The organism is Ruegeria sp. E1, assembly GCF_056534225.1.
The window spans coordinates 1-57,671 of record NZ_JBQFPE010000018.1 but is presented as its reverse complement, the minus strand read 5'-3'; the positions used below and the strand labels follow the sequence as shown (position 1 = coordinate 57,671).

Below are 57,671 nucleotides of genomic sequence, written 5' to 3'. Positions count from 1 at the left end.
ACGGTGAACCCAGCGCCGATCCAAACGCCATTCTGGAAACCCGAACCCTGCTGCCTTTTGGGGAACACAAAGGCGCAGCGATTGCGTTTCTTGTCGAGATTCTGGGGGCCGCGCTGGCTGGTGGCACCTTATCCGTCGACAATGCCGATCGACAGGAGCATGGGGCATTGAACATCAAAGGCGGTGCAACACTGATCGCGATAGATCCCAAACGCTTTGGCAATTCCGCGTTCGATGACTATGTCACGCGGATATGTGCCGAAATCGAAGGCAACGGCACGGCGCGGGTGCCCGGGGACGGGCGACTGAGGAACCGCATGGCTTCGCAAGCGGATGGGGTCATGGTCAGTTCGGAACTACTGCAGCAACTGCGTGAAATGGTGTAATTAGCGTTGGATACGGCCTAGAGAAGGCCGAGTATTGCGAGGTGCCCCGTTGCAGCCCAAATCCGCAGTGGTTTCTCAGGCTGGCGCTGTGTTGGGAGAGAAGGAAATGAACCCGAAAAACTTCATACCCAAGGGCGCAGCCAGTTTCCGCATCGACTATGACGGGCCAGCGAAAGAGATCTACTTTCTACTGCTCCCGAAACTGACCATGCTGGCATTCAGCGCAGCGGTAGAGCCGTTGCGGATCGCCAATCAGGTTACGAATAAGGAACTTTACAGGTGGTTCCTGATCTCGGAAGACGGAAATCCGGTATTATGTTCGAACGGGGTTGAAATTACGCCGGATTATGCGTTGCAGAACCTGCCCCGGTCCTCACGTTTGTTTGTCTGTTCGGGCATCGAGCCGGCGGAAAGCACGAATCCGAAAGTCCTGTCCTGGATAAATCGCCAGAAGGTTTTTGGCTGCAAGCTTGGCGGTTTATGCACAGGTGCCTTTGCCCTTGCCAAGGTGGGTGCGCTCAGCGGCAAGCGGTTTACATTGCATTGGGAAAATCACCCTGCGTTTGCGGAGCATTTCGGCGGGTTGGAGCCTTCGGGGAACCTGTACGAAATCGACAATGATCTGATGACCTGCGGCGGTGGAAACGCCGCGACCGACATGATGCTGGACATGATCGAAACCGACTTTGGGAAAGATCTGGCGATCATCGTGTCCGACATGTGCATACACTTTCGGTCAAACAACAGGAAAACCCTTCAGAAATCTGCCTTTTCAGTCGCGCTCGGAAGCCGGAATCAATATCTGATCAACGCGATGCAGATCATGCACGAAAATCTCGAAGACCCTCTGGACATCCCCGAAATCGCCGCTGCGGTCAACATATCGCGTCGACAGCTGGAACGGTTGTTCCAAAAATATGTCGAAACTTCACCGGTGCAGTTCTACATCGAACTGCGCGTCGAACGGGCTTATGCCCTGCTCAGCGAAACAGAAATGACGGTTGCCGAGATCGCGGCGGCCACCGGATTTGGCAGCGCCACCCAGCTTACCGTCCGATTCAGGAAACGATACGGAGAGGCCCCGAGCTCGTTCAGACGGGGTTGGACTGAAAACCCGGAATAGAAGCCGGGCTTACGGCGGTTGTAATTCCTTTGCATTCCTCATAATCACGGTCTCACCTCGGGGTGCGTGGGTTGCCACGCTGAGATGCCATACAGGCGGACCCGTTGAACCTGAACCGGCTAGAACCGGCGGAGGGAAAGGTGACGGATTCATCCATCCTTGCCCTCTCGCCGCAATGGAGGATGATATGAAACATCTACTGATTGCTGCGGGAATACTGAGTGCAACATCGGCGATTGCCGCCGACAAACCTCAGTTGACCGTTTATACCTACGACAGCTTTGTATCCGACTGGGGCCCCGGCCCGCAGGTGAAGGAAGCATTTGAAGCTGTTTGCGACTGCGAATTGAATCTGGTTGGCGTGGAAGATGGCGCCGCCCTTTTGTCGCGTATCCGACTAGAAGGTGAGGCTTCAGATGCGGATGTCGTACTGGGGCTTGATAACAACCTGATCACCGCTGCAAAGGAAACGGGTCTTTTTGCCCCTCATTCGGTCAGCGCCGAATATACTCTGCCGATCGAATGGACGGACGACGTGTTTGTGCCTTACGACTGGGGTTACTTTGCCTTTGTTCACAATGCCGATGCCGAAGCGCCTGCCAATTTCCGCGCTCTGGCTGAAGGTGACAGCAAGATCATCATTCAAGACCCCCGATCCTCAACCCCCGGCCTGGGCTTGTTGTTGTGGGTCAAAGCGGCCTATGGGGATGAGGCATCTGACATCTGGGCAGGGCTTGCCGACAATATCGTAACCGTCACCAAAGGCTGGTCCGAAGCTTATGGCCTGTTTCTTGATGGCGAAGCAGACATGGTTCTCAGCTATACAACCTCGCCTGCGTATCACCTGATTGCGGAAGAAGATGCCAGCAAGGCCGCCGCCGCATTCGATGAGGGTCACTATATGCAGGTTGAAGTGGCCGCGAAACTGGCCGGAACCGATCAATCTGAACTGGCAGATCAATTTCTTCGATTCATGGTTTCAGACACCTTTCAGCAGATCATTCCGACAACAAACTGGATGTATCCGGCTGTGACTCCGGAAAGTGGTTTGCCGGAGGGATTTGAAACCTTGACCGTCCCTCAGAAGTCCCTGCTTTTCGGACCTGTAGACGCCGCTGCCGAGCGGGATCAGGCGTTGGCCGAATGGTTGAGCGCGCTCAGCCAGTAAGCCCATTTCCGGGCGTTGGCGCGGCAGCTTTGGTTGCCGCGCTGATATTGGGAACTTTGGCCGCGGTTGCTATGCGCGCGGAAACGGGCGGTGGGTTTGTGCCCTCTGACTGGGCAGCGCTGCGGTTTACGCTGACACAGGCAGTCTTGTCCGCTGTCTTCAGCGCCGGGCTTGCCATACCTGTCGCGCGGGCTTTGGCCCGTCGGCGTTTTCCGGGCAGGCGCGCGTTGATCGCGCTGCTTGGCGCGCCCTTTATTCTGCCAGTGATTGTCGCCATTTTGGGCCTTTTGCAGGTCTTTGGTCGGGCCGGATGGATGTCCGATCTGCTGGGCCTGTTTGGCCTGCCGCCTATCCGCATCTACGGATTGCACGGGGTGGTCTTGGCGCATGTCTTCTTCAACCTGCCTTTGGCAACCCGCCTGGTGTTGCAGGGCTGGCAGGAAATCCCGGCCGAGAGATTTCGTCTAGCCGCGCAATTGGATTGTTCTGGAATGGCACTGTTCCAATTGATCGAGCTGCCGATGCTACGGCGCATTCTGCCAAGCGTCTTGGCAGTGGTTTTTGCCATTTGCCTGACCAGCTTTGCGGTTGCGCTCACCCTTGGTGGAGGGCCACGGGCAACCACACTGGAGCTCGCTATCTATCAGGCCTTTACCTATGATTTTGACCTTGGGCGCGCGGCTCTGTTATCTGCAGTGCAACTGACGCTGACCGCTGCCGCCGCATTGGCGGCATTGCGGTTTGCGCGTAGTGACGGGCTGGGCGCTGGCCTGGATCGTGCCGTCCGCCGATGGGATGGTGGGAGGCTTGTTGTGGATACAATATGGATATTCGCTGCAACGGCTTTTTTGATTTTACCACTGGCCTCGGTCGTTATCAGTGGTTTCGCAGGATTGTGGGCTTTGCCATCACAGGTGTTTCAGGCCGCGTTAACCTCTGTTGCGGTTGCTGCGGCGAGCACTGTGGTGTTGCTGGCCTTGGCCTTGCCCATGGCGACGGCTGTTGCAACCGGACGGCATTCGGTGGTCGAGCTTAGTGGTATCCTTGGGCTGGCGGCTTCGCCACTGGTCATCGGCACGGGTCTTTTCATTCTGATCCGACCATGGGTCAGCCCAACTGTAGTTGCTTTGCCGGTAACAGCGCTGGTCAATGCGGTCATGGCATTGCCATTTGCGCTGCGCATTCTGATCCCTGCCGCGCGGGACGCTGTTGGACAATACCGACGACTGGCGCTTTCCCTTGATATGCGGGGCCATGTCTTTTTCCTGCGCGTCCTGCTGCCACGTATGCGCCCGCAAATCGGCTTTGCGGCAGGCTTGGCTACGGCGCTGTCCATGGGTGATCTGGGTGTGATCGCCCTGTTTGCCGACACGCAAACCGCGACGCTGCCGTTGCAAATCTATCGTCTGATGGGTGCCTATCAGATGCAGGCAGCAGCCGGGGGTGCTTTGTTATTGCTGATATTGTCGATGGGATCCTTCTGGATTCTGGACCGGGGAGGGCGCTGGCATGTTGAGGCTTGACGACTGCATTCTGGCAAACGGCGATTTCGTTCTGAAGGCCGATTTCAGCATTGAAGCCGGGGCCAGTGCCGCAATCATCGGACCGTCGGGGGCTGGAAAATCCACGTTGTTAGAGGCCATTGCAGGCTTTCGTGATCTTAGTCGCGGGCATATTTTCTGGAACGATCTAGACCTGACGCGCCAGCCACCGGGGAAACGCCCGATGGCCGTGCTGTTTCAGGATAACAATCTGTTCCCGCACCTAAGCGCCCAGCAGAACGTAGCACTTGGTATTCGACCAAGCGGGCGCCTTTCGACACAGGAAATGGCGTCTGTGCAATCGGCTTTGGCGCGCGTTGGCTTGGCTGACATGGGCGCGCGAATGCCTTCGGAACTGTCGGGCGGGCAGCAAAGCCGCGTGGCACTGGCGCGGGTTCTCGTGCAACGCCGGGACATCCTGCTGCTGGATGAACCCTTCGCGGCATTGGGGCCGGCACTGAAGGCCGACATGCTGGACCTTGTTGCCGAGCTGATTGGAGGGACCAACATGACCCTATTGATGATCAGCCACGACCCGCAGGATGCCCGGCGCATCACCAAACAGGCAGTGTTGGTCGCTGATGGGGTGGCACATCCTCCTGAGGCAACGGGGGAACTGTTGGACAATCCTCCGCCCGGATTGCGTGACTATCTGGGTTGATGGCCGCTTATCGCCGGTGCGGCCACCAGATACGGATGCAACAGCGACTAATTCGTCTATACAAATTCGGTGCGACCAGATAGAGGGCGGTCTTTAACCTCGGACAATGCGTCCTGAACGCATCTGGCCGCCCTGCACAAAGAACCTCCGCCGTGAAAAAATCCATTGCTGATGCACTTGCCCGCAAGGGCTATGATGCTTTGACACCTGTACAGACGGCCGTCACCCAGCCGGACCTTGAAGGCCGGGATCTGTTGGTGTCGGCGCAAACGGGATCGGGCAAAACTATAGGGTTCGGACTGGCCATTGCGCCGACATTGCTTGGTGCGGACGAAAAATTTGATGCGGCTTCTGCGCCTCTGGCCTTGATCATCGCTCCAACACGTGAATTGGCGCTGCAGGTAAAGCGAGAAATTGGGTGGCTTTATGCCGATGCGGGTGCAGCGTTGGCGTCCTGTGTCGGCGGAATGGACATGCGAGATGAGCGCCGCGCGCTGGCGCGAGGGTCGCATGTGGTTGTCGCGACACCAGGGCGATTGCGCGATCATATCATGCGCGGATCCATCGATCTGAGCCATGTTCGGGCGGTGGTTCTGGACGAGGCCGACGAAATGCTGGACCTAGGCTTTCGTGAGGATCTGGAGTTCATTTTGGATGAGACACCAGCAGAGCGGCAGACATTGTTGTTTTCCGCCACGGTTCCGGCGGCGATAGTCAAATTGGCCAAAAGCTATCAGCGTGATGCCGAGCGCATTTCGACGATCAGCGAACGGACCCAGCACGCCGATATCGACTATCGCGCCATGATGGTGGCGGCGCGCGACGGCGAAAACGCGATCATCAACGTGCTGCGGTATTACGAGGCACCCAATGCCATCGTGTTTTGCAACACGCGCGCGATGGTCTCGCGGCTGACCGCGAGGTTGTCGAACCGGGGCTTCTCGGTCGTGGCTTTGTCGGGTGAGTTGACACAGAGCGAACGATCCAACGCGCTTCAGGCAATGCGCGACGGTCGGGCGCGGGTTTGTGTGGCAACGGATGTGGCCGCGCGTGGGATCGATCTGCCCAACCTTGATCTGGTGGTCCATGCCGAGTTGCCAAACAGCCATGAAACCCTGTTGCACCGATCCGGTCGTACAGGTCGCGCGGGTCGCAAAGGGGTCAGCGCTTTGGTTGTCGTGCCGTCTGCGCGAAAAAAGGCAGAGCGCATTTTGAAATTCGCCAAGCTGAACGCCGAGTGGGTTTCTGCGCCTTCGGCGGATGAGGTGAACGCGCGCGATCAGGAGCGTATGCTTTCCGGCGAGGATTGGCAGGTTGAGATCACTGAAAGTGAACTTGGCACGGTCGAGAGGTTGGTTGCAAAATTCACACCTGAACAAATCGCGGCCGCATATTTGCGCCAGTACCAGAAACGCCACTCGGCCCCGGAAGAACTAGGGTCAGTTGAGGTTGAAAAACCAAGGCAAAAAGCCGCGTTCGGCCCCAGCGTTTGGTTTTCCCTGTCCGAAGGTCGAAACCAGAACGCATCGCCTCGGCATTTGCTGCCAATGGTTTGTAAGGCGGGCGGTGTGGCCAAGGACGATATTGGCTCGATCCGCATTGCCGATGATGTGTCTTACGTGGAAATCCGCCTGTCCTCAGTCGACCGGTTTCTTGAGGCCATAGGTCCGGAGATGAAGATCGAAGGATCAAAGGATATTGAGCGTCTGGACGGGCCCCCCGATGTTCCCGCGTTCAAGCGGCAGAAATCTGACCGGGGGCACGCGGGCAAGCTGCGTCCTCACAAGACAAAGCGCGAGAAATCGGCAGAGCAAAAGTCCGAGGCGGCGGATACGGACAGGGTTGTGCAAACCCCTTTGAAAAAGCGAAAGCCTTCTTCAGATAGACCCAAAGGGAAACCGAAGGCTGGTAAGGATGCCAAATCCAAACCGCGCCGCGCCAAGGGGCCGCCACCGCCCAAAGGTAAACCCAGCAGCAAGAAGAACCGGGCGCGGGCTGCGGCGAAAGCAACCAAGGGTGGTGACGCGGTGCCCAAGAGGAAATAGTCGCTCGCCCATTTCGGCTCAATGAAAATCCCGACTTGGGAATAGCCGTTTTGCCTGCTCGCGCGGATGCATTGCCCTTGCGGGATAACGGGATCGTTTGGGCGTATCATCGGCGCGGGGGCCTTCGGTGGTCAGGGTTTCCGGTTGCGGATGCCCAAGTTCGGACAGTTTGTGCGACATATCCTGAATATCCTGCGCGATCAGATGCACAACGATCCCTTCGCGTTGCAGATAACCCGTCACCCTCAGCAGACGTCCGCCCATCACGATGCGGCGGAACCGCTCGTACACTTTGGGCCAGACCACGACGTTACTCACCCCGGTTTCATCCTCTAACGTCAGGAAAATCACGCCCGACGCTGTGCCCGGTCGCTGACGGGTGATGACCAGACCACAAACGCTGTGTCGCCCCAGCGGCACGTCCAGCAACGATCCATGGGTGGTCAGCCCCGGCAGCGAAGGCCGCAGCAGTTCCATCGGATGCGCGCGCAGGGTCAGGCGGGTCGAGACATAATCCTCGACCACCTCTTCGCCCAGTTGCATGGTGGGTAGAATAACCTGCGGTTCGTGGATCGTTTCCCCGTCAATGGGATCATTGAACAGGGGCAGAGGTCGGGGGCTTTGAATGGCTTTGACCTGCCAGAGCGCATCGCGTCGCGCCAGGCCCATGTCCGAGAATGCATCGGCCTCGGCCAATCGCGTCAATACATCCGGTCGCAGCCCGGCCCGCAGCCAAAGTGCGTTTGGGTCCGGATAGCCATTGCCACGGGCCGCGACGATCCAGCCTGCGTCCTCTTCCTTGAAGCCCTTGATCTGGCGAAACCCCAGACGCAGCGCCAGCGCGCCATCGGGGCGACGCTCCATCAGATTGTCCCAGTCCGAATGGTTGACGCAGACGGGGCGGATTTCGACCCCATGTTCGCGCGCATCACGGACGATCTGGGCGGGCGCATAAAACCCCATCGGTTGCGAGTTCAAAAGCGCACAGGCAAAGATTGCTGGGTGATGACATTTCAGCCAGGCCGAGACATAGGCCAGCATGGCAAAGGCTGCTGCGTGACTTTCCGGAAATCCGTAATCGGCAAAGCCTTCGATCTGGGAAAAGCATCGCTCGGCCACCTCGGTATTATAGCCATTATCTAACATCCCCTTGATGAATTTATCCCGAAATGTGCCGATTGTACCCATCCGCCGGAACGAGGCCAAAGAGCGGCGCAAATGGTCTGCTTCTTCCGCTGAAAAGCCTGCCCCGACCACGGCGATCTGCATCGCCTGTTCCTGAAACAGAGGCACGCCCAATGTTCGCTCCGTCACCTTTTCCAGCTCCGGGCCGAAAGGTTCGGGTTTTTCCAGGCCATTGCGACGCCGGATATAAGGCTGCACCATATCCCCCTGAATGGGGCCGGGGCGCACAATCGCGACCTCGATGACCAGATCATAAAACTCACGAGGGCGCATCCGGGGCAGAAAGTTCATCTGCGCCCGGCTTTCGACCTGAAACACGCCAACTGCATCCGCCCGGCACAGCATGTCATAGGTGAGGGTGTCGCCCTGCGGTACCTTTGCGATGCTCAGATCCTGCCCCTCATGCTGGTGCAGAAGGTCAAAGGATTTGCGCAGGCAACTGAGCATCCCCAGCCCCAGCACATCGACCTTCAGGATATTGAGCGCATCGATATCGTCCTTGTCCCAGCAAATGACAGTGCGGTCTTCCATGGCGGCATTTTCGATCGGGCAAAGTTCGTCCAGACGCCCTTTGGTGATTACAAAACCGCCGACATGCTGGGATAAATGCCGGGGGAAGCCGATGATCTCACCAATCAGGCGGAGTGTCTGCATGAGGCGGCGGTCGTCGGGGTCCAGCCCCAGTTCACGAACGCGGTCCAGATCAACGCCGCCATTGGTCATGCCCCAGATCTGGCCTGACAGCCCTGCAGTCACATCCTGCGACAGCCCCATGACCTTGCCCACTTCGCGGATCGCGGCTCGGGTGCGGAAATGAATGACAGTCGCGCAAAGACCGGCGCGATGGCGGCCATACTTTTCATAAATCCACTGGATCACCTCTTCGCGCCGCTCATGTTCGAAATCGACGTCTATATCCGGCGGCTCGCCCCGGTATTTGGAGATGAACCGCTCAAAGACCATGGCGATCATGTCCGGTCTGACATCCGTGATGCCCAGAAGGTAACACAGCACCGAATTGGCCGCCGACCCGCGCCCCTGACACAGGATGCCCTGCGACCGCGCATATTGCACAATGTCATGCACGGTCAGGAAATACGCAGGAAACCGAAGATCGGCGACCACGGCCAGTTCCTTGCGCAGCAACTGGACCACAGTATCAGGCGGCCCATCGGGGTAACGCCGCTGCAACCCTTCATGGGCCAGACGCTCCAGACGTGTCTGGGGTGGTTCTCCGCTGGTGATCTCATCGGGGTATTCATAGGACAGCTCCCCCAGATCAAAGCTGCACCGGTCTGCAATTTCCAGCGTGCGGCGCAAAGCGCCGGGGTGGTGGCGGAACAGGCGTATCAGATCATCGCCGGATTTGAGGCGGCGTTCGGCATTGGGCAACGCGCGGGTGCCGATCTGATCAATCGTGATATGTTCGCGCATACAGGTCAGCACATCGGCCAACTGCCTGCGGCTGGCGCGATGCATCAAAACATCCCCAACCGCCACCATGGGGGCACAGGTTCTTTGTGCCAGCCGGGCACATGCGGCCAGATAAGCCTGATCGCTGCCATCATAGCGCGGCACCGCGCCCAGAAAGACATGGTTGGGAAAGTGCCGCCGAACGGTCTGAATATCCGGCGCGGCCTTATGCAGACCTGCCTGCGGCAGGGCGATCAATATCATGCCTTTGCAGGCCGTCAGCATGTCCTGCGTGTAAAGCTCGCAATCCCCCTTGTCCGTACGTCGCTTGCCCAGGGTCAGCAGCCGGGTCAGCCGTTTGTAAGCGGCCAGATCGCAGGGCAGGGCAAGCCAGTTGACCTGGCTGTCGCGCAGCACCAGCCGACATCCGGTGATCAGTTTGGGCAGGGTTGAGCGTTCTGGTTTCGCAAGTGATTGCCTGTGTCCGACCTCTTGCCGGGACGAGCTGTCGATGCGTTGTTCGGACCTGATCTGAAGCGGCTGCGCGGTCTGGCGCTTCAACTCTTGCAGGGCGGACCATGCGCGGACAACCCCGGCCAGAGAGTTATGGTCGGTGATGGCAATGGCGGACAATCCCAGTTCGGCGGCGCGCAAGACCAGTTCTTCGGGATGCGAGGCCCCGGTGAGGAAGGTGAAGTTTGTGGTAATGCAAAGCTCGGCATAGCCCTGCTTGCGCAGCTGCGTTTCAGGCATGTCCCGGCGGGATGACTCAGTTGGAGGATGGGTATGGTTCACGTCGCTCATGCAAACTCTCCCTGCACGAACCAGCCCGGATTCTGGGGCGTGTAGAACAGCCACAGCCTGCGTCCTTGCGTGGTTTCCACGCGCCAATAGTCGCGCAAGCCCGAGCGCCAGCTGTCATCCTCTAGCCACCATTCGGGGGCAATGCGTTCGGGTCCGGTGGCGCGGCCTGTTGTCAGGGACATGCGCCGCCAGCGGAACCGCCCTGGCGGATAGGGGCCGTTGGCCACAATCGGTTCAGGCGGAAACAGGCAGAGCGGGCGTGGGTTCAGATTGACCCAGCCGCCAGATGCTTCGGAGTAGGCGGCAGGCGCGACGATGAAACCACGCTCGGGGATATGGCTGTCGGCGGGCAGGAAACGCCGGATATTCTCTAGCCCGATCCGGGTGCCCAGCCGGGTGATCAGATCGTCCAGCCGGTCCTTGCCGCGCCCGGTGACATGGCTGATCTGGCGCACGGGCAGGTCTTCGACCTGGGTGGCCTCAAGCCGCAACTGATCAATACCAAAGCCTGCATCGATTTCCCCCAGCCCGCGTTCAAACAGCGGCAGGATACGCCGGGGGTCGCGCAAGGGCCGCGCCAGACGCAGTTCAACCTGCTGATGATCCTGATCCACCCGGCGCAATGTCATGCAAAGCCTGCGCGCGCCCGTCTCTTGTGCTTTCAGCTTGGCGCAGAGTTGCACCAGCAGCCGTTCGGTGCCTGCCATCACATCCGGCAGCAATCCGATGGGGTCTGGCAGGGTCATGCGCACCGCGTAGCTAGGCGGTTCGGACAGCGGTGTGATCTCTTCGGGTTGCGCGCCCAGAGCCTGATCCAGCCTGAGCAACAGACCCGGACCAAAGCGGCGTGTCAGCGGCGCGCGTGCGGCTGCCGCCAAGGCGCCGATCGTGCGCAATCCCATGCGTTGCAGGGCAACCGATGTGGCCTCATCCAGCCGCAATGCCACCACGGGCAGGGCCTTCAGGGCCGTCAGCATGGCGCCGCAAGGTGCGATCCCCTCGCCCTGATGGGCTAGCGCCCAGGCACCGCCGCGTGTATCCCCCAGCCCGATTTGTACCCAGATTCCGGCCCGTGCCAGCCGTGCGCGCATATCGGCAAGCATCGCCTCCTCTCCGCCAAAAAGATGGGCCGAGCCGGTGATATCAAGCACCAGCCCATCGCGGCCTTCCAGCCCGACCCATGGGCAATAGCGCGTCGCCCAGCGGCGCAGGAGATACAGGAAATGCTGGTCCGCTTGAGGGTTCGCCGTGCCGCTTTGCAAAGCCGGACAAAAGGCGCGTGCATCCGCATAGGGCATCCCCGGGTGCAGACCCTGTTTCGCGGCCTCGTCATTCAGACAATAAATGCGGTTGGCATTCTGCTGTCTGAGGGTCAGGACAAAGGGCCCTTGCACCGGGCATCGGCGCAAAACCCGGTCAGTTGCCAGCCGGGGAAACCACAGTGAGACGACGCGACGCTGCATCCCATCGAACATGCCAGATACCTAATGTTCCTGATTTGTTCTTTATAAGTTCCCACCTTTGCAGAGTCGAGTCTTTGGGATCAAACACCGGCGCACAATGCCAGCGGGTCTCAGTCGCATTGCTGCCCATGCCTTCGGAAATAATGGCCAGCCCGGTGGACTTGCCATCGCGCGCCGCAAGTTGCAGCCGCCGTCCTTCGGTCAGACCCGAAGGTTTGCTAAGAACCATTACGACCAAAGCCACCGCGCCCGAGCGCAGGGCGTCTTCGGCAACCGCCAGGGTTTCAGCCTGATCTTTGGTGTCGCAGACGGTCAGGTGGGCGGGGTCAAAGAAATCCGAAAACCCGTTCGGGTTGATCTGGCTGGTCTCCCAGCCCTCGCGGATCCACATAACCTGACCGCCAAGCCGCGCGGCAAGCGCAAAGGCGAACATATAGGCCCCGGGCCCGCAGACCTCATGCATGCGGGCGTTGGAGGGAGGGAAGAAAGGCAGAACGGTACGGCGCATGGCTAAGCTGTATCACCCAACGGCCCGGTTGGAAAACATGTTGCCGAAATCAAAGGAAATTCCGCTAACGTCGTACATGCCCTACACAAAGCGCAAGCGTTATGAGAGAGCGGGCCGAATGCTTATGAACAAGCGCAGCTCAGCAGGGTGCGACGCCAGTGGAGCAGGTCGAAACACCGTGTGCTTCATCCGATCGCGCATCCTTGACGCTCAGCGACCAGATATCCCGCGCGACGCGCCAATATCCGTCGTTTTCGCGGCGGTAGATATTGATCCCGTAACCTGTCGCGACATTTGCCAGACCCGAGCCGTGGGAAATATCAGTCGCCGTAAAGGCATAACGTTCGAATGCCCAATCAGCCACAACGACAAATTCCAGAGTTTGCTTCTGCCATGACGTCTGAACGGTGCCGAAATATGCGGTGACCCACGGGGCAACGGCGGCCTTTCCTTCCAGCAAGGGCGCGTCAGGTGCGACAAGCACAAAGTCGTCGGTGACCGCATTCAGAAACTGGTTCAAATTGTTTGAATTGAGCGCCGCGACATAAGCAACTTGAGCGTCTTGCGCCGTCGATATCTTGGTTTCGGATATCAAGGGCGTTGTAAATGCAAAATATAGCGTGGTGGCGACGTATGTAATCTGATTGGTCATAAGAGACTCCTGCGATGACACATTCCAAATCATTTAGCAAAACCATTTGATGTATTGTGGCATTGCGTATGATTTGTTTAGGATAGCTTGGATATTGCACCCTTGATGAGTCAGGAATTTCTCGGAACTATTAAGTAAAATTAATGAATGATGTTGATTGGCATAAGCTACCGCCACTGACAACGTTACGTGCTTTTGAGGCAACCGGGCGTTTGGGTGGCTATTCCGCCGCAGCGCGCTCGCTTAACGTCACAACAGCGGCGATTGCGCAGCAGGTGCGAAAGCTGGAGGCTGAGCTTGAGATCGCGTTGGTGCGTCGAGATGGGCGTGGTCTGGCACTGACGGATGCAGGGCGCGCGTTGGCGGCATCGCTGAGCGATGCGTTTTCACAGATAGTGAAAGGCATAGATGACGTGACCGCACAGGAGGCAGCGCGCGGTGTACGTGTGTCAACTACAGTTCGGTTTGTCGATGCCGTCATCATGCCGCAGCTCGGTATGTTCTGGACCGCCCATCCGGGTGTTCGGGTATCCTTCACGCCCGAGAGGAATATCCAAGACATTGATCTCGACGCGTTTGACATCACGGTACGGGGCGGGCCGCCCGGGCAGATATGGGAAGGTGCCGATCAACGCACCCTTCTGCGGTCACATTTCGTTGTGTGCGGCACGCCTGGTCTTGTCGAGGCCTGTGCCTCGGACCTGGCGGCGGTGCCGTGGATCTGCGACAGCAGTATCGGAGGCCCTGTATTCGACGGAATCGTCAAAGACGCAGGGCTTGATCCTGATGACCTTGATCTTGTTGATCCCGGCGGCGCCAAGTTCGAACTCGATGCCGCCTTGCAAGGATACGGGCTGCATGTCAGCCCGGAGTTGACCGTCAAGGCGTACCTGAAGGATGGCAGCTTGGCAAAGCTGGATATCCCCCTGGACTGGGCCGCCCATTACTATGCGATCTACCGCAAGGGGCGTATTTCGGATCAGGTCAGGTCATTTCTGGACTGGTTGACGCAAACCTGTGAGGCGCTCTCGGACTAACCACCGACCGAATACCGTGCTGTGTTTCGCAGGGGCGGTCCCGCAGTTTCAGGTCTGGGCGCTCACGTCACCCCCGTCAACCGGCAGGCCCGACAGGCGGATCACGGACGCAAGTGTCCAGGCCTCATCATCTTGATTGTCCTCACCGGGCTTCAGCAACGGATCCTGATCCGGAGTCCAGCACGGATCTGTGTTGAAGAAGGAACAGGGATCGCCCCTCAGCAAACCGGCAAAGACCGCGCAGACGATGGTGGACCCGACGCGACCCAGCATCTGGCCGCTGTTACCATCGGGCAGCGCCTCAGCCTCTTTCAGGATATAGTACCAAAGCGATTCCGGTTCGCCGTCGCTCAGCGGCACGGAATCCAGACACAGCTTCTTTGCCACATCCAGACCGGACGGCAATCCCAGCATCACGCCGCGCTTGAGGTTTCGGAACGCCAGAACGTTTTCCGCCTCTCCGGCCTCGGCCTCGTGCAGATGCACCAGCGCGTTGGCCAGCTTGGTATCGATCTTGCGCGCCATCTGAGGGAACAGACCGGGAGCAGAACTGGTCATTTGCAGGAACCAATCCCATTGAATGACGTTTTCTTTGCTCATCGGACGGAACCCGCGCAAATCGTCGGGATTGCCGCCGCCTGTATTGTCAAAGATCGGCGCAAATTCCTTGAACCCGCGATGTGGCGCGTTTGTTTGGTACGAGTTGCGGACCATGGAATGCCCGAAGCGATAGGTCGCCCCGGCAAATTCAACCGGCATGAAAGGTTGATGTTTCCATCTATAGACATCTTCCAGACCCATGGTCCAAACCTTGCGACCGCCGCACAGAGCATCCAGTTGCAACGCGCACGAGAACACCTCGCCCATGGTGATGCGCTTGATGAAATCGTTCCAGACAACCCACTGATACAGGCGGATCAGCGTCTTGCGCGCATCTGAGAACGGATCACTGCTTGCTGCCGCGTTGGCGCGGTCAACCAGTTCGTTATGGGCCAAAATGAAGGCCAGTTGCAGTTGGCTGACGATTGCGTTTTCATCATTGCGCATGTCACCAATCAGCGCGCGGCCTTCCTGATTGCGGGGCAGGTCGCGCAGGTTTGTCTCATTGATCTTGCCGACCAGCAGTTTGCCGGTCTTACCGTTTTCGTAAAGATAGGGCTGGTCATCCGGACCCCGGCCATAGACGCAGTCCAGATCAAGGCGCGGAGTGCGGAAATTCAGGATTTTGTCGGGGTCGATCTGTCGCCCGGACAGGCTGGTGACATCCAGGGTGATGTCGTGATCGATAAACTGACCGAAATATGTGTATCCGGCAGGGGTCTGTGACCCGAACTGGTCCTCAAGAGTGTCGATAATCGTCTGATCATCGGCAATTTCGGCAGGTTTTTTGCCCGGCAACTCGACCATGTTGTCAGTGGCAAACTGAAGGAAAAACGCGTCTTGTTCCTCGGTCGATCCCGGAGGGGCCCAGGGATCCAGATTAGGAAATAATCTGCCAAACGGCCCTTGGTAGAATTTCGAACGGGGCGCGAGGACGGAGTGACCAAAACTCTTTTCATGTGACATCGCTATACCTTTCCAATTTAAAATTGTTGGCTACAAAACTCCTGGCTTTGCGGTTTCAAATCATGGCGTTACCTCTCTGAAAGCCCTTCCCTGGTTCAGGCAACCGGACCTCCAAATCCGAATGAGACGGCCTGTGCGCGGTCCAGCAGTGGTGATGTGCCCATCCGGCCTGAAACGGCGGGGCGGCGTAGATTTCGGCCAGTTTCAAGCCGTCGGTGAACGCCCAATCCCGAATCCATTGGCGATACCGCCGCCAGCTATCGGGAGGTTTCGCAAGATTGGGGGCTTTGATCCCCATCATCATTGCCCGCAGCACCCCGGCCCCGGATGCCGGGTCCAGTCGAAGGGCGGCGTCGCCTATGACTGCATATCCCGGGCCCGCGCATTCAGGCAGATACTGCCAGCTCACATCACGGCAAATCTTGTCAGAGGGGGTGATCCTGTGGGTTGTGATATTCAAATCGATTGCCGCAATGCGTCCTGCGCCGATCCCGAAGCTAAACCGCCAGCCATCGGACCTTTGGTCGAAGGACGGATTCTGCAGCGTCTTGCCAGTCGCATCAGCGGTATATGTGGCGATCAGCGGCGGCGATCCGAACAGGGGTTTCAATCCCAGTTTTCGATGCAAAAGCTGCCGCCCGCCGCTTGCATCTATTGTCAAGTTGGCGGGATGATCCTTACCTAAACACCGAAGTCCGCTTACTGCGCCATTGGCAAACAGCGGCTCAAAATCGCAGGGTTGATCCGCGAATTTGACACCCAGATCGCAGGCGCGCGTTCTGAGGCTGGTTTCCAGATCCGAAAGGTTCAGGACATAGCCGCGCCAAGGGCCCGAGGTATCTTTTCCATAAGGCACAAAGCTATGATTCCCGCAGCCTTGCAGCCAGTATCCTTCAGGTCTGGACAGCGCGAGCGCATCGACTTGCGGCCCGAGCCCAAGCGTATCAAATAGGCATTCAGCACCGGGATGAAGTAAAACGTGAAAGGTGTTTTTCAGTCTGGATGTTCCTGACAGGACCGTCACGCGCAGCCCCGTCTGGCGCGCTGCAATGGCGCAGGACAGACCGGCCACGCCATCCCCGAGTATGAGGATATCCGACCGCATCAGACAAAGAGAATTGGGTCGAATGTAGCCCAATGGCCCGCTTCACGGTGGGCAATTCCGTTTTCTGCGGCAACGATTTCAAGCAGGCTGTCGACCTCGGCAACCTGGCGGCGGTGATCGCCTGCTTTGGGCGCGGATTGCGATAGCGTGATGATCTTGAACCGATAGGTCCGACCCTCAAGCAGCTTGGTCGTGTCGGCTTCGATGTCCGACAAATCCGAATGTCCGCCCGGAACCTGAGTGAACGAGGCCAGCAGAAAATTGGTGGATCCCAGCGACGGATTCTGTGCCAGATAACGCCGGACCTGCGCTGTTCTGAGCGCGCGGGTGACGTATTCGTCGAATGTCACCTCGGCGGTCTGGCGAATGTTGAAGGTGTTGTTGCGGGAACTTTCGGTGTAATCCGCATAGTCCGGGTCTGGGAATTCAACCGTCTGCGCGTCGCCCGAGAGGGTCAGTCCGGCGATGCCGTCCCAGGCATTCCCCAGCGCGATTTCGTCATCGATCATCGGCACGACCGAGTTGCCGCCCGGAGCGTAGGTCCGCGTCGTATCCGGGGCGGCAGCGGGCCAGAAGGCGCTAAGCGCGGCGCAGAGTTTGGCGTCTTCAGGGAACGGGCTGCCCAGCCCGTAGGCGGCCAGATGTTTGCGCCCTTGTGTGGAATCCGTCGAAATCGCCCAGCCCGGTGCAAAGATACCGGCCGCTGCGTCCGGCAAGGTCGAGCAGCGATCAATGTCCGCAAAATCAAAGCCCGTCGACGCTGGCCGGGTCGGATCGGGGGCTGCAAGCAACGCGCTGACCGTGCCTTCTGTTCCGTCATCCTCTGACCGGGCAAAGGGGCGGGTACCGGCGTCGTGCAATTCCGGGTTTGGCGGCAGGCGGATGGCCGATAAAGGGGCCAGTTGACCCTCCCACCGTACGAGATTTGCCAGAGCCGGATCCTGCTGGCGCAGAATGGTCTGCCATCTTAGTACCTGCCTTTGATCAACCCTTGGATAGAAATCGGGCGCTGCGATCACGCTGTGGCCCGCCTTTATGTCCAAGGGCTGGGACAAGCCCGTCCCGGTGAGGGTAATGAAACCGGCACCCGTAAAATCGACATAATGAACAGCGTCATAGCCACCTTCGGCTAGTGTTTCGATCAACCCTTCCTGATCGTTCAGTGAGACCACCTCGCCCTGATCGTTCAGGACATGCCGGATGTGCACATATTCGGGAACTGGCCTGTCGCTGCTTACGCCGAAGTTGCGCATCTCCAGACTGCTCCAGAACAGGCTGATCTTTCCGTTTGGTGTCTCGGTGGCTTGCGGAACTTTGAAAGTTACAGGTGATCCCGCGTCGTCCCGGGCGATCTCGACCAGACGCGGGTGTGTGGTTGGGACCAGAGTGCCCGGTGGCAGGTCCGCGTCATCTGTAAGATCAGCCAGACCTTCGGTAAAACGATAGGGGCTCGCGGACAGGTCACCCGTATCCGCGTTCGATGCTTCACCGATGGATTGCAGAAACCGGTGGATGCGGGCGATCTTGGTATTCTCGTGATGCGTCGACCAACTCAGTGCAACGGTTTCGCCTCTGATACATTCGTCGCCGTCAAAAAGCTTATGAATGGGTATCCAGAACGGGTGGTCGATATCGTCGACAACCGGTTCTGCCGGACCGATACCCGCCGCCGCCACCAGTTGCGCCCTGTTGGGCTGAACCTTTGCGCACAGATATGCGCCCCAAGTCGATGGCACCACATGGATGCCGTTTGCGTCAGAGGCAGGCCAGTGCCCGCGGGCCGGGCTGCGATAGGTTCGGGGCAGGGTACCCGTCCGCGCGATAGCGGTTCGTGAATAGACCATGTCGGCTTGACCACCGTGAACTGTTCCGGGAGCGGAACGGTATTCGGATGACAACAGGACAATCGCCAATACTCCGTCCACCGGCCCGCTAAACTGCGCCTGCGTTTGCCGCGCGCGGGCTTCGATATCCGCAAGACTCGAGGAGGTGACGGCATAGACGTAGCTCTCTAGTAAATCCAGATCCGAGAGGGTCGGGAAAGCGGTCAGCGGACCAGTGGGGCTTGTCTGAACCTCGGGGCTGGCAAGCGCGTGTAACAGCAGGCTGCGAGCCGGGAATCCGGGTTCGATTGCGCGGGTACATGATGGAGACAGATCCGCGAAACCGGGCAGGCTCCGGTCGATCCCGGGCAAGGGACGCAGCAGCTCGTCTGCGAGATTGCCCGAGGTTATGTCGAGACCGTGTGCTGACATAAGATCGGCCCATCCGTCGGGCGCAAGCCGGTTCAGAATATTTGCAATTGAATCGATCAACACCAGATTTCTCCTTCAAAGACTCAGGGACCCGCATCCCGCCCGATGGAATAGTCAGTTGCCTTTGACGGGCAGCAGCGGACCTTCGACGAGACCACAGAAAACGCTGTCGGCTGCGATCATTGCAGCTCGGCGATCCAGCAGGTTGGCGAATTGCTTTTGAACCTCGTCATCAAACTCTGCCGAGGTCGGGACAGAGAAAGCGCTTGTGACTTCGGCAAGATAAGCCTCGACATCCTGTTCCAGCAAAGCAGTTGCATTGCCGCTGCGCAGCCGGTCTCGGAACAGCTGCGCCGAGGGCGGCAGCGCCGTGCCAGCGGCGTCAAGCGCGGCAAGGGTTTGTTCGTGCAAGTCCAGCGGCCCCGAGGCATCGATCTGATAATCTTCGGGAACGAACTGCAACAATTCGGCCCTGACGTCGGAAATGGGATTGCGCAAATCGACCGCCATGACGGCAGCGACGAAATTCCTGTCGACGATTTTTTCGGTCAAAAGATGCTCGACCCGGGTGACATCGAACAATCCGGGCTCGGGGTGCAGCCATGCAAAATGGGCATCACCCTGCAGACCCGGCACTGGCCCGCGGCAGGAAGCGAGGACAAGCGCATTGGATGTGACAAGGTCCTGATAGACCGTGGCCGGAACCCTGGCTGCGTTGCGGAACTGACCGGCGGCGGCGATGTTCAGAGTCCCGTCGGCGCTACTACCGGGAAAGTTCGATTGGGCAAGGACACGGGCATTCAGAAAATGCGTGTTGGGGATCTGCACCGGATCGAGGATGCCCAGATTTGACGATGTAAACGGATGCAGATTGCCGGTGGGAACGGATGACGACGCGATGTTAATCTCGGTGGTCTCAAAAACCGGGCGCAGCAAGGCGCGCGCGTTGTCAATCCGTGTGATGCCTCCGCCCAGCGGGGTTTGCGCACGGGCGGCTTCGTGGCGGTGAAAACGACGCAAGGCCGAGATGATCTGAACCTCAAGCCTTTCCGCCCCCTGAAGCTGCCCGGGTGCAAATATGGGTTGCGCGACGGGATTCCAGGGCGGCTGCGACAGATACGCGATGCCGTCGCTGACCGAATGCCAGTTGGCCCAGGGCACCAGAAGTTCTTTCATGATAGGCGAACCGTTCAAATGGCATGACATGCACCCCGTGCGGTTCTGAACCTCGGGACCCGACGAGGTGCCGCGGAACATCCAGGTATTGCCGTTCAGCTTGTAATAGTTATAGCGCCCGCGCGCGTCGTCCCAGCCCCAGGCCTCGGTACCATTTTCGCTTGAGGGGAATTGACCCGGAGCGAAAAAGACCGACAGCATGACTGTTGCATCAAGATCAATAACCTCACCAGACGGCGCGGTTGTCTGGCCGACAAACGAGATGACCGATCGCCTTTGGCCTGGCGCGCTGCTTTTGATCCCCTCATCCACCACAAATTTCCGACGCCGATCTGGGACCGGTTGCAGGGCGGCTTCGATATCGGACAGGCGCGTGGGTTGCGGGTTGGCCAGAATGACCAGTTCAAAGAATGGATCGCCCAGTTCAAGTGCCTGAACGGCGGCCGAACCCGGTGTGCTAAGCGGTACGGGCGTCTGCGCTTGCGTGGGTCGCCCAATTATCAAGGTGGCTGTGATTGCAGCTAAAAAGAAAAACGTTGTCTGCCTCATCATCCCATTCTCCTGTCATCGTTGCGATTAGCCGACTGGCACCTGGGGTTCGTTGCCTGCCCGGGCCCATATGGGAACCAGCGCCGAGCTTGCTGCGGTCACGCGAGAGGCCACAATCAGTACGCGCGAAAGCTGTGCGCCGCTGACAACCGGAGCGTTGTCCAACCGCAGATCGACCCCGGCGGGCAATCTGAATTCGGCGCGCCGGCCGTTCCGGCTGATCGTCCAGTGCTGCAGACCAATTGTGGATGTCGTGGCAATATCGACTTCTGCGCCATCCAACGTCCATCGCCCGCCAAGCCGCTCGATGGAAATGCCAACCGGGTCGGCGGCACTTAAGACCAGATCGGCCCTTGCAGCGTTTTGCACGTTGACACTGATCCGCGGATCAGAGTTTCGACGCTGACCGCAGAACCCGCCGACCAGCGTGCAGATCTGACTTGCGTCCACATCGGTTCGTGCGACGCTGCAATGCACCAATAGATTAATCAAAGCGCCCAATGTGTTGAACTGCTGCGTCAGACACAAAACGCCCTTTTCGCCATTGTTCCAGGGGTTGGATTGGCGAAACGCACGGAAACGGTCAGCACGGTCTTCGGGGGATAGCGCGTCTGGCGCAATACCGGGTCCAAAAAGCTCGTCCGGAGTCGGATCAGCGTCGGACACGACGTCCCGGATCGCCTCGCGCAGTGGCTCGAACCCGACCTTGGCGAAGGCCTCGAAATATTCAGGGAACTCGGTGGTGAATGTGACTGTAAGGTTTCCGGCAGCGTCTCGCGCGGTCTCCCACTCGACATACTCATCCTGATGCAGAAACCTGTTGGCGTCGATTGTGGCGTCGCTTTGGCCCGCTGTGACCGGAAATCCAGGCCATTCGACGACGACGGGCGGTTCTTGCTGTGCCGGGTCGATACCGGAAAACGCTTCGGGCAACGTGAAAGCAGAGTTGGGAACCCGCGCCCCTTGCTGATGTACCCTTTCCAACTCGGCCCGATAAAAGTCGCGCGCGGCGGTGTTTCCCAGAAAATCTCGCCCCGAGGGATCACTATAGTCAAACACAGAACTCTCCTAAATCAACTTGAAGCGTTAGGCGCGGCATCGTTGGCCCCCGAGCCATTGCCTCGGGTCTTTGGCGGGGGATTGCCGCTGCCGCGAATGTCCAGCAGATGACCCAGCACGTTGAACCAGAACGGAGCACCCAAAGACGCCAGCATCGCGGTCAGAAGCCAGCCCGGAATCGACCACAGAGCAGCCGCATTCAAATTTTCTTTTGTCCATCCCAGCGGCAGCTTTGTCATCGAGGCAAATTGATTGATGGCACTTTCAACGGCTTCGTCGGTTTGTTCGACATCGCCGCCAGCGTTTTCGTGAAACTCCTGCGCAAGCGTAACAAAGTCTTCGCGCAATTCCGGATGCTGCCGCAGAGATTGGGCGACATTCAGAACGTCGACATTCAGAACAACTGCAACGGTCAGAGCGATGAGGAACATGCAGGTCTGTACTTTGCGTTTGTACCATCCCGATACACGGTCCATCCCATCGTCGAACCATTCAGCAACATTCCGTTCGAATACGTCCAGATTCCCTTTTGCGCGATCTGCCAAAACCAATAGTGAAGATCGCGCGCCACTGTCCGGCAGCGCGGCGACGACACTGCGGATATCGGTCAGCGTCTTGCCCACATTCGGGATCGCAATACCTGAATCGCCGGTGCGCGACGCCTCTCCGACCTCGGGATTGGATGTGCGGGTCAGGGCTTCCGTAGAACGCGCCCCGCCACGCTCAAGGATCAACCCGCTTCGGGTTGCGCCATGGGATGAGGCGGTGTCTGAGGCAGATTGTTTTATCGTCTCGATGAGCGCCTGGGCAAAGCGCTTTGAGGGGATGTAGGAGGGGTTGGCCGGTTTCCCGCCCTTGTTCTGTCGTCCCAGAGATTGGATCAAAGGATGTTGGTACACCAGCTTTGCAAGAGCTTGTGCATCCGGGTCGGACAACAGATTGTTGATGCCTTCCTTCAGGTTCTCGGATCGCCAGCTGAAGATCTTGGCGATGAACTCATTCGTGATCGACACCACCATCGACAGAACAAGCAGAAGGAAAACAACGCCGATTGCGACATCCAAAGCCGATGACAGCTCAATAGTCACGACAATACTCCAAGTGTTCGAATGCATCAGCCCGATTGACTATCGGAACTCACGGACCTTCTTTCAGTGTGCCGCCGGGCAGGGTGTTGACCCCAATTTCCGGCTGGGTGCTGTCTGGCATCAGAAATACAGACATAATAAAAATAAAGTTTGCTCAATAATACCGTAATGGTTGCAGTGCAGTCTGGGTCTGTCAATCAAATTTCGCAGATCGGTGCGTGCCAGTCAGGGCACATGCGCTGGAAATACATAAGCCTACTATGCATCCGAACGGTCTTGCGGGGCAAAATTGCCGCCTTGGAGGCTCGAACTGTCACAACAGAAAATTTTGTGTTATGCGTAGGCAATTGATTTGATTATTGATCTTTCTTTACCCCCGAGGACATTTTCGATGTTCGAAAGAATTCTGGACTATCTGCTTGGCAGATTTGCCTCTATTTCTCAGAGGCTTAAAGTTTGGCACGCTTGGCCGTTCCTGCCAGCGCTGGCGATCATTCTGGGCCACCGCGTGAATTTGCGGCATCACAACCTGATCGATACGGAAACTGCCCCTTTAGATGGTGAGGCCCCTGAAGATTTCGACATTGTTGGCTGGCGCGCGCCCGACGGTCGGTTCAATGATCTGGCCGAGCCACGTATGGGCGCCGCAGGAACCCGTTTTGGGCGAAATGTTGCACTGAAACAGACCTACCCGCCCAGTGAAACAGACCTGATGGAGCCTAGTCCCAGGCTGGTGAGCGAAAAGTTGCTCAAGCGGCATGAATTTGTCCCGGTGCCGCATCTCAACGTGCTGGCTGCGGCTTGGATTCAGTTCATGGTGCATGACTGGCTGAGCCATGGTGCTAATGATCCTGACGCCGAGCCGCTTGAGGTTCCGCTGCCGGATGGGGACGACTGGCCGGGTGGGAAAATGACCGTGAGGCGGACGATGCCGGATCGGGAGGTGACCGATGCCGATGCCAACCGTCCCCCCACATTTCGTAATGTTGAAACCAGTTGGTGGGACGGATCGCAGATTTATGGCTCGTCCGAAGAACGCCTGCGCTATGTCCGCACCGCCAAGCTGAAAGGGCAGCCGAAATCGGCCGAGATTACGCTGGAAGATGGCTTGCTGCCCGTCGATAAGAAAGCCAAGCGCAAGGGGCAGGAACTTGCAGGTATCAATGGAAACTGGTGGACGGGACTATCTGTGCTGCACACCCTGTTTGCGCGCGAACATAATGCGATTGTTGCGCGGCTTCGCATCGACCACCCGGATCAGAGCGAAGACTGGCTGTTCCACAAGGCGCGGCTGGTCAACGCGGCGCTTATGGCAAAAATCCACACCGTAGAATGGACACCGGCGCTGATGGATAGCCCCGAGGGCCGAATGGCCATGCGCGGCAATTATTGGGGCCTGATGGGGGAGACCGTTTTCAATGCCGTCGGGCGGGTGTCTGACAGCGAGGTTCTGTCGGGCATCCCCGGTTCGCCGCAGGATCATCATGGCAGCCCTTATGCGATGACCGAAGAGTTTGCATCGGTCTACCGGTTGCATTCCCTGATGCCAGATCGGTTTGGCTTCCGCAGCCACATTGATAACGCCCCTCTGCGCGAGCTTTCGTTGACAGATGTCGCGGGTCCGGGCGCGCGCAAACTTTACGACGATATGAGTTTTGACGATGTCCTGTATTCGCTGGCGACGGAAAACCCCGGTGCGTTGGTTCTGAACAACTTCCCAGAAACGCTGCGCCGTTTGGATAAAAAGGTCGAAGCGAACGTGTTTATCGATCTTGCGGCGGTTGATGTTCTCAGGGACCGCGAGCGCGGCGTCCCGCGCTATGCTGATTTTCGTGAGGCGATTGGCGCGACAAGACCGAACACCTTTGAAGAGATCACGGACGATCCCGATTGGCAATCCGCGCTGCAAGAGGTCTATGGAACGGTCGATAAGGTCGATCTGCTGATCGGGACATTGGCCGAGGCAAAGTCAGCTAATCAGCCACCTCGCTTTGGGTTCTCGGATACGGCGTTCCGGATCTTTATCCTGATGGCCTCGCGCAGGTTGAAAAGCGATCGTTTCTATACGGATGATTTTCGCCCTGAAATATATACCGAAGCCGGGTTCAGGTGGGTTGCGGAAAACGGGTTCAAAGACGTGGTGCAAAGGCATTGCCCGGAATTGGCAGATGCTCTGGTCGATGCGCGCAACCCGTTCTTCCCCTGGCGGATCGCGGGGGGCTGAACCATGGCCCGGCATATCCGTATCCCGCTGCTCGCCGATTTGATTCTGACCGACGAGCAGGAAGAAATAAGCCAACTTGCCAACCACACAGGGCTGGATCGCGGGTTTATACCACGCGGTCCATTGCTCAACCGGATACTCGCGCAGCGGGTTAAATCGACGCTTTCTTTGAATCGAGCGCCGTTGCCGAGTGCAATGATGCGCAACAATCCGCGACGGCAAGAAATATCAGAAAAGCTGAGCGATCTGTTCTCGCCCGGGAATTGGGATTCCCGCACGCTTGAGCAGATGGCTGCCTATGTCCGAGGGGACTTGAGCAGACCGGCAGGCGAGTTGGCGCAACAGATCGTCGGTCGTGTGTTTGATCCAGGCTATGCGGCCAACCAGGACACATGGGACGCCGCCAAAACGCTTGAGGCGTATCTGCAGTCTTTCAACCCATTGCGGCGGATCATCTGGTTTTTTTCCGGTGCATTGAGATCGGCCCAGGGTGTTTTGGCAGACGCATCAGGGGGCGATAGTGGTGCGGTTCACGGCACCGGGATTGCCGTGCACAATCTGGCGCATAGCCTTGATCGGTTGAGGGAGGCCTGGGCCGATAACACGTTGCGATCCCGGCTTTCGCCAGAGCAGGCCGCACTATCCGCTATCGTTGCTCCGCGCACCGTCATGCGCGCAGGTGCCGGGCATTGCGACTCGATCGGCGGTCGCGTGCGACCCGTTACCTTGGTTGCAATGAACACCCGCGCTGCTGCGGGCGCTGCGATGGACGTTGATCTGGCCTTCCTCGGATCAAGCTGGAGCCACTGCCCGGCTGAGCAATGGGTTATGGCCTTGCTGGCCGAGATCTGGAAACAGGCGGGAGAGACAGGATGAGCGATGACATCATCTTTACGCCGCTGAAATTTCGAAATCTGGAAGTCAAAAACCGGGTTTTCCGATCCAACATCTCGGGCCGGTTTGATGCTGAAAACGGTGCGCTGACACAAACGCGGATCAACTGGGAATGCAAGTTTGCACGCGGCGGAGTGGGCGCCGTGATCTCATCCTATGTGCCGGTGCGGATGGACGGCCGGATCATCGCTGGATATGCGACCATTCATACGGATGAGTTCATTCCGCTTTGGCAAAAACTGGGCGAGGCGGTTCGGGCCAATGGATCGAAATATATCCTGCAATTGTCCCATTCGGGTCGTCAAATGGACTTGCCCGGTATCCACAACCAGCACCGCCCGACGCCTAGCCCGACCAATGCCTATGAGAGCCTGCATGGGTTCCCCACCCGCGCAATGAGCACCCAAGAAGTGGGCGAGATGGTCGAGGATTTCGCCCGCGCCGCCTGGCGCGCGCGCGAGGCGGGGCTGGATGGTATCGAGCTACACGCTGCCAACGGTTATTTGTTCACGCAGTTCCTGAGCTCGGCCATCAATGACCGGACAGATATGTATGGCGGATCGCTGCGCAATCGCGCCCGGTTTCTGCTCGAAGTGATCGACGCGATCCGCGACAAGGTTGGGCGTGAGTTCCATCTTCAGGTCAAATTGTCAGCAGTGGATCACAACAACGTTTTGCCTTGGGAAGGCAAGGGGAACACTTTAGCGGATACCGTGCAGGTGGCGCAGTGGTGTGAGGCGGCGGGCGTTGATGCGCTGCACGTCTCGACCGGGTCAATGTTTCCGCATCCCATGAACCCTCCGGGTGATTTACCGCTTGAGGTGTTGGCAGTGACCTACGATGTGATGATCGCGTCCGGCGTCAACGGCTTTCGAAACTTCTTGTTCTTCCGCTTCCCGCTGCTGCGCCCGCTGTTCCTGAAGCTGTGGTTCCGCCTGAAGAAAGGTCGCGAGGATGAGGCGATCAGCCTTGAAGAATGCCGCGCGATCAAAAAGGCCGTGACGATCCCTGTGATCAATACAGGCGGTTATCAGAATGCGCAGGTCGTGCGACAGGCGATCAGCTCGGGCGGCTGCGACGGTGTTTCCATCGCCCGCGCTTTGGTGGCCAACAACGACCTGATAAAACACTGGGCTGCTGGTCGGGATGAACCACCCAAACCCTGCACCCGATGCAACAAATGCCTGTGCAATGCGCCGAAACACCCGATGGGGTGCTATGAAGAAGACCGGTTTGAAAGCCGCGATGCAATGATCGAAGAATTGATGTCGATCTATGAAACCAAGCCGGTTCTTCAGATCCCGACACCGGAGGCGGCGGAATGAGAAACCAGCCCGTCACCTTTGTCGAAGAGGCCTTGAAACAGAGACGGCGCAGGCGGCTGCCGTTGACGATCCTTGTAACCCTGATGGGGTTGGCAGGGTTGCTGGCTTTGATCATGGCCATTTGGCTGCTGTTTGCCTTGCTGCGCGGCGGACCGGAACATTTCACCGATGAAGAACAGCATTTTCTGCATGGGTCCATCGGATCGGAAACATCCAGCGGATTGCCTTATGAGGTCTGGCAGGCCCTCCCATATCTCTTCCCGGATGCGTTCGAGGGCAAACCCACTTACGAAGCGTTTGGATTTCTCTATCAGGAAGATGAAAAAGGACGTAGCGACCTGCCGATCGGCATCTCACGTCGTGACCAGTTGGGTCTGACGTTGGTCTGGTTCAATTGTGCCGTATGCCATGCAGGCACATATCGCAAAGAGGAAGGCGCCGAGCAGGTGATCGTCGCGGGTATGCCGTCGAACAATCTGCAATTTCACGCGTTCATAGAGTTTTTGCTTGATGCCGCAATCAGCCCGAAGCTTGCCGCCGACCCGCTGTTTGAAGCGATTGAACAAAGCGGTCATCGGCTTGGACCTCTAAAACGCCTGTTCTGGCGCATAGCTGTTGTCCCGCGCATCCGTGAAGAGCTGCTGGCGACGCGCTCGGCAATGTTGCCGCTGCTGGACCGCCAGCCCGAATGGGGCATCGGACGAGTTGATACGTTTAATCCATATAAGGTGCTGGAATTCCACATGGACGCGGACCAGCTTGCTGCGCAAGAGGTTATCGGTGCGTCGGACTTTCCGTCCATCTTCATGCAAGGCCCACGTGAAGGGATGCAGTTGCATTGGGACGGAAACAACCCTTCGCTGGCTGAACGTAACCTATCGGCGGCACTTGGCGCGGGTGTTACCCCTGAAACGGCGGATCATGCAGGGATCGAACGGGTGGCGGCGTGGTTAAGCGATCTGCCGGCCCCATCCAGTCCTATCGCGATTAACGCCGAGGCCGCTGAACGCGGCTCCGCGATCTATGGTGTATTTTGCAAAGATTGCCATGGGCGGCTGGGGGCCGAAGGATATGAGTTTTCCGGCGATCGCCTTGGCATGGTCGAGCCCATTTCATCAGTTGGAACTGATCGCGCAAGATTGGACAGCTACACAAGCGAATTCAGAGCCCGTCAATTGGACAAGCTTTTTGCCGATACGCCTTATGCCTTCCGGCAATTCCGGAAAACCGATGGATACGCCAACATGCCGCTTGATGCGCTTTGGTTGCGTGGCCCCTACCTGCACAACGGCTCGGTTCCGACGCTGGCCGATTTGTTGAAGGCGCCCGAAGACAGACCACAACGGTTTCTGCGCGATTCCGATGTGCTGGATACGATGAACGGGGGCTTCCTGTCGCCTCCCTGCGACGCAGGCAGTACAGACTGCTTTGATACAACCCAGCCCGGAAACTCAAACACGGGTCATATCTATGGCACGCATCTGAGCGAGTCCCAAAAGGCGGATTTGCTTGAATATCTCAAAATGTTCTGAATGAGGAGACGTCAAAATGTCTGATACGTTATCCGTAGGCTGGACCAGAGCAAAGGCCGACAGCCGGATCAGAACGCATCGTCGGCTGTTTGGATTTGTGCTGGCGCTTCAGATCGTAATTGGCGGGCTCTTTCTGTTTTGCCCGGCATTTTCGCTGGGTGTCGTGGGGCTGCCTGCGGCTGCTGAAAACCCGTGGCCTTCAATTTGGGGTGCGACACTTATCTTTGTCACTGTGATGCAGATACCCGGTGCGCTGGATCCGGTGCGTCAGCGCTATCCAAACGTCATTGCGGTTCTGGGCCGGGCCTTGATGGTTGCCACATTTGTCTCGCACGGTGGACCATTTCTTTGGTTCGCAGCCTTTGATGCGGTGTTCGGCGTACTGATCTATCTCTCATTCCACAGATTGGTGGTTGCAGAACTGATGTCCCGGCCTTGATTGCGCTTCGTTGCGTCGCAGCATAGGCCCTAGCAAGCATAGTTAATAAACGCTATTGGCATTGCCGAAACCTAAGCAAGTAAGGTGGGGCAGCGACAATGGCAGACAGTTCATCACGGTGGTCACGCGAAGAAGCTCGATCCATTTTTAACCTTCCCCTAATGGACCTTCTCTATCGCGCACAGACGGTTCACCGTGAGAATTTTGACCCAAACAAAGTGCAGTTGTCGCGGCTTTTGTCGATCAAGACCGGTGGCTGCGCCGAAGACTGCGCCTATTGCTCGCAATCGGCGCGCAACGGCTCAAAACTGAGCGCGTCCAAGCTGATCGAGGTTGAGCGGGTTCTGAATGAAGCGCGCAAGGCGCGCGATGCGGGTTCAACCCGGTTCTGCATGGGGGCGGCGTGGCGCGAACCGAAGGCACGCGACATGGATGCATTGGTTGCGATGGTCGAAGGCGTCAAGGCCCTGGGGATGGAGACCTGCATGACCCTTGGCATGCTGGATGACACGCAGGTGGTCCAACTTCGCGATGCCGGGCTGGACTATTACAACCACAATATCGACACGTCCGAGCGGTATTACCCCGAGGTCATCACCACACGTACATTCGCTGATCGGATTGACACACTGAACCGGGTGCGTGAGGCGGGGATGAAGGTGTGTTCGGGCGGCATTCTGGGCATGGGCGAAACCGGAGAGGACCGGATCGACATGCTGGTGACGCTGGCAAATCTGCCCGAGGCGCCGGATTCGGTTCCAATCAATATGCTGATGCCGCAAGCTGATACGCCGCTTGCCGACGCCAAGCTTATCGATCCGATCGATTTTGTCCGCGTTATCGCGCTAGCCCGGATTATGATGCCAACATCTCATGTCCGTCTGTCTGCCGGACGGACCGATATGAGCGACGAGATGCAGGCCATGTGTTTCTTTGCTGGTGCAAACTCGATCTTTGCTGGCGACACCTTGCTAACGGCGGACAATCCTGGTGACAGCAGCGACGCAATTCTGTTCGCCAAACTGGGCATCCAGCCGATGGAACCGGATCGCGAGGCTTGTCTGGACGCTGCCGAATGACAGCTACGGCGCGGCTGAGCCAAGCTTTGGACGTGATCAAGTCGCGTCACCGTCTGCGCAGCCTTGCGCCACGGCACGGGTTGGACTTTGCGTCTAATGACTATCTCGGGCTCGCGTCATCGGATCTGATGAAACAGGCAGCGCGGAATGTTCTGGATCGCGGCGTTCCTCTGGGTTCGGGCGGGTCACGCCTGTTGCGGGGAAACCACCCTGAACATGAGGCGCTAGAATCTGAGGCCGCCGCATTTTTCGGTGCCGACGCAGCGCTGTATATGGGAGGCGGTTTTCAGGCCAATCAGGCGATCTTTTCCACCCTGCCTGCTGCTGGCGATCTGATCCTGCATGATACATTGATCCATGCCAGCGCGCATGAAGGTATGCGGTTGGGGCGTGCCGATACGTTGCCTTTCCCTCACAACGATGTCGCGGGCGCCAGACAGGTTCTGAAGGACTGGCGCGCTGCAGGTAATGCGGGTCAGATTTGGATTGCCGTCGAAAGCGTCTATTCGATGGAGGGTGATCTCGCCCCCCTTACAGATTTTGCGCAGTTTGCGCGGGCAGAAAACGCGGTTCTGATCGTGGACGAGGCACACGCAACCGGCGTCTTTGGCCCGCAAGGGCGGGGATTGGCGCATGGGCTGGATGCAGAGGTGCTGAGCCTGCACACCTGCGGCAAAGGTCTTGGGGTCAGCGGAGGTCTGATCTGCGGACCAAAACCGATGATTGGCACTTTGATCAATCGGGCGCGCCCGTTTATCTTCGCCACCGCGCCTTCGCCATTTAATGCCGCGCTGGTACGGGCTTCGCTGGGGTTATTGCAGACGGATCCGTTGTTGTCGCATCAGGCACATGATCGGATCGCACACGCGCATGAGGAAGCCCGCCGGCTGTGTGGTCTGAATCGATTTCAGAGTCAGATTTTACCAGTCGTCATTGGAGCAGATAAAGAGACCATATCCTGTGCCGAAACTCTGCACGCGCTTGGCTATGACGTGCGTGGGATTCGCCCGCCAACGGTACCAAAAGGAACATCGCGCCTGCGCGTGTCGATTACCGGGAATGTTGCTGATGCGGACATAACAGCCTTGTTTGAGGCAATTGCCGAACAAGGGCTGGATTTGTCATGACTACGGTGATCGTGACGGGAACTGATACCGGGGTCGGCAAGACTGTGTTTGCCGCCGGTCTGACCGCTGCGCTGGGTGCAACCTATTGGAAGCCCGTGCAATCCGGGCTTGAGGACGCGACCGATAGCCAGATCGTAGCAAACCTGTCAGGCAGGCCAGTTCTACCCGAAACATATCTTTTGAACCTTCCAGCCTCACCTCATCTTTCGGCCGAGGATATGGGCTTAGAGATCGATCTGGATCAACTTTCGCTGCCAAAAATCGCAGGCTCGTTGGTGGTCGAAGGGGCCGGGGGCGTCATGGTCCCATTGAACCGAGAGGCCTATTATCTTGACCTCATGGCGCGGTGGCAGGCCCCGGTGATCCTTGTCGCGCGGACGGCGTTGGGGACAATCAACCACACAACGCTGTCTTTGATGGCACTACGCGATGCGGGTTGTTCGGTTGTTGGCGTCGCATTTGTTGGTGCTGCTGAGCCGGAAGTTGAAGAGACTATCGTGCAAATGACCCGCGTCGCGCATCTGGGGCGACTGGATATGATTGACGGGCTGAACCGCGAAAGTCTGTCGGAGGCTTTTGTCTCGATCGATATGGATACGATCAGGGGGGCGCTGTGACCCCTCTGGAGTTTGACGCCCGTCATCTGTGGCATCCCTACACAAACGTGGCCGATCCCGGACCGATGCATCTGATTGATCGGGCCGAGGGCGTGTATCTGTACCGCGACGATGGGGTGCAGATGATTGACGCAATGTCTTCGTGGTGGTGCGCGATCCACGGCCACCGTCACCCTGCGATTACATCGGCGATGCAGGCGCAACTGGATCAGATGCCACATGTTATGTTCGGAGGTTTGACGCATAAACCCGCGATCGAACTGGGGCAGAAAATGATCGCGATGCTGCCTGACGGTCTGGATCGGATCTTTTATTGCGACAGTGGTTCGGTTTCGGTCGAAGTCGCCATGAAAATGGCCGTGCAGTTCCAGATGGCCCATGGTCGAACCGGCAAGGTTGAATTTGCCACCATTCGCGGCGGGTATCACGGCGACACCTGGAAGGCGATGAGCGTGTGTGACCCGGTTAACGGAATGCATGGGTTGTTCCGGGGTGCGCTGTCGATCCAGCATTTCCTGCCCCGCCCGGACGTGCGTCTGGGTGAAGATTGGTCCGAGGATGGCGCGCGCAACGGATTGGATGCGCTGGAGCAACTGTTGCGGGACAAGGGTAATCAGATTGCCGCGCTTGTGCTTGAGCCGATCGTTCAGGGCGCTGGCGGGATGTATTTTTACCACCCGGAATGGTTGCGGGCGGCGCGCACCATGTGCGACGCGCATGATGTTCTGATTATCTTTGATGAGATCGCTACAGGATTCGGGCGCACGGGCCATCTGTTTGCTGCCGAGCTTGCAGGCGTCATCCCGGACATCATTTGTCTGGGCAAGGCATTGACCGGCGGGCATATCTCTTTCGCGGCGACCGTCACCCGTGAACAGGTTGCCTCTGGCATCGGCGACAGCGACGCCGGGGTTTTCATGCATGGCCCCACCTATATGGCCAACCCACTTGCCTGTGCCGCCGGATGCGCAAGCCTTGGATCGCTGGAGGATGGGACATGGCGCGCCAATGTCCAGGCAATCGAAACTCAGATGCTGGCCGAATTGGCCCCCGCGCGATCTTTGCCCGGGGTCGCTGATGTCCGGGTGCTGGGCGCGATTGGCGTGATCGAAATGAAAGACACCGTTGATTCTCGTATCGCTCATACCCGTGCACCGGAAACTGGCGTTTGGCTTCGACCCTTCGCACGAAACATCTATTGTATGCCTCCTTATGTCATATCGGCCGAGGATCTGAGCCGTGTCACGACCGCCATGGTCGACCTTGCGAAGGGAAACGCATGAGAACTCGTTGGCTGGCGCAAGAGGGTAGGGCAGAGCTGACACTGGTTTTTGGTGGTTGGGCCCTCGGTACGGCACCTTTCGCAACGCTGAAAGGTGCGACTGACGTTCTGTTTGTCGATGATTACCGTGATCTGGCGGACGATCTGATACAGACGCGGGACTATGATCAGGTGCGCTTGCTGGGTTTTTCTTTTGGTGTTGCCTCTGCCGCGCACTGGCTGGCCGATAGTTCACTGAGCCTTTCACACAGCGTAGCCGTGAATGGTACGCTTTACCCGGCCGACGATGAACGCGGGATTGCGCCGGATCTGGTCGAGGCGACGGCATCTGGTTTGAGCACGCCGAGTTTCGCCCGTTTCTGTAGACGCGCTGGATTGGAGGGACCACCACCCGATCTGGATATTGCCAGAGCGCAGGCAGAACTGCGTTGCATCGTGGATCGAGGCTCTGCGCCTGCGATTGCGTTCGACAGGGTGTGGATTTCCAGCAATGACCGCGTCATTTCATCCTCGGCGCAGGAGGCGGCCTGGGCTGCGCAACCTGAGACCGTGCGTAGGATTGAAGGACCACATGTTGCCTTTACCAAAGGACAAAGCTGGGGCGCTTGGTTCAGGTGAACATTCAGTCAGTCAACCGCGTCCAACGCAGCTTTAGCCGCAGCTTTGAGACCTATCACGATGCGGCCTGCCAGCAGGCCTGGGTCGCAGATCGTCTGACGACTGCCTTGCGCAGCTGTTCTGCGCCGCCTTTGTTTGAGAATGCGTTCGAATTCGGTTGTGGCACAGGCCATCTGACGCGCGCCCTGAATCGTGATACACGCTTTACCCGTCTCACTTTGAATGACCTGATGCCCGAAGCCGTGCAAACCGCTCGGGTGCATAATGCAGAATTTGTAGAAGGCGATGTTTGCTCTGTCGCTTGGCCGAGTGGGCTTGATCTGGTCGCGTCTGCCTCGATGATCCAATGGGTGGGTGATCCACAGCGTCTTGTTGATCGGGCGGCGGATCATCTGACCCCAGGCGGCTGGCTGGCGCTTTCGGGTTACGGCCCAAAACAATTTCAGGAACTTGCGGCGCTTGGTTCATCATCAAATGCGCCGGGACTTATTGAATTGGACGAACTGACGGCGGCTGTCTCGCAGAGCTTCGATGTTCTGGATGCAGGTGAGGCGGAAAACAAGCTATGGTTTACGACACCGCGCGCCGTTTTGCGCCACCTGCGTCAGACCGGAGTAAACGGACGAGCGCGCAAGCATTGGACGCGACAAACGCTAGACAGGTTTTCACAAGACTATTTTGAGCGGTTTGGCACTCGGTGCGGGGTACCTCTGAGTTACCATCCGATCTGGATCGTTGCGCGGAATCCATTGTGATTTCCACAAGAGAATCCGCGGACATAACCCAGCTAACCAGCCCGATTTTCGAAACTTCATCGGCATCGATCATACGGCCGGCGCGGATGCGGATGCACTGGTTCAAGAGGCGCCTGTTTTGGCAGAACTGATTTACTAGAGTTCGGATTGGCGTTAGCGCGAATCCCAGGATGAAGGCCAAATCACTTAGTTATCGGTGTTTGCCTCTTCCGCAGCCAGCAATCGGTCTGCTATTGCGGTTGTGTCGTCCAGATGATCCTCGACAGCGGCGCGGGCCGCGATCGGATCACCAGACACTACTGCCGCGCAAATCCGTTCCATGTGTTCGATGCCGGGGCGTTTGCGCTCAGTGGTGGACAGCGTCATCATCCGCAACCGGGATATCCGACCATTAAGGCGTTGGACGACATCCCATGCGATTTGATGTCCTGCGCCTTCGAATATCTCGGAATAGAAATCTGCGGTTGTTCGAAACAAGGTGCCTGGCGTTTTGTCATGAAATCCCTGCTTCAGACGCTTCAAAGCATTCTTTAGCGATCGGGCGCATTGGGGCGTGATCCTGAGCGCACAGTTTTCGGCCGCCGATGTTTCAAGCACTCGGCGTATGTCATAGATTTGCCGAGCGTCGTTGCGGCTCATGGTTGCGACTATGGGACCGCGTCCGGGAAGGATATCGACCAGACCTTCGGCTTCGAGATATCGGATCGTTTCGCGAATGACGGTTCTGCTAACGCCGAGCTGGTCGCAAAGCGGGCGTTCGACAAGCCTTTGACCGGGTTCAAAAACACCCTCGATGATTGCGTCTCGCATTCGATCCTGAACTAGATCGCGCAGAGTCGCAGGTGGCTGGTCAATTCTTGCAAGTTTGGGTGCGCTCATGGGGGCGATGCTATCTGTTCGGCGGAGCGTGTACAAGGTATGGTTGACATATAATCATATGGTATACCATCGTACGATATAGCGAATCGTAAGGAACACGAACATGCCCGCTGAAATTCGCAAAACGCTACTTCAGGTCGAAAACACTCTGATCGAAGGGGGAAAGGTAGCAGAGCGACCTCTGAAGATGATTGCTGCTGTTGCAGTGATCCAAAACCCTTGGGCCGGACGTGGGTTTGTAGAGGATCTGAAGCCTGAGATTCATGAATGTGCACCTGGTTTGGGCAGTCTGCTGACCGATATGATCCTTGACGCTGCGGGCGGTGGCGACAAGGTCGAGGGTTACGGCAAGGCGGCGGTTGTCGGCGTGAACGGAGAAGTCGAGCATGGCTCGGCCCTGATCCACACGTTGCGTTTCGGAAATTTCTATCGCGAAGCAGTTGGCGCCAAGTCGTATCTGGCTTTCACCAACATACGCGGACCTGCCAATGCCGCGATGCAAATTCCGTTGATGGACAAGAACGATGGCGGACGGCGCAGCCACTATCTGACGATCCAACTGCAGATTGCAGACGCGCCAGCACCCGATGAAATCATGATTGCGCTTGGTGCATCTATCGGGGGGCGTCCGCATCATAGGATCGGTGATCGGTATCAAGACCTCAGGGAATTGGGTCATGACGTCGACAATCCTGCAGCTGTCTGAGCCTTTTGGCAAAGCCGCTTTGCGCGAGGCAGGGCTTGCCAACAAGGGCAAAAGCCCTTCGGTTATTTTGATACACGGGGTCGGTATGCAATCGGCGGCCTGGGGCCCGCAGATCAAAGCTTTGTCAAAGTCGCATCACGTTATTGCATTGGATTTGCCGGGTCATGGCGATAGTGATCAGATCCCATCTGGCTCTGACTTGCCGGTATTTCTCGACTGGTTGCTGGCGGTGCTGGACGCCCAGAATCTGGAGCACATCAGCCTTGCAGGTCACTCCATGGGTGCTTTGATCGCCGGAGGTTTCACCGCATGTTATCCCGACCGGGTCGAGCGGGTGGCGCTTTTGAACGGTGTCTTCCGCCGGGATGAGGCCGCAAGGCAATCCGTTATAAAGCGGGCGAAGCAGATCTCGGGGGGCACATTCGATCTGGAAACCCCGCTGCAACGCTGGTTCGGAGACTCGCCTGCCGAACGCGCTGCGCGCGCGGATGTCGCTGCATGGCTTTCTGCGGTGAATATTGATGGGTATGCCACCGCTTATGGTGCCTTTGCGCGGGGTGACGCGATCTACGCGGACATGTTCCGCACCATTGCCTGCCCGCTATTGGCACTGACCGGAGGGGATGATCCGAACTCGACCCCGGCAATGGCGCGTGCAATGGCTGATGAAGCCTTGCAAGGTACTGCAATCATAATCGATCGGCATCGCCACATGGTCAATCTGACTGCCCCGGATGTGGTTAATGCAGCCTTGTTGAAATGGTTGAACACTCCAGCGGAAGCGGATGGTCGCACATGTTAGAATTCGATCCTAAAATGCTAAGTAATCCACGAGCTTTGCGAAACGCATTTGGCACCTACATGACCGGCGTCACGGTTGTGACGGTGCAGGATCAGGACAGCAATCCGCTTGGGTTTACGGCAAATTCCTTTGCCTCAGTCTCGCTTGAGCCGCCACTTGTTCTGGTGTGCCTAGCAAATTCTTCCAGTAACTACGCTACCTTTGCGAATACTGCGAAGTTTGCCATCAACGTTCTGTCCGAGACGCAGATAGAAGTGTCCAACACCTTTGCCCGACCCGTTGACGATCGGTTCGCTACGGTCGACTGGCAGCCCGGTCCGAATGGCTCACCCATTCTGGTCGGCGTGTCATCCTGGTTCGATTGCGATATGTTCAAAACCGTTGATGCCGGGGATCATCTGATCCTAATCGGCGAGGTCAAGGCTTTTGATCACAACATAAATCCCGGTCTGGGATATGTACGCGGGGCCTATGTTACACCGGCGGCTGAGGCCGAAGCGCTCAACAGGCGCACCGATATGGTTGTGTCGGCTTTGATCGAACGAGACGGCCAGGTGCTTTTGCTGGGCGATGATTCAGGACACCTGACAATCCCAACAACAGATGACCTGAGCGACGGGACCAATGCCGCACTGACCCGTCTGATCCACGCCAGCGGAGTGCAGGCTGAGCCTGGTTTTGTCTATTCGGTCTATCAGGACGAAGCGCGCAAGCATCAACACATTTCGTTTCTATGTCAGGCTAGTGGCGGAGATCCGGCGAAAGGTGTGTTCACCGAGATCAGTGAGACCACGCTGATGGATATCGCAGACCCGGCCATCTGCACGATGCTGGAGCGGTTCGCGGCGGAAAGCCGGATCGGAAACTTTGGGGTGTATTATGGCAATGAGGTGAGCGGTCAGGTCAAACCGCTTAACTCCGGGGGATAAGTCACGATGAAATTCTCACTTTTTGCGCATATGGAACGGATCTCACCGGAGCAGGACCAGAAACAGTTGTATGACGAATTCGTGCAGCTCTGCCAAATTGCGGACGATGGCGGAATGCACGCGGTATGGACGGGTGAGCATCATGGGATGAATTTCACCATTTCACCCAATCCGTTCCTGAACCTGATCGACATAGCGCGTCAGACAAAACATGTCCGGTTGGGGACCGGAACGATTATCGCTCCGTTCTGGCATCCGATCCGTCTTGCAGGTGAGGCGGCGATGACAGACATTATCACCGATGGGCGGCTGGATCTGGGTATTGCACGTGGGGCCTATAGCTTTGAGTACGAGCGGTTGATGCCCGGCATGGACGCATGGGAAGCCGGTCAGCGTATGCGCGAGCTTGTGCCTGCGGTACAAAACCTGTGGCGGGGCGACTACGCACATGAGGGAGAGTTCTACCAGTTCCCCAAGACCACGTCGTCGCCTTTACCAATACAAACTGAGGGACCGCCTATCTGGGTTGCAGCACGTGATCCTAACAGTCATGAGTTTGCTGTGCAAAATGGTTGCAACGTTCAGGTGACACCGCTTTGGAACGGGGACGATGAGGTCGAAAGCCTGATGTCCAAATTCAATGATGCCTGCGCGAAATTCCCTGAAATTGCCCGGCCCAGGATCATGCTGTTGCGCCATACATATGTCGCCGAGGACGAGGCCGACGTGAAGAAGGCCGCAATCGAGCTTAATCGGTTCTATTGCTATTTTGGCGCCTGGTTCATGAATAAGCGTGAGATCAGTCAGGGCTTGATCGATCCGCTCAGCGATGAAGATATCGCATCACATCCGTTCTATACTCCTGAAAATATGGAGCGTGATCTTGTGATCGGGACAGCAGCCACTGTCATTGATCGCATCCGGAAAAGCGAGGCGCTGGGATACGACGAATACTCGTTCTGGATTGATTCCAGTATGCCCTTCGAACGCAAGAAGGCATCGCTGGAGCGGTTCATCAAAGACGTCATGCCAGCGTTTCAGTAAGGGGTTGTTGGAAAGTGCAGCAGTTTCAGCAGTATATCGGCGGCGCGTTCTCGGACGGTTCCGCGCAGTTCGACAGCATTGATCCGGCGTTGGGCAAGGCTTGGGCCAAGATGCCGGCAGCAAGCGTGGCTGAGGTCGATCAGGCTGTTGAAGCCGCAGAGGCTGCGTTTTTTTCCTCTGGCTGGGCGGGGATGACAGCAACAGCGCGTGGCAAGCTTCTTCATCGGCTGGCTAATCTGGTTGCAGAAAACGCTGGGCGATTGGCCGAGCTGGAAACCCGCGACACTGGCAAGATCATCCGCGAGACATCTGCCCAGATTGCCTATGTCGCCGAATACTATCGCTATTATGCAGGGCTTGCCGACAAGATCGAAGGCGCGCATTTGCCGATCGACAAACCGGATATGGAGGTCTGGCTGCGTCGTGAACCCATTGGAGTAGTGGCCGCTGTCGTACCCTGGAACTCGCAACTTTTCCTTTCGGCAGTTAAAATCGGACCGGCCCTGGCTGCCGGGTGCACGGTTGTATTGAAAGCGTCCGAAGATGGCCCCGCTCCAATGTTGGAATTCGCACGGATATTCGATCAGGCAGGCTTTCCCCAAGGTGTTCTCAACGTCATCACTGGCGGTCCCGAGGTTGGTGCCGCGCTGACAAGTCACCCGAAAATCGCTCATGTGGCATTTACGGGCGGACCCGAAACCGCCCGATACGTCGTTCGGAACTCGGCCGAAAATCTGGCGTCTACTTCGCTTGAGTTGGGCGGAAAATCTCCGTTCATCGTTTTTGAAGACGCGGATATTGAAAGTGCTGTGAACGCTCAAGTCTCGGGTATTTTTGCTGCGACGGGTCAAAGCTGTGTCGCCGGATCGCGTTTGGTTGTTCAGGCATCGATAAAGGACGCGTTTCTGGACCGCTTGAAAGAAAAGGCCGAAGCGATTGTGATCGGTGCACCTGATGACATAAAAACCGAAATCGGTCCGCTTTGCACGCGACGCCAGCGGGATATCGCGGTTGATCTGGTTGATCGCTCGGTGGCGCAGGGCGCGCGTCTGATCACGGGTGGACAGCCCGTTGGCCGCGACGGGTTCTATTTTCCGCCTACCATTCTCGATTGTTCAGATGCGCCCACAGCTGACAGCCTGACCCACGAGTTTTTCGGACCTGTTCTTTCGGCAGTTTCGTTTGAGACCGAAGCCGAGGCCGTCGCGATTGCAAATGACACCAAGTTTGGGCTGGCCTCTGGCTTGTTTACTCGGGATCTGACACGCGCGCATCGCATGATCAGGGCTATTCGGGCGGGTATCGTCTGGGTCAATACCTACCGCGCGGTCAGCCCTATCGCTCCGTTCGGCGGACATGGCCTGTCAGGCCACGGGCGTGAAGGCGGGATACAGGCAGCGCTGGACTATACGAAGGTCAAATCAGTCTGGCTGCGCACCAGCGACGAACCCATACCTGACCCGTTCGTCATGCGGTAGCTGCTGCACAAGGTTTCAACCTGATAGAGACAATGTGATTTTGTTTCCGCAACAGGCCGACTATTCTCGTGGCTCGGGCACATGCCATTAGGGAGCTACAATGCGTGTCAGCGTAGGGATCGCAGTGACCATGCTCGTCGCATTGTCGATCGGGGTATCGACATTCATCGTGCATTCATTGTGGTGGACGACTGCCCGGGAAAACAGCCGGATGCTTGCGGCTGAGATCAACAGCCAAATCGCCAATACCGTTCGGATCGAAGTAGGGCTGACGCTGCGGTCCGCCGAAGCGGCCTGGGCCGCCGTGCGCACGATTTTCGTTCAGAACGTCATCGAGACGCGGCAGGCGGACAAGCGGGAATTTGTGTTTCTATCCCAGCTGCAGGCGCAGCCCAATATCTCATGGATAATGTTCGGATGGCCCGACGGGAACTTTTTTGCAGCCCATCGACTGGGGGACGGCGGGCTTGAGATGATTGAGATCGACAAGAATATCCGCGACCGGATGCTGCGCACTGATCGCTATATCTTTATCCCCGGGGATATTCAGTTCGAAGAGCGAAACTTTGTCGAGACAACCTACGATCCGCGCGATCACGCTTGGTTTGGAAATTCAATTGGCCGCAACACGCCGGACTGGATCGAAGCCCGGGACCTGCCGGGCAGCGATAAAACCGTATATGCATTTGCCGGGCCGGTCGATGTCAGCCGCCGCAGGCAAGGCGTATTGGCCGTGGTCATCGAAACCGAACGGCTGTCGCGTTTTCTTGGAACATTGCGCCCCGGTGAGTTTGGCGCGGCGTTTATCCTTGATGCCGATGGTAAGGTGATCGCCGCCCCCGATCCAAATGCGGATGAGGTGACACCGGCACGGATGGGCGAAGGCGACCTTTATGAGGTCGCCAAAATGTCTGGTGAGCAGCTCTTGTCGCGGACCGACGCCCGTGCGGCGATGAATTCGACAACCCGGGTTGTCAATGATGGTGTGCCATATGCCGTCGCGCTGACGCCCCTGGGATTTTATGGTTGGCGGGTTGCGACAGTCATTCCGGAATCCGCCTTTTTGTCGGGGATCGACAAAGCGTTGTTGAGGTTGATCTACATACTGCTCGGGGTGGTGATCGCGGCAATCGGACTGGCGATTTGGCTGGTAAGACGGGTCGTCTCGACGCCGTTGGCCGAGATCGTCGATGATTTGAACAAGGTTGAACGCTTTGACATCGAACAGATCTCAAGCCGCCCGTCCAGATTGTCAGAACTTGCCAACCTGTCTGCGGCAACGGCGAACATGGCTGCTGGTCTGTCCGCATTCCGCAAATATGTGCCCACCGATCTTGTCCGGGTCCTTGTATCCGAGGGCATTAATACGCGCCCTGGTGGTGACATTAAGCAGATTTCGGTTTTGTTTTGCGACGTTGCTGGTTTCACCGGGTTGTCCGAACGGCTGGGTCCGCAGATCGTGGAACTTATGGAGCCGTTTTTTGACGCAGCGTCTACCGCGATCACGCGTCACGACGGCACCATCGACAAGTTCATGGGCGACGCGGTGATGGCCTTTTGGGGTGCCCCTCGCCAGGATGCAAACCATGCAGAAAACGCATGTTGCGCAGCGCTGGATCTTGTTGCGGCGGTCAAACGGGCCGGGATCAAGGACGATATGGGCGCGCCTTTGCGTGTTCGGATTGGTTTGAACAGCGGTGAGGCGTTGGTTGGTAATATCGGCTCAGAGCAACGGCTGAACTATACCGCGATAGGCGACGTCGTGAACGTGGCAAGCCGTCTGGAAGGCGCGAACAAATCCTATGATACTGCGATTTTGATCGGACCGGAAACGCGCCGCGCTGCAGGCGACACGATTGTCGTGCGCGAGTTGGATACGCTTGCTGTGTTTGGTCGCGCAGGAGGGCTTGAGATCTTTGAGCTGATTGCCATGACCGACGACATCGACGGTCGCCCCAAGTGGATCGACCTGTATGAACAAGGTCTTGCCCTCTATCGTAACAGGCAGTTCAGCGAAGCGTCTTTGACCTTTGCGGCGGCCGATGTGGAAAAGGGCGGCGATCCGGCCTCGCAACTCATGAAAGACCGGGCAATTGCTTATCAAAAAACTCCACCACCGGATGATTGGATGGGCGTTGCGGTTGCGGATACCAAATAGCCGGTTTGCTGAAGCCTGCCATCAAACTTTAGAAAACCATCAGCTTCCGGCGTCAACTTCGGGTTTCACGGTCGGTGGTAAGGCAAGTTTCTGTTCGTTCATGTTTGAGCGGACAACATCGCGAAGGGCATCACTGCGATCCAGCAGTTTGCGGAACGCTTTTTCGCGAAGCTCCAGCAAAATGGACGGCGCAATTGCGCGCGCCTGAGCCGGGCGAACTTCGGGGTTCAGCAAGGTTACATGGCCGAACATATCGCCACGGCCCAGTCGTGACCTGCGTCCGGCGCGGGTCAATTCAATCGCTCCGGATGCGATGAATATGACGCTTTTTCCTGTTGCGGAAACGGTATGAACTTTGTCGCCTGCATTCACATATGCGGTCTTGAGGCTGCGCTGCAGCCTTCTGTGATCACGCCGACCAAGCGCTTTGAAGAAAGGCAGACGACGGATCAACTCAGCCCGCTGCACTGCGACGTCCAGCCCCGGTCGGCTATCCAGTGCGGCGCGCCGCTCGAGCAGATCCTGAAGCAATGCGGTTAGAACTTCGGTGCCGATCAAGCCGTCTTCGTGCAGGGTTCGATACTCTCTTTCTTCGAAACGCAAAGCGGCACGCCGGATGAACAGGCGTTCGAGTTTTTCCGCATAGCCGGGATATTGCAGACGTAACCCTTCCAGTGACGCATCCAACGCGCTTGCCCGCCGCGCGACTGTTGCGTGCAACAACTGGGCAACCCTGCGACCGTGAATTCGGCGAATCCGACCGTCGACAAAGGCTTCGAGGTCTTCCAAAATGACACGTTGCGACAGCATATATTCGAACCGATCTGCCGTCAGCCTGCCCAGTGGTCGTGACACGCGAAGACGGTTGTGAAGCGCAAGCGCCATACGGAACCCCAGCCCATAAGAAAGCATCTTACGTGCCGCGTTTCGGTATCCCGAGCGGCCTCTGGCGCGTACCGCTTCGATCAAAGTATCCGCATTGGCGATAAGACGTTCCGCTACGCGGATGGAAACAAGGCGTTCGCGCATCTGGCCTAGGGCCAGTTCCCGTTCCGCTGCCGCCAGAGAGACAAGGCCCAGTTTAACCCGGTCCTTATCCAGCATGTTAGTGGTTTCCTCGGCGGCTCGCACCGCCTCATCCAGCCTGCTGCCAAACTGTTTGGCTTCGGATCGGACCGTTTCGTGGTTGAGCCGGTAGTTCTGTGTGACCTCGGCAACCTCTTCACGCACGGTCTGCAGCGCAACTGCAACGGCCTGCTGTGACAGGGCATTGTCGAAAGGAGACAGCTTGTCCAATCCAAGCTTGCTGATCACCCAGCGAAGTGTCGTACCCTGTACGATCAGGGTGAACAAAGTGAATCCCGTGGCCAGAATGCCGACCAGACGCTTGATCTCGTGCGGGATCATCGGGTTTTCCGTCACCGCCAGAGCCAGAGCCAATGTCAGTGCCCCGCGTAGGCCACCCCAGAGTATCGCCAGACGAAAGTTGCGATCGATAGAAGGAGACAATCGCAGCCCCGTCAGCGCTGGCATCAGCAAAAACAGGATCAGGGCACGTGCGACAATGGCGGCGAGTATGACCACCAGGATCAGGCCAAAGTCGCTGAGTCTAATTTCCTGCAACAGCCGAGGGATGAACAGAGCGGCAAGCACAAAGATCATCGCCCCGGCCCAATGCGCCAGCAAGTCCCAGGATTCGCGCAGCTTTTCCCAGGCCTGTGGGGACAGACGCCCGGGGGCCGTCAGGTGCAGTGAAAGACCCGCCGAGACCACCGCGATGACCCCGGACGCGCTCAGAAACTGTTCGGACACAATAAAGGCCAGATAGGGCAGGGCGACCGATATCGACAATTGGGCAAGGATGAATTCCGGGAACAAGCTCATGACCCCGACGGCAATACGGCTTGCAGCCCATCCGCAGGCCGCGCCTCCCAGAATCAACAGGGGAAAACTGGAAAGCGCCTCGCCCATGGATGGGTTCGGAATGCCGATCATGACGAAGCCCAGGAAAAGTCCGAACAGAGCGATTGCGGCGGCGTCGTTCAGTAGGCTTTCACCTTCAATGATCCGCGTCAGACGCTGCGGGGCGGCAATCGAGCGGAAGATGCTGACAACCGCCGAAGGATCGGTGGTGGACACAATCGCGCCGATTAGCAGGCAAGCCGTCAATGGCAAGCCGCTTGTTCCGTGCAACGCATAGCCCACAATCCCGGTTGCAACGACAACCGCAATCACCGCCAGAACGACGATCGGCACGGCGTCACCGATCATCTGTCTAAGGTCCATTCCAATCGTAGCCTGAAACAACAGGGTCGGCAGGAAAACGTAAATAAATATATCCGAACGGATCGGCAGCGCGAGGATCATCTCGGCCACCGGGTTCAGCGCATCGGTCAGATCGGTACGCAGAAAGAAACTGGCAGCCAGCCCGATAAGGATGCCGAACATGGCGATGATTGCGGTATAGGGCAGGCGCAGCTTGGCGGCCAAAGGCTCGGCCATGCCGATCAGAAAAAACAATACGGCAATAAAAGTGATAATGACCCAAATTTCCATGTCGTCTTGGTAGCCCTATTTTGACCTCAGCCGCAAACATTTGATCTATGTTCGGCACTGTGAAGGCCGGGTGATGTCATGGTGAATGTTTGACCATCCGGGGGAAATTCTGGATAGCTTCGAATATGACACAGCACCCGATCCTCTGGTCCTTTCGCCGTTGCCCTTACGCCATGCGCGCCCGCCTGGCTGTGCTGAGCGCCGGAATAAAGGTCGAGCTGCGCGAAATTCTGCTGCGGGACAAGCCGCCTGCATTCCTGCAAACCTCGGCCTCGGCGACCGTTCCGGCGCTGCGTCTCAAGGATCAGGTACTGGATGAAAGTCTGGACATCATGGTCTGGGCTCTTGAACAAAACGATCCGCAACGACTTTTGGACATGCCGAAAGAGGGATGGGATCTGATTGCCGTCAATGACGGTCCCTTCAAGCTGGCCCTGGATCACACCAAATATGCCTCGCGCTATCCTGAAATCGACAATCTGGCCGAGCGCGAGAAAGCAGCCCGGTATCTGGTCGAACTTGACCAGCGACTTGCCGGTCAGGGTTGGCTTTTTGATGATCGGCCAACGCTGGCGGATCTGGCATTGTTGCCATTTGTTCGTCAGTTCGCCCATATCGATCGCGCGTGGTTTGACAGGCAGGACTGGCCCAATCTGATCACCTGGCTGGATCGCTTTTTGGAAAGCAAACCGTTTACATCGATCATGAAGAAATATGCCCCATGGTCAGCGGGCGACGCGCCGGTCTGGTTTGGCGCGCAAGCGTCTTACTGATGGCTACTGGTGCGGCGCGCGCTATCTGGCGCCAAAACCCAGCAACAGCACCTGAATATCCGCTACATTGGTCCCGGTCGCGCCTGTCATCAGCAGGTCGCCTGACAGTTCCAATGCCCTGTAGCTGTCATTATTTGCCAACAGGGCGTCAGGGTCGTGACCCGCATTGCGGATACGGTCAATCGTCCCTGCGTCCACAATCGCGCCTGCTGCGGGTGTCGGTCCGTCGCGGCCATCCGTGCCGCCGCTGAGAAATACCCAGTTTCCGGGTATGTCGTTTTTCTGCGCAAGCTGAGCGACGCGCAACGCCAGTTCCTGATTGCGCCCGCCGCGGCCCGTGCCCTGCAGCCTGACCGTCGTCTCGCCGCCGAAAAGCAGGGCGGTTGCCTGGTCGGTTCGTACAGAACGGGCCGCTTGTAAAATCTGCTCTGCAGCGTCGGATACGTCGCCGATTAGAGCGTTGGACACGATTTGTGCCTCGCAAATATCGGCTGCGCGGCGATGTGCAGCCTTCAGGCTGATACCGTTCGACCCGATCAGATGGTTGGTCGCCTCGGTCACAATGGGCTGTTCAGGAAGGCTCTGCTCAAAATGTGCGCGGACAGAGAACGGCAGTTGATCCCAGATCCCGGCCTCGATGCAGAGCCTGTGGGCGTCTGCGCGGCTTCCGATGGGTGCGGCGGTTGGCCCGCTGGCAACCGCGCGCAGATCATCGCCGATGACGTCCGACAGGATATAGGCAGTGATCGGGGCAGGTGCGCCATGGCGCAAAAATCCCCCGCCCTTAAGCTGGCTCAGGTTCTGGCGGACAAGGTTCATTCGCACGATGTCCAGCCCGGATGACAGCAAAACCTCGTTAACCGCAATTTTGTCGGTCAGTGTCAGCCCGTCGACGGGGGCGGGAACCAAGGCCGAGCCTCCGCCGGAAATCAGGGCGATGATCTGATCATGCTTTTGCGCCGCACTAAGCAACGCGATCACCTGTTGACCCGCCATCAGCCCGCGTTCGTCCGGGACGGGATGGGCGCTGGTAAGGACTTTCGAACCGGGCACATCCGTTTCATTCCCGGAATGTGTCACGGCCAGAGCGACATGATCGCCCTGAACGTGTTGCAAGGCCTCTGCCATCATGGCGGGCGCGGCTTTCCCGATTGCGATCAGGATGCTGCGCCCGCCGGGTTTTGGCGAAGGCAAAGGGGTTGACTGCAACCGCTTGCGCAGAGAAACAGCTGGATCCGCCGCTGCAACGGCTTCGGCAAATATGGCGGCGGCGCTATCGCGTAGCGCAATGTGCGATTGTACAGTCATGATGCGGTCAAGCTGCCGCGATTTGACGTGCCTTTTCAACCATTACTTCTGCTTGACGAATCGAGGCATAGTCGATCAAGCGCCCATCCAGCGAAACCGCACCTTTTCCGGCGGCTTCGGCTTCGGCCATAGCTTCCAGAATGCGTTGCGCTTTGGTGACTTCAGCGTCGGCGGGCGACATGACCTCGTTCGCAAGCGCAATCTGACTCGGATGGATGGCCCATTTGCCCTCGCAGCCCAGCACTGCGGCGCGTTTGGCGGCGGCCTTATAGCCCTCGGGATCCTGGAAATCCCCAAACGGGCCGTCAATCGGGCGCAGGCCATTGGCGCGGGCAGCAACGACCATACGGGCCAGCGCATAGTGCCACATATCGCCCCAGTGGGTCGCGCGGGCCGCGTCGCCATCCGGGTCGGTCAGAACCGAGTAGTCCGGGTTCACGCCACCGATGATCGTGGTGCGCGCGCGAGTCGAGGCCGCATAGTCGGCAACGCCGAAATGCAGGCTTTCATTGCGTTTTGAGGCGGCCGCGATCTCGCTGACATTCTGCATACCCAGGGCGGTCTCGATGATGTGTTCAAATCCGATACGCTTCTTGTAGCCCATCGCGTCTTCGATCTGGGTCACCATCATGTCGACGGCATAGACATCCGCAGCCGTGCCGACCTTGGGGATCATGATCAGGTCCAGCCGTTCGCCTGCCTGTTCGACCACATCAACCACGTCGCGATACATGTAATGCGTGTCCAGCCCGTTGATGCGCACCGACATGGTCTTGGTACCCCAGTCGATATCGTTCAGGGCCTGAATGATGTTCTTGCGGGCCTGCTCTTTTTCGTCCGGCGCTACCGCGTCTTCGAGGTCGAGGAAGATCACGTCCACATCCGATTTGGCGGCTTTCTCGAACATGCCGGGCTGGCTGCCCGGTACGGCGAGTTCACTGCGGTTCAGGCGCGCTGGGGCCTGTTCAATGGCATAAAAGCTCATGAGTTTGGTCCTTTGAAGAAGGTGCGTCAGATCACGCGGTCACGGGGTGGGCGGCCTGCGAAAAAGTCGCCCAGATTGTCCAGCACGCGAAAGCCCATGGCCTCGCGCGATTCCTTTGTGGCGCTGCCCAGATGCGGCAGCATCACCAGATTGTCGCATTGCAGCAGGTCGGGGCTGATGCGCGGTTCACCATCAAAAACATCCAGTGCGGCCCCACCGATCGTGTCGAACATCAGCGACTGTACCAAAGCGTGTTCATCCACCACCTCACCGCGTGCGGTGTTGATCAGGAACGCGTCGGGTTTCATCAGGTCCAGCCTGCGCCCGTTGATCAGATGCCGGTTCGCGGCCCCGCCGGGGCAGTGCAGAGAGACGAAATCACATTGCGGCAGCAGATCGTCCACCGTCTCCACCTGGGTTGCGTTGAACTGCTTCAGTACGTCGGGCGAAACGGCGCTGCGGTTTTGGACTAAGATTTTCATGCCGAACCCGTGATGGGCACGGCGGGCCATTTCCTGACCGATGCGTCCAAAGCCGATGATACCCAACGTCTTGCCGCTGACCTTTGTGCCCACCAGATGGGTCGGGCGCCAGCCGGTCCAGCCGCCCGCGCGCAGCTCGCGCTCACCTTCGCCCGCCCGTCGGGCGGCTATCAGCAACAGCGTCATGGCAAGATCGGCGGTACATTCGGACAGAACATCCGGTGTATTGGTGACGGTCATGCCCAGATCTCGGGCAGACGGCTCACAGATATGGCTGTAGCCAACGCCGTAGTTGGCAAGGATTTTGGTTTGCGCGGCCGGCACGTCCAGGGCCTCGGCGCTGAGCGTATCGGTCACAGTGGGCAGGACCGCGTCGTATTTTTTCAACGCCTCGCGGATCTCGCCCGGGGACATCGGAATGTCCCCGGTATTCAGCACGCTGTTATAGTTCTCGGCCAGTTGCGCCTCGACGGCGGCAGGCCAGCGACGGGTGACTAGGACCGAAGGTTTGACCATCACGCAGCCTTTCCCATGACGCGGGCGATGGTTTCGCCAATCACCGCCGGGTTTTCGGCCACGGTCACGCCCGCTGCCGACAGGATTTCGACCTTCTCGCTGGCGCTTTCGCCAAAGGCCGAGATGATGGCTCCGGCATGACCCATGGTCCGACCCTTGGGCGCGGTCAGGCCCGCGACATAGGCCACGACGGGCTTGGTGATGTGATCGCGGATATATTCCGCAGCTTCGGCTTCCTGAGGGCCGCCGATCTCGCCGATCATGGCGATGACCTCGGTGTCTTCGTCCTGTTCGAACCGCTCAAGGATATCGCGGAAGGACGAGCCGTTGATCGGGTCGCCGCCGATGCCGACGCTGGTCGAAACACCGATGCCACGTTCTTTCAACTGTGCTGCAGCCTCATACCCCAGCGTGCCCGAGCGCCCAATGATGCCCACATTGCCCGGCAGGTAGATGTGACCTGGCATGATCCCTAACAGCGCCTTGCCGGGGCTGATGGTTCCTGCGCAGTTTGGGCCGGTCAGCACCATGCGCTTGTCCTTGGGATAGCGGTACATGTAGCGTTTCACGCGGATCATGTCCTGCGCCGGGATGCCGTCGGTGATGCAGACGCAATAGCGGATTCCGGCATCAGCAGCTTCCATGATCGAATCTGCCGCAAACGGGGGCGGCACAAAAACAAGGCTGGCATCGGCCCCGGTGGCCTCGACCGCCTGTTTCACGGTGTCAAAGACCGGTACGCCTTCGACGGTTTCACCACCCTTGCCGGGGACAACACCGCCTACGACATTGGTGCCGTACTGCACCATATCCTTGGTGTGCAGGCGCGCCATACGTCCGGTGATGCCCTGAACAATAACGCGGCTATCGCGGTCCAGAAGAATGCTCATTACACGGCCCTCATCTTGGTGTTTTGGTTCAGGTCATTGCGCCATGCGCCCACGGCGCGTTCGGCGGCTTCCATCAGGGTTGTGGCGCGGATGATCGGCAGGCCGGATTTGGCCAGGATTTTCTGACCTTCCTCGACATTTGTGCCTGCCAGTCGCACGATCACCGGGATATCCAGTTCCAACTCGCGCAGCGCCTGTACGACGCCCTCGGCGACCCAGTCACAGCGGTTGATGCCCGCGAAGATGTTGACCAGAACCGCCTGAACATTGTCGTCCGACAGAACCAGACGAAACGCCTTGGCCACCCGCTCGGGCGATGCGCCACCGCCAATATCCAGAAAGTTCGCAGGCTCCCCCCCGGCCAGCTTGATCGTGTCCATCGTGGCCATGGCCAGACCGGCCCCGTTCACGATACAGCCGATATTGCCGTCCAGACCGACATAGGACAGACCGCGATCCGCCGCCCGGCTTTCGCGCGGGTCTTCCTGGCTTTTGTCGCGCAGTTCCGAGATTTGCGGATGACGGAACAAAGCGTTGTCGTCAAAGCTCATCTTCGCATCCAGCGCCAGCACCCGGTCGTCGCCGGTGATGACCAGCGGATTGATCTCGACCATGGTGGCGTCCAACTCGCTGAACGCGGCATAGCAGCCCTGCAAGGTGCGGACCATATGCTGGGTCAGCTTCGGCTCAAGCCCCAGCTTGAATGCGATCTCGCGCGCCTGAAACTCTTGCAGGCCAACAGCGGGCTCGACAGTCGAGCGCACGATGCTGTCAGGGCGTTCTGCGGAAATCTCTTCGATCTCCATCCCGCCTTCCGACGAGGCCACGATCATCACCCGCTGGCTCGAGCGGTCCAGCACGAAACCCAGATAGATCTCACGATCAATCGGCACGGCGGATTCGACATAAACGCGGTAGATGCCCTTGCCCTCGGGCCCGGTCTGATGCGTCACCAACTTGCGGCCGAACATCTCATCACACGCTTCGTGAATCTCGTTTTCCGAGTTGCACAGCTTGACACCGCCCGCCTTGCCGCGCCCACCGGCATGAACCTGAGCCTTGACGATCCATTTGTCGCCGCCCAGTTCGCGTGCGCGATAGGCTGCCTGCTCGGGGCTGTAAGCCAAGGCCCCCGAAGGGACCTCGACGCCGAACTTCGAAAGAAGCTCTTTCGCCTGATATTCGTGGATATCCATCTGCATTCCCTCCCGTTTATGCAGCGATAGATGTGCCGTAGCGGCTTTCCAGCAGCGCTTCGATGGCTTCGAAATCGACCGCACCGCCCATTTCGCGGATCGCCTCGGCGAATAGTTTCACGATGCGGCTAATGGACTGGTGGTTTAGCTGGTTCAGGATGCCGATGCGAACCTGAACCGGCGCGCTGAGCGTCGGCCAGATGCCAAAGCCACGGGCGCGGCAGTTCTGCACCAGCTCCATCTCGCGGCCTGCCAATTCTGCGGGCAGGTTCAGGACCACAAGGCTGGGCATGTCCGAGGTCACTTCGCAGCCCATGGCGGTGACAGCGTCGCGCAGCACGGCCTCGTGTGTTTTGTAAGAATGCGCGCGCTTGGCCAGCCCTTCCTGCAGGGTCAGGCGCAGCGATTCATGGAAGGCCGCGACAGCATAGCCCGAATGGGTGCGGTGATAGGTGCCTTTCTCCACGTCCTGACCATCGACGATGCCCCAGTGGCGGGCCTCAAAGATCGGGTTGTGGACGTAGGTGTAGGCACCAGTGGTTTTCAGCGCGTCGATATAGGCGTCGGTGAAGCTGACTGGTGCATAGGTCAGGGGCAGGCAGCACAGACCCTTTTGCGGACACGAGGCCCAACCGGCGACGCCCGGATAGTCATCAATGCGGAAATCCGAGACACCCAGCGACGATACTGCGTCGATCAGACCCATCGCCCCGTTGCGCTCGCACGCATCCGAAAACCCTTGAATGTCGTTCACCCGGCCCGAGCCGGTTTCCCAATGCGCCATGAAGGCCCATTTGGGTTTGTGCTGGGCCAGAACCTCATCAACCATCTCGCCGGTGACGGGCTGACCATGGGGAACTTCGATCACGGTCACACTGGCGGCTTGCGGGTCCAGAGGGTTTGCTGCGTGTTCAGCGGGCGTCGCCGCCTTGATCCGCAGGGTCAACGCGTCGATGCCCGAGAAGGTGCCGTTGGTAAACGCCACCACCTTGTCACCAGGCATCACGGCCGAGAACATGGTGTCCAGACCGCTCCAACCGGTACCGGCGACCGCGAAAGTATAGGTGTTGGTTGTGCCCCAGATCTGACGCAGCATGTGCTTGCATTCGATCATGCCGCGTAGAACGTCGCCTTGCATGTGATCGGCAACGCCAGCGCTGGCAAAAGCCTGCAGAACGCGTGCATCAGTGTTGCCCGGTCCGGGGCCTGCGGCCAGTGTCTCGGGGATTTCGAGCGTGGGGTAAATCTGAAAAGTCATGTGTTCCTCCTAAGCGTCCGGGGCCTGACGCCCCGTCGGTCGCGTTGACGCAGAGGAAAACCGAAACTTGCGCCATCGCGCAACGTAACTTACTACTGCTTTGGGATATCTATATGGATGGGGAATTACCTACCCATATGGGTAAATATACAGATGTATACCGTAATTCCACCTACCCGATTGGGTGGGTTGCGGTAAAAATAGGCAGGAAAACAATGTCCGACAAATCTCAGCGCCCCATTGATGTCATGCTGGCGAACAACAATCCGTTGGTGCTGTCGGCCATGTCTGAGATTTTTGAACGCGACCCGCGATTCTCTTTGGTGGCGACCTCGGCCACTGCCGAGGGGTTTCTGGGCGCGGTGATGCGGGTGCCGGTAGCGGTCGGGATTGTGTCGTGGGAGCTGCCTGCTTTGGGCGCGGCCAAGCTGATCGAGGTTTTGCGCGAACAGGCCAACGCGCCGCGCTTTGTGGTTTACGGGGATGAGGCCGGAGATGTGCCGCGACAGGCCATGCAGGCCGGGGCTGCCGGGTTCGCGCCGCGCTCGGGCGAGGTCGAAGGTCTTCTGGAAACCTGCGTCGATGTGGCGAAAGGCAAGATGGTCTTTCCATTCATCGACGTGCGCAAAATGCAGCAGAACCCGTTGCAAACACTCTCGGGCAAGGAACTTGCGATCCTTGAGGCGTTGGCCAAAGGTCTGTCTAATCGTGAGTTGTCGAAAGAACTCCAAATCTCGGCCAATACCGTGAAGTTCCACCTGTCGAACATCTATGAAAAACTCTCGGTCAGGAACCGGGCGCAGGCAATTGCATATTTTTATTCGTCTAAAGCTCAGGGTTATTCAGATACATGACCGGAATTCCCAAACAGCACTGACTTGTTCGCAATGCGTATTCGGCGCCAGATACCAGTTTATTAAACGAGAATCTGGTCGGAGTGAGAGGATTCGAACCTCCGACCCCTGCCTCCCGAAGACAAGGGTTTACCTTAATAATATGGGGTTTTTTTGACCAACATGCACAGAACAGTCCGTAAACATATGTAGAACCTACGCAATTCAGTGCAATCTTGCACTGATTGCACGCTCTTGACTTGCACGAATTGAACGCAGTTTCAACGTACAATTTTTGCAGGAAGAGCACTGACCATCAAATCCGCTCATCCCTGATGTACTTTGCAATCACTGGATAGAATTCCTCTTGAATAAATTTGCGGCCGTCTTCCTTTAAGGAGTAAGTGAAGATCGTCTCTCCCGGCTCTTCAATACCAATCAAGCTGCGACCGACATTTAGTGCCAATACTAGAACAGCACCTAAAAGTAAGCTTGGGAAAAATGCCGCCGCCATAACCAACAGAATGACGAAAAACACTTCGATTGTTAGCGCGACGTCCTCCACATCATTCATCGTGAGAAAGAGAAACGCAGATGTAAGAAGAAAGGAAACAGGAAGAATGAATTTTTCCACGGGGTCCAGAGAATGGAAAGATTCTGCGCAATCTAGAATTCCGAGCCCTTGGAGATCTTTCAAGGGAGCAAAAATACTGTCATCGGATTTTACTGAAAAACTGCGCCCTTCAAGAAGTGTGGATATGAATTCCGGTGAGGTATGTGAAAGCAGTTCGAGAATTCGACGCTTGGTTTCGCCATCTTGTTGGCTCATTGCCAAGTTCAAGATCGCCCCCGTATGCTTGGCCCAGTCTATATTTCCGTAAGGTAATTTGAGGTCCGGATCGATTAAGAGAAAACTACCAACGCGAATTTTCCCGTCGTCCTCTGAGGCGCCTAATTGAACTGAGCCGTTAGGCCGCTCGGTAGAGTCACGAGATGAAACTTCCGCTTTTTCGCCAGACTGGGAAAGGTGAAAGTGCATTGTTCCCGATTGGAACCGGCCAGAAAAATCCGCTGCAGTAGAGGCCGTACCTGCAGGTTCTGCTACTTTCCCGGTGGCGAGGTAATGTTCTTGAATGTGATGTCATCTGTGGCGCCTATGAGTCGAGATTTTACTCCCTCAACAGTGTCGAAGACTATAGAGCCACCCGAGCGAATTGTCTTCACGTCGACGGCGTAGCTATCTTGATCGCTTTCTGGCAGGCTCAATATGGCTTCACGCAGTTCTTCAACCAGTTTCAGTAGTTCAATATCAGATGAAATTTCTGATGATTGTAGCTCGGAAAGGATGGCCGACTTAAACTCTGGTTTAGCCTCCGCCTCTTCAAGGAGAGGAAGGGATTTGATCCCGTGCACCTTTGCTAATCGGTCCTTCAAGGCACTGAATGCCATCTTACCAGCACTCTTCCCGAATTCGCTGACCGCGCCCGCTGACGCAAGACCTGCACCGGTGGCCAAAAGTGAGTAAAGTAATTGCGCTAATTCCACGAGTCACTCCTTCAAAACCTATCACGAGAACTCAATACGATCTGGCAAGTTACTATTTGTCCTGCCGCAATGTTGAATTCGAGGCGATCCCCGTGCAACGAAATCGCTCGCCTACGTTCGATTTGAGCTTAGACGAGGTCACTGGTCAAGACTTGCAAGTGACTGGGTAGTCTGACCACTCCGCAGTACAGTGATTTGTCAGTGACCCGTTTTGGCCGATTGCTAGGCGATTGGCCCGCGTTAGCGGGCCTTTTCTGTACCCCCAAAATCGTGACCCGTTTTTTCACCGATTTTTGACAAAACGGCAAAAATCGAGTACAAATTTACTACAAAGGCAGAAATGCCGGAAGAAAATAATCTATATTTGTGAGTAGGTTAACAAGTGCTGACTGTATGTCAATCCGACATGGTCAATGCACTCGGGCGGTCTCAAAACACTATCACTACCCGAGTGCGTGGACTCGAATATTCCCACGGACAAAATGGTGCGCGTCGGTATCGTCTGGTGGACGTTTTGCCGACAATCAAACCGAAGGAACGGCAGCACGTTCCAGCGCTCTTTGAGTTGGCTCAGGACGACGGCGCACAGCTTTGGACGGGCGATAATGCCGTACCACGTGCACGCCGTCTCGAAGGCTGGTTGAAGGGTGAACAGGTTGAACGTCTGTTTGCGGCGCGCGTGGCGTTCACCAATGCGCTGGCATCGTCTGTGCAGTCTTCAGTGCTCTTTGAGCACCTTGAGGGCTTGCGCCTGAAATTGATCCTGACGGACCCGGTATTGAGATGGACCGTGCTGGGCGATGCCGAAGCGTTGCCAGCGTTCGAACAATGGGCTGTTCCATACGCAATCACCAATGCCCGCTACGAAAATATGAACTTTGAAGAGAAGGATGCCGCATAAAGATGGATAACGGTGAACAGTTCAGGGCCATTGTGGCCGCAGACGACAAATTGAAAGCCAGATGGGACGTTGTGTCAGACAAGATCATGGGAGACGCCGCCAAACTGCTGGGCGTTGAACTGTCCCGCGAAGACGTCGTTGCAATACCTTCGGCGCGATTGGCAGTTCTCACAGATGGGGGGCTTTCCGCCAACTATTTGGATGAGATCAAGCAGCTTAAGGCTGTGCAGGAACAAGTCCGTAAGAACGAACTTCGCGCCAGTCTTGAAGCCGGTGAAGAAGATGCGCTTGCCGAGTTGAGCCGACTCTCCCCCTCGGAAAAGATGACCCGCGCACGCGAACTGGGAATGACTGGTGCAGCACCAGCGGCAGAACCTACCAGTGTGGCGGACGAGGCTACATTGCTGCGCAGGCTGCTTACGTTGTCACCCAGTGAGCGCATTGCAAAGGGGCGCGAGTGGGGGCTGATTAAATGACCGACCTCAATAAACTCTGTATCGAAATCGATCAATTCGGCGGCAACCCGTGGACACAGTTCACGGCAGTCGATCATGGGTGGGAAGCGATCATGCTTCGCGGCGTAGCAATATCTGATCGCCAATTTGTAGAAGTTCTGAGCCGGTTTCCAGAAGCCCCAATCGACCAAGGGGTTGTCGCTGAATTGACTAAACGGGGCATCTGGCAGGACGATCAGGAGCCGACGCCGAAAGAAACGACTATCGCAGAAACGCCGCGACCGGAAGTCACGCCCGAACAGCCAACCTGCACTATGTCCGAAGCAGAGCGGCGAACACGACGCCTGCATGCTGCTGCGGACCGCGAACAGGCACGCGCGTTGAAAACGAGGCGTGGTCGATGATTCCTGCTGAACATTCCCTTTTCGCCGGTGGACCGATTCCTCCAAAACTCACAGCCGAACAGGAAGAGCGAAAACTTCTTCGCGACGAAAAATGGCGGCAGGCTGAGGCGATAAGGTTGAACATGTCAAAGAAGGATAAGCTTGATGAAGAACGTAGGTTGCAAGCAGAAATCGAAACGATCCTTGCCGCCCGACAGCGCACTGCGTAGGGCCAGCGCTCGCTTCTATAGGCGGTTGAGTCTTTGGAATGCACATAGGCTTGCCCATGACTCCTACGGAGAATTCCGTGAAAACGTTGGCACTATCGAACGGGCCATTAGCGCCCAGCTAGAAGCCGAATTCCCCGAGGTGCGGTAGCTGCTCCTACTGCCGCACTACGCCGCCCCCGGCATTATCGGGATGCCGGGGGCACCTAATGCAACCCACGCAAATGAGAAACTGAAAATGAACTATGTCGAACGTACAAAGCTTCGGCGCGAATGTGCGCGCCTGATCCGGGCGAACACCCTTGCACAAGACGCCGACAAAGGACGTGGCGCGTACAAAGTACCGACAAGCGTTGCCACCCGGATTGAAGCCATCATTGGTGACGATATGTCCGAGATCATGCAGGACTCTGGCTACTATCGACCTCCGGGTAAACGTCAGTGGTGCACTGGCGGACGGACGGAGCATGGAGGTGAACCGGTTTCCAACTGGACGCCAAACAATCGCTTTTGGACCCTGCTGAGCGCCATCGTTTCGACCCATCGGGCAAACTGATTCGAGTCGAAATCGATGATCTTGGCCGTTGGCGCGAGCATCCACTGTCCGTCGTCAGGGATTTTGGGACAGATGTCGGCCTGAGCTAAGAGAGGATCTGGCGCATCTGGTTGGATTGATTATGCGGCGGATTTG

51 protein-coding genes and 1 riboswitch (1 of these 52 running past the window's edge) are annotated in these 57,671 nt (G+C 57.6%); of the genes, 31 read left to right on the top strand and 20 right to left on the bottom strand.

The window, feature by feature from the left end; genetic code table 11:
• The 6 genes from ACR0FG_RS19050 to ACR0FG_RS19025 all read left to right on the top strand — a co-directional run.
• Window positions 1-386 carry the 3' portion of an Ldh family oxidoreductase gene (locus ACR0FG_RS19050; protein WP_480894781.1) on the top strand. The gene continues 628 nt to the left of window position 1, outside the view, so the window shows 386 of its 1,014 coding nt (coding positions 629-1,014); its start codon lies beyond the left edge, outside the window; the stop codon is at window positions 384-386.
• 106 nt (window positions 387-492) lie between these two features.
• On the top strand, window positions 493-1,509 hold the full coding sequence (locus tag ACR0FG_RS19045) for a GlxA family transcriptional regulator (protein WP_170715991.1): 1,017 nt from the start codon (window positions 493-495) through the stop codon (window positions 1,507-1,509).
• A gap of 48 nt (window positions 1,510-1,557) precedes the next feature.
• A riboswitch (TPP riboswitch) is annotated at window positions 1,558-1,664 on the top strand.
• Between the two features lie 32 nt (window positions 1,665-1,696).
• Window positions 1,697-2,677, top strand: a complete 981-nt coding sequence (gene thiB, locus ACR0FG_RS19040; RefSeq protein WP_480894779.1) for a thiamine ABC transporter substrate binding subunit — start codon at window positions 1,697-1,699, stop codon at window positions 2,675-2,677.
• Window positions 2,653-4,200 carry a thiamine/thiamine pyrophosphate ABC transporter permease ThiP gene (locus ACR0FG_RS19035; RefSeq protein ID WP_480894777.1) on the top strand — a complete coding sequence of 516 codons (1,548 nt, stop codon included), beginning with the start codon at window positions 2,653-2,655 and terminating at the stop codon, window positions 4,198-4,200. The genes thiB and ACR0FG_RS19035 overlap by 25 nt, the downstream gene beginning before the upstream one ends.
• The gene (locus ACR0FG_RS19030) at window positions 4,187-4,879 is read left to right on the top strand and encodes a thiamine ABC transporter ATP-binding protein (RefSeq protein ID WP_480894775.1); all 693 of its coding nucleotides are present in this window, start codon (window positions 4,187-4,189) and stop codon (window positions 4,877-4,879) included. The genes ACR0FG_RS19035 and ACR0FG_RS19030 overlap by 14 nt, the downstream gene beginning before the upstream one ends.
• Window positions 4,880-5,031: 152 nt before the next feature.
• Window positions 5,032-6,924, top strand: a complete 1,893-nt coding sequence (locus tag ACR0FG_RS19025) for a DEAD/DEAH box helicase (protein WP_480894774.1) — start codon at window positions 5,032-5,034, stop codon at window positions 6,922-6,924.
• A gap of 18 nt (window positions 6,925-6,942) precedes the next feature.
• Here ACR0FG_RS19025 and ACR0FG_RS19020 read toward each other — a convergent pair whose 3' ends face one another.
• From ACR0FG_RS19020 to ACR0FG_RS19005, 4 genes are all read right to left on the bottom strand, one after another.
• Window positions 6,943-10,326: an error-prone DNA polymerase gene (locus ACR0FG_RS19020; protein WP_480894772.1), complete on the bottom strand. Its 3,384-nt coding sequence runs from the start codon at window positions 10,324-10,326 to the stop codon at window positions 6,943-6,945.
• Complete coding sequence (locus ACR0FG_RS19015) at window positions 10,323-11,801, bottom strand: Y-family DNA polymerase (protein WP_480894770.1); 1,479 nt, start codon at window positions 11,799-11,801, stop codon at window positions 10,323-10,325. The genes ACR0FG_RS19020 and ACR0FG_RS19015 overlap by 4 nt, the downstream gene beginning before the upstream one ends.
• Entirely contained in the window at window positions 11,743-12,297 is a 555-nt protein-coding gene (locus tag ACR0FG_RS19010) for a hypothetical protein (protein WP_170716006.1), read from the bottom strand. Before ACR0FG_RS19010 ends, ACR0FG_RS19015 begins: the two co-directional genes overlap by 59 nt.
• Window positions 12,298-12,436: 139 nt before the next feature.
• Entirely contained in the window at window positions 12,437-12,949 is a 513-nt protein-coding gene (locus tag ACR0FG_RS19005; RefSeq protein WP_480894768.1) for a YybH family protein, read from the bottom strand.
• 143 nt (window positions 12,950-13,092) lie between these two features.
• Here ACR0FG_RS19005 and ACR0FG_RS19000 point away from each other — a divergent pair, with 143 nt between their 5' ends.
• Complete coding sequence (locus ACR0FG_RS19000; RefSeq protein ID WP_480894766.1) at window positions 13,093-13,986, top strand: LysR family transcriptional regulator; 894 nt, start codon at window positions 13,093-13,095, stop codon at window positions 13,984-13,986.
• Between the two features lie 48 nt (window positions 13,987-14,034).
• Here the strand turns inward: ACR0FG_RS19000 and ACR0FG_RS18995 are convergent, their stop codons facing one another.
• The 6 genes from ACR0FG_RS18995 to ACR0FG_RS18970 are packed head-to-tail and all read right to left on the bottom strand — an operon-like array spanning window position 14,035 to window position 22,784.
• A complete protein-coding gene (locus ACR0FG_RS18995) occupies window positions 14,035-15,552 on the bottom strand; it encodes a peroxidase family protein (protein ID WP_480894765.1) in 1,518 nt (505 codons plus the stop codon).
• A 55-nt stretch (window positions 15,553-15,607) separates the two neighbouring features.
• The gene (locus tag ACR0FG_RS18990; protein ID WP_480894763.1) at window positions 15,608-16,690 is read right to left on the bottom strand and encodes an NAD(P)/FAD-dependent oxidoreductase; all 1,083 of its coding nucleotides are present in this window, start codon (window positions 16,688-16,690) and stop codon (window positions 15,608-15,610) included.
• The gene (locus ACR0FG_RS18985; RefSeq protein ID WP_480894761.1) at window positions 16,657-18,975 is read right to left on the bottom strand and encodes a hypothetical protein; all 2,319 of its coding nucleotides are present in this window, start codon (window positions 18,973-18,975) and stop codon (window positions 16,657-16,659) included. Before ACR0FG_RS18985 ends, ACR0FG_RS18990 begins: the two co-directional genes overlap by 34 nt.
• A 51-nt stretch (window positions 18,976-19,026) precedes the next feature.
• Complete coding sequence (locus ACR0FG_RS18980; protein ID WP_480894759.1) at window positions 19,027-20,640, bottom strand: hypothetical protein; 1,614 nt, start codon at window positions 20,638-20,640, stop codon at window positions 19,027-19,029.
• A gap of 24 nt (window positions 20,641-20,664) precedes the next feature.
• Window positions 20,665-21,696 (bottom strand): hypothetical protein, encoded by a 1,032-nt coding sequence (locus ACR0FG_RS18975; protein ID WP_480894757.1) that lies wholly within the window; start codon window positions 21,694-21,696, stop codon window positions 20,665-20,667.
• A 14-nt stretch (window positions 21,697-21,710) separates the two neighbouring features.
• The gene (locus ACR0FG_RS18970) at window positions 21,711-22,784 is read right to left on the bottom strand and encodes a hypothetical protein (RefSeq protein WP_480894756.1); all 1,074 of its coding nucleotides are present in this window, start codon (window positions 22,782-22,784) and stop codon (window positions 21,711-21,713) included.
• Between the two features lie 391 nt (window positions 22,785-23,175).
• Between ACR0FG_RS18970 and ACR0FG_RS18965 the strand changes: the two genes are divergently transcribed.
• The 11 genes from ACR0FG_RS18965 to ACR0FG_RS18915 all read left to right on the top strand — a co-directional run bounded on the left by ACR0FG_RS18965 (window position 23,176) and on the right by ACR0FG_RS18915 (window position 34,676).
• A complete protein-coding gene (locus tag ACR0FG_RS18965; RefSeq protein WP_480894754.1) occupies window positions 23,176-25,008 on the top strand; it encodes a peroxidase family protein in 1,833 nt (610 codons plus the stop codon).
• Window positions 25,009-25,011: 3 nt separating this feature from the next.
• Complete coding sequence (locus tag ACR0FG_RS18960; protein ID WP_480894752.1) at window positions 25,012-25,884, top strand: hypothetical protein; 873 nt, start codon at window positions 25,012-25,014, stop codon at window positions 25,882-25,884.
• Entirely contained in the window at window positions 25,881-27,227 is a 1,347-nt protein-coding gene (locus tag ACR0FG_RS18955; RefSeq protein ID WP_480894750.1) for an NADH:flavin oxidoreductase, read from the top strand. The genes ACR0FG_RS18960 and ACR0FG_RS18955 overlap by 4 nt, the downstream gene beginning before the upstream one ends.
• Window positions 27,224-28,759, top strand: coding sequence for a c-type cytochrome (locus ACR0FG_RS18950; RefSeq protein ID WP_480894748.1), 1,536 nt, complete (start codon window positions 27,224-27,226; stop codon window positions 28,757-28,759). The genes ACR0FG_RS18955 and ACR0FG_RS18950 overlap by 4 nt, the downstream gene beginning before the upstream one ends.
• A 16-nt stretch (window positions 28,760-28,775) precedes the next feature.
• Window positions 28,776-29,198 (top strand): hypothetical protein, encoded by a 423-nt coding sequence (locus ACR0FG_RS18945; protein WP_480894747.1) that lies wholly within the window; start codon window positions 28,776-28,778, stop codon window positions 29,196-29,198.
• A 98-nt stretch (window positions 29,199-29,296) separates the two neighbouring features.
• Window positions 29,297-30,277, top strand: coding sequence for a biotin synthase BioB (gene bioB / locus ACR0FG_RS18940; protein WP_480894745.1), 981 nt, complete (start codon window positions 29,297-29,299; stop codon window positions 30,275-30,277).
• A complete protein-coding gene (locus tag ACR0FG_RS18935; RefSeq protein WP_480894743.1) occupies window positions 30,274-31,404 on the top strand; it encodes an 8-amino-7-oxononanoate synthase in 1,131 nt (376 codons plus the stop codon). Before bioB ends, ACR0FG_RS18935 begins: the two co-directional genes overlap by 4 nt.
• Complete coding sequence (bioD, locus tag ACR0FG_RS18930) at window positions 31,401-32,021, top strand: dethiobiotin synthase (protein ID WP_480894741.1); 621 nt, start codon at window positions 31,401-31,403, stop codon at window positions 32,019-32,021. The genes ACR0FG_RS18935 and bioD overlap by 4 nt, the downstream gene beginning before the upstream one ends.
• Window positions 32,018-33,304 carry an adenosylmethionine--8-amino-7-oxononanoate transaminase gene (gene bioA, locus ACR0FG_RS18925; protein ID WP_480894740.1) on the top strand — a complete coding sequence of 429 codons (1,287 nt, stop codon included), beginning with the start codon at window positions 32,018-32,020 and terminating at the stop codon, window positions 33,302-33,304. The genes bioD and bioA overlap by 4 nt, the downstream gene beginning before the upstream one ends.
• Window positions 33,301-33,921 carry a pimeloyl-ACP methyl esterase BioG family protein gene (locus ACR0FG_RS18920; RefSeq protein WP_480894739.1) on the top strand — a complete coding sequence of 207 codons (621 nt, stop codon included), beginning with the start codon at window positions 33,301-33,303 and terminating at the stop codon, window positions 33,919-33,921. Before bioA ends, ACR0FG_RS18920 begins: the two co-directional genes overlap by 4 nt.
• On the top strand, window positions 33,918-34,676 hold the full coding sequence (locus tag ACR0FG_RS18915) for a methyltransferase domain-containing protein (RefSeq protein WP_480894738.1): 759 nt from the start codon (window positions 33,918-33,920) through the stop codon (window positions 34,674-34,676). Before ACR0FG_RS18920 ends, ACR0FG_RS18915 begins: the two co-directional genes overlap by 4 nt.
• Window positions 34,677-34,862: 186 nt before the next feature.
• Here the strand turns inward: ACR0FG_RS18915 and ACR0FG_RS18910 are convergent, their stop codons facing one another.
• Window positions 34,863-35,555, bottom strand: coding sequence for a GntR family transcriptional regulator (locus ACR0FG_RS18910; RefSeq protein WP_480894736.1), 693 nt, complete (start codon window positions 35,553-35,555; stop codon window positions 34,863-34,865).
• A 103-nt stretch (window positions 35,556-35,658) separates the two neighbouring features.
• Here ACR0FG_RS18910 and ACR0FG_RS18905 point away from each other — a divergent pair, with 103 nt between their 5' ends.
• The 6 genes from ACR0FG_RS18905 (at window position 35,659) to ACR0FG_RS18880 (ending at window position 42,672) form a co-directional block, all read left to right on the top strand.
• Entirely contained in the window at window positions 35,659-36,261 is a 603-nt protein-coding gene (locus tag ACR0FG_RS18905; protein WP_480894734.1) for an amino acid synthesis family protein, read from the top strand.
• Window positions 36,233-37,063 carry an alpha/beta fold hydrolase gene (locus ACR0FG_RS18900; RefSeq protein ID WP_480894732.1) on the top strand — a complete coding sequence of 277 codons (831 nt, stop codon included), beginning with the start codon at window positions 36,233-36,235 and terminating at the stop codon, window positions 37,061-37,063. The genes ACR0FG_RS18905 and ACR0FG_RS18900 overlap by 29 nt, the downstream gene beginning before the upstream one ends.
• Complete coding sequence (locus tag ACR0FG_RS18895; RefSeq protein WP_480894730.1) at window positions 37,057-37,992, top strand: flavin reductase family protein; 936 nt, start codon at window positions 37,057-37,059, stop codon at window positions 37,990-37,992. The genes ACR0FG_RS18900 and ACR0FG_RS18895 overlap by 7 nt, the downstream gene beginning before the upstream one ends.
• Before the next feature lie 6 nt (window positions 37,993-37,998).
• Window positions 37,999-39,036, top strand: a complete 1,038-nt coding sequence (locus ACR0FG_RS18890) for an LLM class flavin-dependent oxidoreductase (protein WP_170716058.1) — start codon at window positions 37,999-38,001, stop codon at window positions 39,034-39,036.
• A gap of 14 nt (window positions 39,037-39,050) precedes the next feature.
• Window positions 39,051-40,514: an aldehyde dehydrogenase gene (locus ACR0FG_RS18885; RefSeq protein WP_480894727.1), complete on the top strand. Its 1,464-nt coding sequence runs from the start codon at window positions 39,051-39,053 to the stop codon at window positions 40,512-40,514.
• Window positions 40,515-40,614: 100 nt separating this feature from the next.
• Window positions 40,615-42,672, top strand: a complete 2,058-nt coding sequence (locus tag ACR0FG_RS18880) for an adenylate/guanylate cyclase domain-containing protein (RefSeq protein ID WP_480894726.1) — start codon at window positions 40,615-40,617, stop codon at window positions 42,670-42,672.
• A gap of 39 nt (window positions 42,673-42,711) precedes the next feature.
• Here ACR0FG_RS18880 and ACR0FG_RS18875 read toward each other — a convergent pair whose 3' ends face one another.
• Complete coding sequence (locus ACR0FG_RS18875; protein ID WP_480894724.1) at window positions 42,712-45,228, bottom strand: cation:proton antiporter; 2,517 nt, start codon at window positions 45,226-45,228, stop codon at window positions 42,712-42,714.
• 125 nt (window positions 45,229-45,353) lie between these two features.
• Here ACR0FG_RS18875 and ACR0FG_RS18870 point away from each other — a divergent pair, with 125 nt between their 5' ends.
• Entirely contained in the window at window positions 45,354-46,001 is a 648-nt protein-coding gene (locus tag ACR0FG_RS18870) for a glutathione S-transferase (protein ID WP_480894722.1), read from the top strand.
• 21 nt (window positions 46,002-46,022) lie between these two features.
• Here the strand turns inward: ACR0FG_RS18870 and ACR0FG_RS18865 are convergent, their stop codons facing one another.
• The 6 genes from ACR0FG_RS18865 to ACR0FG_RS18840 are packed head-to-tail and all read right to left on the bottom strand — an operon-like array spanning window position 46,023 to window position 52,636.
• Window positions 46,023-47,309, bottom strand: coding sequence for a glycerate kinase type-2 family protein (locus ACR0FG_RS18865; protein ID WP_480894720.1), 1,287 nt, complete (start codon window positions 47,307-47,309; stop codon window positions 46,023-46,025).
• Between the two features lie 7 nt (window positions 47,310-47,316).
• Window positions 47,317-48,294: an HpcH/HpaI aldolase/citrate lyase family protein gene (locus ACR0FG_RS18860; RefSeq protein ID WP_480894718.1), complete on the bottom strand. Its 978-nt coding sequence runs from the start codon at window positions 48,292-48,294 to the stop codon at window positions 47,317-47,319.
• Window positions 48,295-48,320: 26 nt separating this feature from the next.
• Window positions 48,321-49,292, bottom strand: a complete 972-nt coding sequence (locus ACR0FG_RS18855; RefSeq protein ID WP_480894786.1) for a 2-hydroxyacid dehydrogenase — start codon at window positions 49,290-49,292, stop codon at window positions 48,321-48,323.
• Window positions 49,292-50,182: a succinate--CoA ligase subunit alpha gene (sucD, locus tag ACR0FG_RS18850; protein ID WP_170773545.1), complete on the bottom strand. Its 891-nt coding sequence runs from the start codon at window positions 50,180-50,182 to the stop codon at window positions 49,292-49,294. Before sucD ends, ACR0FG_RS18855 begins: the two co-directional genes overlap by 1 nt.
• Complete coding sequence (locus tag ACR0FG_RS18845; RefSeq protein WP_480894716.1) at window positions 50,182-51,378, bottom strand: malate--CoA ligase subunit beta; 1,197 nt, start codon at window positions 51,376-51,378, stop codon at window positions 50,182-50,184. The genes sucD and ACR0FG_RS18845 overlap by 1 nt, the downstream gene beginning before the upstream one ends.
• A gap of 16 nt (window positions 51,379-51,394) precedes the next feature.
• Window positions 51,395-52,636: a pyridoxal-phosphate-dependent aminotransferase family protein gene (locus ACR0FG_RS18840; RefSeq protein WP_480894714.1), complete on the bottom strand. Its 1,242-nt coding sequence runs from the start codon at window positions 52,634-52,636 to the stop codon at window positions 51,395-51,397.
• A gap of 215 nt (window positions 52,637-52,851) precedes the next feature.
• Here ACR0FG_RS18840 and ACR0FG_RS18835 point away from each other — a divergent pair, with 215 nt between their 5' ends.
• On the top strand, window positions 52,852-53,490 hold the full coding sequence (locus ACR0FG_RS18835) for a LuxR C-terminal-related transcriptional regulator (protein WP_480894712.1): 639 nt from the start codon (window positions 52,852-52,854) through the stop codon (window positions 53,488-53,490).
• A gap of 295 nt (window positions 53,491-53,785) precedes the next feature.
• On the opposite strand, the gene ACR0FG_RS18830 is transcribed toward ACR0FG_RS18835, so the two are convergent.
• The gene (locus tag ACR0FG_RS18830) at window positions 53,786-54,508 is read right to left on the bottom strand and encodes a hypothetical protein (RefSeq protein ID WP_480894711.1); all 723 of its coding nucleotides are present in this window, start codon (window positions 54,506-54,508) and stop codon (window positions 53,786-53,788) included.
• A gap of 62 nt (window positions 54,509-54,570) precedes the next feature.
• Window positions 54,571-55,014, bottom strand: a complete 444-nt coding sequence (locus tag ACR0FG_RS18825; RefSeq protein WP_480894709.1) for a hypothetical protein — start codon at window positions 55,012-55,014, stop codon at window positions 54,571-54,573.
• A gap of 406 nt (window positions 55,015-55,420) precedes the next feature.
• On the opposite strand from ACR0FG_RS18825, the gene ACR0FG_RS18820 reads away from it, so the two are divergent.
• From ACR0FG_RS18820 to ACR0FG_RS18800, 5 genes are all read left to right on the top strand, one after another.
• Complete coding sequence (locus tag ACR0FG_RS18820; protein ID WP_480894707.1) at window positions 55,421-55,915, top strand: hypothetical protein; 495 nt, start codon at window positions 55,421-55,423, stop codon at window positions 55,913-55,915.
• Between the two features lie 2 nt (window positions 55,916-55,917).
• On the top strand, window positions 55,918-56,391 hold the full coding sequence (locus tag ACR0FG_RS18815; RefSeq protein WP_480894705.1) for a hypothetical protein: 474 nt from the start codon (window positions 55,918-55,920) through the stop codon (window positions 56,389-56,391).
• Window positions 56,388-56,774, top strand: a complete 387-nt coding sequence (locus tag ACR0FG_RS18810; RefSeq protein WP_480894703.1) for a hypothetical protein — start codon at window positions 56,388-56,390, stop codon at window positions 56,772-56,774. Before ACR0FG_RS18815 ends, ACR0FG_RS18810 begins: the two co-directional genes overlap by 4 nt.
• Window positions 56,771-56,983, top strand: coding sequence for a hypothetical protein (locus ACR0FG_RS18805; protein WP_480894701.1), 213 nt, complete (start codon window positions 56,771-56,773; stop codon window positions 56,981-56,983). The genes ACR0FG_RS18810 and ACR0FG_RS18805 overlap by 4 nt, the downstream gene beginning before the upstream one ends.
• Window positions 56,984-57,218: 235 nt before the next feature.
• Window positions 57,219-57,536, top strand: a complete 318-nt coding sequence (locus ACR0FG_RS18800; RefSeq protein ID WP_480894700.1) for a hypothetical protein — start codon at window positions 57,219-57,221, stop codon at window positions 57,534-57,536.
• The last annotated feature ends 135 nt before the right edge of the window (window positions 57,537-57,671 follow it).

Coding starts and splice junctions, on each gene's coding strand:
- ACR0FG_RS18810 (WP_480894703.1), top strand. CDS start 56,388: ATGACCGACCTCAATAAACTCTGTATCGAAATCGATCAATTCGGCGGC.
- ACR0FG_RS18865 (WP_480894720.1), bottom strand. CDS start 47,309: ATGACTGTACAATCGCACATTGCGCTACGCGATAGCGCCGCCGCCATA.
- ACR0FG_RS18945 (WP_480894747.1), top strand. CDS start 28,776: ATGTCTGATACGTTATCCGTAGGCTGGACCAGAGCAAAGGCCGACAGC.
- ACR0FG_RS18820 (WP_480894707.1), top strand. CDS start 55,421: ATGGTCAATGCACTCGGGCGGTCTCAAAACACTATCACTACCCGAGTG.
- ACR0FG_RS18855 (WP_480894786.1), bottom strand. CDS start 49,292: ATGGTCAAACCTTCGGTCCTAGTCACCCGTCGCTGGCCTGCCGCCGTC.
- ACR0FG_RS18900 (WP_480894732.1), top strand. CDS start 36,233: ATGACGTCGACAATCCTGCAGCTGTCTGAGCCTTTTGGCAAAGCCGCT.
- ACR0FG_RS18815 (WP_480894705.1), top strand. CDS start 55,918: ATGGATAACGGTGAACAGTTCAGGGCCATTGTGGCCGCAGACGACAAA.
- ACR0FG_RS18890 (WP_170716058.1), top strand. CDS start 37,999: ATGAAATTCTCACTTTTTGCGCATATGGAACGGATCTCACCGGAGCAG.
- thiB (WP_480894779.1), top strand. CDS start 1,697: ATGAAACATCTACTGATTGCTGCGGGAATACTGAGTGCAACATCGGCG.
- ACR0FG_RS18875 (WP_480894724.1), bottom strand. CDS start 45,228: ATGGAAATTTGGGTCATTATCACTTTTATTGCCGTATTGTTTTTTCTG.
- ACR0FG_RS19015 (WP_480894770.1), bottom strand. CDS start 11,801: ATGTTCGATGGGATGCAGCGTCGCGTCGTCTCACTGTGGTTTCCCCGG.
- ACR0FG_RS18935 (WP_480894743.1), top strand. CDS start 30,274: ATGACAGCTACGGCGCGGCTGAGCCAAGCTTTGGACGTGATCAAGTCG.
- ACR0FG_RS19045 (WP_170715991.1), top strand. CDS start 493: ATGAACCCGAAAAACTTCATACCCAAGGGCGCAGCCAGTTTCCGCATC.
- ACR0FG_RS18800 (WP_480894700.1), top strand. CDS start 57,219: ATGAACTATGTCGAACGTACAAAGCTTCGGCGCGAATGTGCGCGCCTG.
- ACR0FG_RS18835 (WP_480894712.1), top strand. CDS start 52,852: ATGTCCGACAAATCTCAGCGCCCCATTGATGTCATGCTGGCGAACAAC.
- ACR0FG_RS18895 (WP_480894730.1), top strand. CDS start 37,057: ATGTTAGAATTCGATCCTAAAATGCTAAGTAATCCACGAGCTTTGCGA.
- bioB (WP_480894745.1), top strand. CDS start 29,297: ATGGCAGACAGTTCATCACGGTGGTCACGCGAAGAAGCTCGATCCATT.
- ACR0FG_RS18830 (WP_480894711.1), bottom strand. CDS start 54,508: ATGCACTTTCACCTTTCCCAGTCTGGCGAAAAAGCGGAAGTTTCATCT.
- ACR0FG_RS18980 (WP_480894759.1), bottom strand. CDS start 20,640: ATGATGAGGCAGACAACGTTTTTCTTTTTAGCTGCAATCACAGCCACC.
- ACR0FG_RS18870 (WP_480894722.1), top strand. CDS start 45,354: ATGACACAGCACCCGATCCTCTGGTCCTTTCGCCGTTGCCCTTACGCC.
- ACR0FG_RS18880 (WP_480894726.1), top strand. CDS start 40,615: ATGCGTGTCAGCGTAGGGATCGCAGTGACCATGCTCGTCGCATTGTCG.
- ACR0FG_RS18840 (WP_480894714.1), bottom strand. CDS start 52,636: ATGACTTTTCAGATTTACCCCACGCTCGAAATCCCCGAGACACTGGCC.
- sucD (WP_170773545.1), bottom strand. CDS start 50,182: ATGAGCATTCTTCTGGACCGCGATAGCCGCGTTATTGTTCAGGGCATC.
- ACR0FG_RS19005 (WP_480894768.1), bottom strand. CDS start 12,949: ATGACCAATCAGATTACATACGTCGCCACCACGCTATATTTTGCATTT.
- ACR0FG_RS19035 (WP_480894777.1), top strand. CDS start 2,653: ATGGTTGAGCGCGCTCAGCCAGTAAGCCCATTTCCGGGCGTTGGCGCG.
- ACR0FG_RS18860 (WP_480894718.1), bottom strand. CDS start 48,294: ATGAGCTTTTATGCCATTGAACAGGCCCCAGCGCGCCTGAACCGCAGT.
- ACR0FG_RS18845 (WP_480894716.1), bottom strand. CDS start 51,378: ATGGATATCCACGAATATCAGGCGAAAGAGCTTCTTTCGAAGTTCGGC.
- ACR0FG_RS18905 (WP_480894734.1), top strand. CDS start 35,659: ATGCCCGCTGAAATTCGCAAAACGCTACTTCAGGTCGAAAACACTCTG.
- ACR0FG_RS19030 (WP_480894775.1), top strand. CDS start 4,187: ATGTTGAGGCTTGACGACTGCATTCTGGCAAACGGCGATTTCGTTCTG.
- ACR0FG_RS18960 (WP_480894752.1), top strand. CDS start 25,012: ATGGCCCGGCATATCCGTATCCCGCTGCTCGCCGATTTGATTCTGACC.
- ACR0FG_RS19020 (WP_480894772.1), bottom strand. CDS start 10,326: ATGAGCGACGTGAACCATACCCATCCTCCAACTGAGTCATCCCGCCGG.
- ACR0FG_RS19010 (WP_170716006.1), bottom strand. CDS start 12,297: ATGCGCCGTACCGTTCTGCCTTTCTTCCCTCCCTCCAACGCCCGCATG.
- ACR0FG_RS18955 (WP_480894750.1), top strand. CDS start 25,881: ATGAGCGATGACATCATCTTTACGCCGCTGAAATTTCGAAATCTGGAA.
- bioD (WP_480894741.1), top strand. CDS start 31,401: ATGACTACGGTGATCGTGACGGGAACTGATACCGGGGTCGGCAAGACT.
- ACR0FG_RS18910 (WP_480894736.1), bottom strand. CDS start 35,555: ATGAGCGCACCCAAACTTGCAAGAATTGACCAGCCACCTGCGACTCTG.
- ACR0FG_RS18950 (WP_480894748.1), top strand. CDS start 27,224: ATGAGAAACCAGCCCGTCACCTTTGTCGAAGAGGCCTTGAAACAGAGA.
- ACR0FG_RS18805 (WP_480894701.1), top strand. CDS start 56,771: ATGATTCCTGCTGAACATTCCCTTTTCGCCGGTGGACCGATTCCTCCA.
- ACR0FG_RS18965 (WP_480894754.1), top strand. CDS start 23,176: ATGTTCGAAAGAATTCTGGACTATCTGCTTGGCAGATTTGCCTCTATT.
- ACR0FG_RS19000 (WP_480894766.1), top strand. CDS start 13,093: ATGAATGATGTTGATTGGCATAAGCTACCGCCACTGACAACGTTACGT.
- ACR0FG_RS18995 (WP_480894765.1), bottom strand. CDS start 15,552: ATGTCACATGAAAAGAGTTTTGGTCACTCCGTCCTCGCGCCCCGTTCG.
- ACR0FG_RS18920 (WP_480894739.1), top strand. CDS start 33,301: ATGAGAACTCGTTGGCTGGCGCAAGAGGGTAGGGCAGAGCTGACACTG.